Source organism: Streptomyces sp. NP160, assembly GCF_006335115.1.
GTDB lineage: Bacteria > Actinomycetota > Actinomycetes > Actinomycetales > Quadrisphaeraceae > Quadrisphaera.
This window is the reverse complement of sequence record NZ_VDMJ01000007.1, coordinates 1-57,671: the sequence shown is the minus strand read 5'-3', so window position 1 is coordinate 57,671 and position 57,671 is coordinate 1. Positions and strand designations below refer to the sequence as shown.

The window sequence follows — 57,671 nt, the reverse complement described above, 5'->3', positions numbered from 1 at the left end:
CCAAGGCCTTCGGCGTGATGCCGTCGCTGCAGAGCGCGGCGCAGCCGTTCTCCCAGGAGTTCCCGGCGCAGGCCGCCTTCCTCGCCGGCGCCGACTACGCCACCGCCGTGCCGAACCAGGAGGGCGTCTCCGACGTCATCACCGACCTGAACTCCCAGCTCGAGGGCCTGGCGAACGGTGACCCGCAGGCGATCCTGCAGCGCACCCAGACCAACCTCGAGACCGCGCTGAAGAGCGCGGGGAGCTGACCCGTGGCCGCCCTCACCACGCAGAGCGCGGCCACCACCCCCACGCCCCCGCGGCGGCGCGCCGGCCTGGCGCGCCGCCGGGAGGCCGGGGCGGGGTGGCTGTTCACCGCCCCCGCGCTCGCCCTCGTGCTGCTGTTCGTCGCGCTGCCCGTGCTCATGGCGCTGTGGGTGTCCATCACCGACTGGCGCGGGCGCGGCAGCCCGTTCGAGGCCGGCGTCCCCGTGGTCGGCCTGCAGAACTACACCGACCTGCTGGCGGGCGGCGGCCTGCCCACGCAGGACCTGGGCACGGCCCTGCGGAACAACCTCTGGTACGTGCTGCTCGTCGTCCCGACCCAGACCGTGGTGGCGCTCCTGCTGGCCACCGCGGTGAACGACAAGCTGCTGCGCGGCCGCGGGTTCTTCCGCACCGCGTTCTACTTCCCGTCGGTGACCAGCTCGGTGGCCATCACCGTGGTCTTCCTGTTCCTGTTCGGAGCCTCCGGCGCCGTGAACCAGGTGCTCGCCTGGCTGGGGATCAACGGGCCCAACTGGTTCGCCGACCCCGACGGCGTCCTGCACCTGCTCCTGGGGGTGGTGGGGGTGGACTCCGCGCCGGCAGCGCTGGCCGACCACGGCCTGCTCGGCGTCTCCTGGTGGGACTGGCTGGCCGGGCCCAGCGTGGCGATGAGCGCGCTGGTCGTCCTGGCGATCTTCACGACGTCGGGGACGTTCATGCTCCTCTTCCTCGCGGCCCTGCAGAACATCGCCGGGGAGGTCTCCGAGGCGGCGACCATGGACGGCGCCAACGCCTGGCAGAAGTTCGTCCACGTGACGGTCCCGATGCTGCGGCCGACCCTGTTCACGGTGCTGACGCTCGGCCTGGTGGGCACCTGGCAGGTCTTCGACCAGATCTACACCGGCACGCAGGGCGGACCCGCCAAGACCACCATCACGCCGGCCTACCTCAGCTACACGTCGTCCTTCGTCAACCAGCAGTGGGGGCAGGGCGCGGCCATCGCGTTCATCCTCTTCGTGATCATCATCGTGCTGACGCTCGTGCAGCGCGCCGTGCTGAGGGAGCGCTGATGGGCACCACCACCGCCGAGCGGTCCACCACCGCCGCCCCCGCTCCGCAGCCGGCCGCCCGGGCCAGGAAGCGCTTCCGGTGGACGACGGCCACGTCGTACACCGTCCTGTCCGTGCTGGCGCTGGTGTACGTGCTGCCGTTCCTCGTGCAGCTGGCCAACAGCTTCAAGACCGACGCGGCGGCCACGGCGGACCCGCTCGGCCTGCTCCCCGTCCCGCCGACCTCCAGCGCGTACGTGCAGCTCTTCCAGGGGCTGCCGTTCGGGCTGGCGGCCACCAACAGCGTCATCGTCGCGCTGTCGGTGACCGCGGGCCGGGTCTTCTTCAGCTCGCTGGCGGGCTACGCCCTCGCGCGGCTGCGCTTCCGCGGGTCGTCCCTGGTGATGGCGCTGTTCCTGGCGGTCATCGCGGTGCCGCCGGTGGTGCTGCTGATCCCGAAGTTCCTCGTGCTCAACCAGCTCGGGATCTACAACTCCTACGCCGCGCTGATCATCCCGCTGATGGCCGACGCCGCCGGCGTCTTCATCATGCGGAACTTCTTCGCCTCGATCCCCGCCAGCGTGGAGGAGGCCGCCAAGCTCGACGGCGCCGGTGCGTTCCGCACCTTCTGGTCGGTGGTGCTGCCGATGGCCCGTCCGGCGGTCATCACCATCACGATCCTCAGCTTCCAGGCGTCCTGGAACGAGCTGAGCCACTTCATCGTGGCCACCAACTCCCCCGACCTCATCACGCTCACCAAGCTGGTGGCGCAGCTGGCGTCGGGCGGGCAGGGCCAGTCGAACCAGTACCCGCTGAAGCTGGCGGCCGCGCTGCTCATGACCATCCCCGTGGCCGTGCTCTTCTTCGTCTTCCAGAAGAAGATCATGGCCAGCGCCGAAGGCGCCGTGAAGGAGTAGCCCCCAGCTCCTCCACGGGCGCGCGAGGGGGCCCGACCGGCGACCCGCCGGACGGGCCCCCTCGTCGTCGTCCTCGACACCCCGCCCACCCTCCGCGCCACGTCCCACCCCGCAGAGCGGTCGTCGTGACACTGCAGGGTGGCCGGAGCCCCTGATCACGGCCGGAACGGCGACGAGGCCGGCCCGGCGCCCCCCGTGGAGGGCGTCCGGACCGGCCTCGTCAGACCAGCGCTGCTGGTCAGGCGCTCAGCAGGCTCCGCAGCACGTACTGCAGGATGCCGCCGTTGCGGTAGTAGTCCGCCTCACCGGGGGTGTCGATGCGCAGCCGCGCGTCGAACTCGACGACGGTGCCGTCCTCCTTCGTGGCCTTCACCGCCAGCGTGCGCGGCGTCGTCCCGGAGTTGAGCTCGGTGACCCCGGCGATGTCGAAGGTCTCCGTGCCGTCCAGGCCCAGGGAGTCCGCGGACTCGCCCTCGGGGAACTGCAGCGGCAGCACGCCCATCCCGATGAGGTTGGAGCGGTGGATGCGCTCGAAGCTCTCGGTGATGACGGCCTTGACGCCGAGCAGCGTGGTGCCCTTGGCGGCCCAGTCGCGCGAGGAGCCCGAGCCGTACTCCTTGCCACCGAGGACCACCAGGGGGATGCCGGCGGCGGCGTAGTGCTGCGCGGCGTCGTAGATCGTCTCCTGCGGGCCGCCGTCCACGGTGAAGTCGCGGGTGAAGCCCCCGGCGACGTCGTCGAGGAGCTGGTTGCGCAGGCGGATGTTGGCGAACGTGCCGCGGATCATCACCTCGTGGTTGCCGCGGCGGGAGCCGTAGGAGTTGAAGTCCTTGCGCTCCACGCCGTGCTCGGCGAGGTAGCGGCCCGCGGGGCTGTCGGCCTTGATGGAGCCGGCCGGGCTGATGTGGTCGGTGGTGACCGAGTCGCCCAGCTTGGCCAGCACGCGCGCGCCGGAGATGTCCGACACCGGCGACGGCTCGGACTGCATGCCCTCGAAGTACGGGGGCTTGCGCACGTAGGTCGACTCGCCGTCCCAGCTGAAGACGTCGCCGTCGGGCGTGGGCAGCGACTGCCAGCGCTCGTCACCGGCGAAGACGTCGGCGTAGTCCTTGGCGAACATCTCCTGCGTGATGGAGGTGCCCACCACCTCGGCCACCTCGGCCGCTGACGGCCAGATGTCCTCGAGGAAGACCTGCTGGCCGTCCGAGCCGGTGCCGATCGGGTCCGTCTGCGGGTCCCAGTCCATGGTGCCGGCCAGCGCGTAGGCGATGACCAGCGGCGGGGACGCCAGGTAGTTCAGCTGGACGTCGGGGTTGATGCGGCCCTCGAAGTTGCGGTTGCCGGACAGCACCGCGGCGACGGCCAGGCCGCCCTCCTGCACGCCGGCGGAGATCTCCTCCGGCAGCGGGCCGGAGTTGCCGATGCAGGTGGTGCAGCCGTAGCCCACCAGGTGGTAGCCGAGCTTCTCGAGGTACGGCGTGAGGCCGGCGCGCTCGTAGTAGTCGGTGACGACCTTGGAGCCGGGGGCCAAGGAGGTCTTCACCCAGGGGCGGACCGACAGGCCCTTCTCCACGGCGTTGCGGGCCAGCAGGCCCGCGCCCACCATGACGAACGGGTTGGAGGTGTTGGTGCACGAGGTGATCGCGGCGATCACCACGTGGCCGTGGTCGAGGTCGAAGCTCGACCCTCCGCCCACGCTGACGGGCACCTTCTTGGACGGACGGCCCGCCGGGGTGGGCAGGTCCCCACCGGAGTGGACGGGCGCCGCGCCGTTCCCGCCGGAGCCCGTGGGGGCGTCGGAGGCGGGGAAGGTCTCCTCGAGGGCCTCGTCCTGGGAGGACCCCGCGGTGGCGTCCACCGGGTCGGCGTCGAGGTCGTCGCCCACGTACGTCGGCAGCACCTTGCGGAACGCCGCCTTGGAGGCGGACAGCTCGATGCGGTCCTGCGGGCGCTTCGGGCCGGCGATCGACGGGACGACCGTGGACAGGTCGAGCTCGAGCTTCTCGGAGAAGCGCGGCTCGGCGGCCGGGTCGTGCCAGAGGCCCTGCTCCTTGCAGTACGCCTCGACCAGCGCGACCTGCTCGTCCGAGCGGCCGGTGAGGCGCAGGTAGTCGAGCGTGATGTCGTCGACCGGGAAGATCGCGCAGGTGGAGCCGAACTCCGGGCTCATGTTGCCGATGGTGGCGCGGTTGGCCAGCGGCACCGCGCCGACGCCCTCGCCGTAGAACTCGACGAACTTGCCGACCACGCCGTGCTTGCGCAGCTGCTCGGTGATGGTCAGGACGACGTCGGTGGCGGTCGCGCCGGCCGGGATCTCACCGGTGAGCTTGAAGCCCACCACGCGCGGGATGAGCATCGAGACGGGCTGGCCGAGCATCGCGGCCTCGGCCTCGATGCCGCCGACGCCCCAGCCCAGCACGCCCAGGCCGTTGACCATCGTGGTGTGGGAGTCGGTGCCGACGCAGGTGTCGGGGTAGACGACCCCGCCGCGGTCGTAGACCACGCGCGCCAGGTGCTCGATGTTGACCTGGTGGACGATGCCGGTGCCCGGCGGGACGACCTTGAAGTCGTCGAAGGCGCCCTGGCCCCAGCGCAGGAACTGGTAGCGCTCGCCGTTGCGCTCGTACTCGATCTCGACGTTGCGCTCGAAGGCGTCCTGGCGGCCGAAGACGTCGACGATGACGGAGTGGTCGATGACCAGCTCGGCCGGGGCCAGCGGGTTGACCTTGGCGGGGTCGCCGCCGAGCTCGGCGACGGCCTCGCGCATGGTGGCGAGGTCGACGATGCAGGGGACGCCGGTGAAGTCCTGCATCACCACGCGGGCGGGGGTGAACTGGATCTCGGTGTCCGGCTCGGCGCTCGGGTCCCACCCGGCGAGCGCGCGGACGTGGTCGGCGGTGGTGTTGGCGCCGTCCTCGGTGCGCAGGAGGTTCTCCAGCAGCACCTTGAGGCTGAAGGGCAGGTCGGCGGCGCCCTCCACCGCGGAGAGGCGGTAGAGCTCGTAGCTCTTGGAGCCGACCTGCAGCTCGCCCCTCGCTCCGAAGCTGTCGACGCTGGTGCTCTTGCTTCCCGAGGCCATGCCCGTCCTCCCGCTCGACCCGATCTCCGGTGACCGCAGACCATCCTCGCCCACGCCCGGTGTGCGTTCGTCATCGGGCACGGCTGACTGAAGTACCTTGAGCTCAAGATACCTCGTCGGGTCAACGGCCTGCGGCCGCTGGAGCCGTCCTCAGCGCGAGCGGCGGTCCTCCCGCCCCCGCGGCAGCACCAGCGGGGTGCCGGTCACGGGATCGGGGACGACGACGCACGCCAGCCCGTAGACGTCCTCCACGAGCTCCGCCGTGAGCACCTCGGCGGGCGGGCCGGCCGCCACCACGTCGCCGTCCTTCATCACCACGAGGTGGGTGGCGTACCGGGCGGCGTGGCCGAGGTCGTGGAGCACGGCGACCACGGTCGTGCCGTCGTCGTGGAGGTCGGCGAACAGGTCGAGCAGCTCCACCTGGTGGGCGATGTCGAGGAACGTCGTGGGCTCGTCGAGCAGCAGCAGCGGCGTGCCCTGCGCCAGGGCCACCGCCACCCACACCCGCTGGCGCTGGCCCCCGGAGAGCTCCTCGACCAGCCGGTCGCGCAGCTCCTCCACCCCGGTGGCGACCATCGCGTCGGCGACCGCCACCTCGTCGGCGGCCGACCACTGCCGCACCAGCCCCTGGTGCGGGTAGCGGCCGCGGGACACGAGGTCGCCCACGGTGATGCCCTCGGGCGCGGTGGCGGACTGCGGCAGCAGGCCGATACGCCGGGCGGCCTCCTTGGGCCGGTAGGACGCCAGCGCCCGCCCGTCCAGCAGCACCGTCCCGCCCTGGGGGCGCAGGAGCCGGGAGAACGCCCGCAGCAGTGTCGACTTGCCGCACGCGTTCGGCCCCACCACGGCGGTGAAGGAGCCGTCGGGCACGGCGAGGGAGAGGTCGTCGGCCACGGCCCGCCCGTCGTACCCCAGGCGCAGGTGCTGCGCCTCCAGCCGGGAGCTCACGCCGTCCTCCTCCCCCGGCCCGGGCGGGCCAGCAGCAGCACCAGCAGGTACACCCCGCCGCCCACCACGGTGACGACGCCCACCGGCACCCCGGAGAGGAACCGCTGGGCCACCTGGTCGGCCGAGAGCAGCAGCAGCGCCCCGACCAGCGCCGAGCCGACGAGCGGCAGCCCCGCGCCGCGCAGCACCAGCCGCGCGACCTGCGGGGCGGCGAGCGCCACGAACGCGATCGGCCCCGTGCTGGCCGTGACCACCGAGACCAGGGCCACCCCGACGACGACGAGGGCCAGCCGCGCCCGCTCCACCGGGACGCCGTGGGCGCTGGCGGCGTCGTCGCCGAGCTCCAGCTGGCGCAGCGCCGCCGAGAGCAGGGCCAGCAGCGGCAGCAGGGCGGCGAGCGCCGCGAGCGCCCACCGCAGGTCGCCCCAGCCCACCAGCGACAGCGACCCGGCGCCCCAGACGGCGCCGGCCATGGCCACCTCCGTCTGCGCGCGCAGCAGCAGGTAGGTGTTGACGGCGTGCAGCACGGCCGTCGCGGCGATGCCGACGACCACCAGCCGGTACCCCTGCACCGACCCGCGCACGCGGGCGAGCGCGTACACGGCGGCGGCCGTGAGCATCCCGCCCACCAGCGCGCCGGCCGTGGTGGAGGCGCCGCCCCCGGTGGACCCGGTGGCCGACCCGGTGGTGGCCGAGAAGGCCGCGCTCGCTCCCCCGCTCAGGACGGTCAGGGAGAGCAGGGCGCCGGTGTAGGCGCCGGTGGAGAAGCCGATGACGTCCGGTGAGCCGAGCGGGTTGCGCGTGAGCGACTGGAAGACCGCCCCCGAGGCACCCAGCGCGGCGCCGAACGCGAGCGCCGCCAGCACGCGCGGCAGGCGCCACTCGAGCACGACCGTGCGCTCGAAGCCCGCCCCCGGGTCGAGCACCGCGGCGACGACCTGGGACGGCGACAGCGGGTAGTCCCCCGTGCCCAGGGCCACCAGGGCCAGCGCCAGGAGGGCGGCGGCCACGACCAGCCCCACCAGCAGCGGCCTGCGGTGCACCCGGGTTCCCAGCACGGGCAGGCGTCCGCCGCGCAGGCCGCCGCGCAGACCGCCGCGCAGCCGGACGGTCGCGCTCACGGTGCGGGCACCCGCTGGCGGCGCACCAGCGCGACGAGGACGGGGGCGCCCAGCGCCGCGGTCACGACGCCCGCCGGCAGCTCTCCGGGACGCAGGACGACGCGTCCGACGACGTCGGCGAGCAGCAGGAGCACCGGCGCGGCGACGGCGCAGCACGCCACCAGCCAGCGCTGGTCGGGACCGACGGCCCACCTCACGACGTGCGGCACCACGAGCCCCACGAAGGCGATCGGGCCGGCCGCCGCGGTGGCGCCGCCCGCGAGCAGCGCCACGGCTCCCACGGCCGCGGCGCGGACCAGCCAGACCCGGGCGCCGAGGGCCTGGGCGAGGTCGTCACCGAGCGCCACGGCGTTCAGGGCCGGCGTGAGGGCCAGGGCCACCACCAGACCGGCCGCCAGCAGCGGCCACACCGCGGCGAGCCCGGCCCAGCCCCGGTCGGCGAGGTTCCCGCTCTCCCACACCACCAGGGCGGAGAAGGCCTGCGGGTCGGACAGGCGCAGCGCCGAGGTCAGGCCGGCGAGCACAGCACCGAGCGCGAGACCGGCGAGCAGCAGCTGCACCGGTGAGCCGCGCCCGCCGCCGCCCGCCGCCGAGGCACCGACCAGCTGCACCAGCACCGAGGCGAGCAGCGCGCCCAGCAGCGCCGCCCAGACCCCGCCGCCGGTGGCCGAGGCGCCCAGCACGCCGACCGCCACCGCGGCGGCGAAGGAGGCGCCCGCGGTGACGCCGAGGATCCCCGGGTCGGCCAGGGGGTTGCGCGTCACGGCCTGCACCAGCGCGCCGGAGACGCCCAGGGCGGCACCGGCCGCCAGCCCGAGCGCCGTGCGGGGCAGCCGCTGGTCGACGACGACGCCGGCGTCCGAGCCCGCGGGCGCGCTCCCCCCGCCCAGCGCCGACGCGAGCGCGTCGACGACGGCGCCGAGGGGGACCTGGCGGGACCCGACGGCCAGGCTGAGCCAGACGGCCACGAGCAGGGTGGCGGCCAGCACGAGCAGCGCTGCTCGGCGCCGACGTGCCCTGGTCATGCCGTCCTCACAGCCGTGAGGTTAGCCTGTCCTCACTCTGCGATCACCGGGAGATCACGGCGTCGCTGGTCGACGTCCGCGCCCTCGCGGCCCGCACCCCGACGGCCACGGTGCCACGGCTCCCCGCCGCCCGCAGCCGCCCGCAGCCCCACCCGAGCCTCCTGGAGACCCCGTGCGCCGCCGCGACCTGCTCGCCCTCGTCCCCGCCACCGCGATCGCCGCGGCGCTGGCCGCGTGCTCCTCCGGTGGCACCGCCTCCGACGGCGCGTCCGGCGCCGCGCCCTCGAGCGCGGCGAGCGGCTCCGGCGGCGCTGCCGGCGGGGCCTTCCCCGCCACCGTGCAGACCAAGTTCGGCGCCGTGACCATCGAGTCCGCACCCCAGCGCGTGGTCGCGCTGGGGTGGGGGGACGCCGAGACCGCGCTGGCCCTGGGCGTGCAGCCGGTCGGCGCCTCGGACTGGCTGGCCTTCGGCGGCGAGGGCGTCGGCCCGTGGGCCGCGGGCCTCTACACGACCGCTCCGACCATCATCGAGACCCTCGAGCCGTCCTACGAGGCCATCGCCGCACTGCGGCCGGACCTCATCCTCGACACCAAGAGCTCCGGCGACCAGGCCCGCTACGAGCGCCTCTCGCAGATCGCCCCGACCGTCGGCGTGCCCACCGGCGGCGACAGCTACCTCACCACCACCCGCCAGCAGATGGAGCTCGTCTCCACCGCGCTCGGCAAGCAGGCCGAGGGCCAGCAGCTGCTCGAGGGGCTGCGCGCGGGCTTCGAGCAGGCCGCCGCCGACCACCCGCAGTGGAAGGGCCGCACCGCCACGGTGGCCACCAAGACCTCCAACGGGTGGGGCGCCTACGTCGCCGCGCCGGGTGGCGACGGCTCGGACCCCCTGGGCGGCCGGGTGGAGTTCATGGAGGCCCTCGGGTTCCAGCAGAACCCGAAGATCGCCGCCCTGCCCGCCAACAGCGGCGGCTTCAGCGTGGACGTCTCGACGGAGCAGCTGGACCTGCTCGACGCCGACGTCGTCGTCGCGTTCCCGATCTTCATCCCCACCACCGACATCACCGGGGACGCCGCCTGGAACGCGCTGCCCGCGGTGACCGCCGAGCACGCCCTCGTCATCGACGGCGACACGAGCTCGGCGTTCTCCCTCGGCACCACGCTGGCCACGCAGTACGCCCTGGAGCAGCTGGTGCCGCAGCTGGAGACCGTCTCCCCGTGACCCCCGGCCGGCGGGCGCCGCATCGGCGCCCGCCGGCCGTCAGGCGCGCACGAGGCGCGCGACGGCCTCCACGTGGTGGGTCTGCGGGAACAGGTCGAAGGCGCGCAGCCCGTCGAGGCGGTAGCCCAGCTCGGCGAGGACGGCGACGTCGCGGGCCAGGGCAGCCGGGTCGCACGCCACGTGCACCACGGTGCGGGGGGCCAGCGAGGCCACCCGCTCGAGCACGCCGCGGCGGGCGCCCACGCGCGGCGGGTCGAGCACCACGACGTCGACGTGCTCGTCGTCGGCGGCCATCGCGCCCAGCGCGCGGTCCACCCGGCCGGGCAGCACGCGCACCTGGGGCAGGTCGCGCAGGTTGCGGCGCGCGTCGGCGACGGCGCGCGCGTCCCCCTCCACGCTGACCACGCGGCCGTCCTCGCCGACCTCCTCGGCCAGCGCGGCGGTGAGCAGGCCCGCGCCGGCGTACAGGTCGGCGACGGCCTCGCCGGGCGCCAGCCCGGCGAAGCGCACGACGGCGCCCGCGAGCGCCGCGGCGGCCCCGGGGTGCACCTGCCAGAAGCCGGAGCCCGTGACGCGGAAGCTGCGCGGGCCGCGGGGCAGCTCGACCTCCTGGGCCACCCAGGTGCGGCCGCGCACGCGCGCCAGGCCCTCGTCGCCCACCACCGCCAGGGACGACGGCGCGGGCGGGTTCGGCAGGCGCAGCCGGCGGCCCTGCCCGTCGCCGGTGCGGCGCGGGGTCACCACGAGCAGGCGGTCCTCGCCGGTCTGCGGGGCCACCACCTCGACGCCCTCGGCACCGGGCCACGTCACCGCGCGGGGGTCGACCTCGGCGGCGCGCGGGGCGGCGATCCGGCAGTCGTCGACCTCCACCACGCGGTGGGAGCGGTGCTCGCGCAGCCCCAGGCGACCGCCGGGCCCGACGGCGTACTGCACGCGGGTGCGCCAGCGCAGCCCCGCCTCGACGTCCACGCCGTCGCCGTCGACGGCCTCGACCACCAGCCCGCCGTCGCCGGTCACGGGGGCGAGGGCGGCGGCGTCGAGGCCCGCGAGGCGCTCCAGCTGCTCGGCGAGCACGGCCGCCTTGAGGGCGCGCTGGGCGGGCAGCGCGGCGTGCTGCCAGTCGCAGCCGCCGCACAGGCCCGGCCCGGCCCACGGGCACGGCGGGGTGACGCGGTCCGGGGACAGGCGCAGCACGGCCACGGCGTCGGCGCGCCAGTAGCTGTCGCGGGGCGCGCCCTCGGTGACCCGCGCCACCACGCGCTCCCCGGGCAGGGCGTGCCGCACGAAGAGGACCCGGCCCTCGTGGCGGGCCACGCAGTGGCCGCCGTGGGCGACGGGGCCGACCTCGACCTCCACCTCCAGGCCGACGGGCGAGCCCTGCTCGCCGGCCTGCTGCGCCGGCTGGCTGCTCATCGCGGGCTCCTCTCAGTGGACGGCGGAGCCGACGGTGCTGACGGGGACGAGGACGGCGGCGCGGGGCGGGCCAGGCCCCCCTGGCGGACCGAGCCGGCGGCGGGCCCCTCCCAGCGGTCCTCGGCGCCCGCTGAGGAGCTGAGCTGGAACGGCACGCTCGCCACCACCACGCCGGGGGTGAACAGCAGGCGGCCCTTCAGGCGCAGCGCCGTCTGGTTGTGGAGCACCTGCTCCCACCAGTGGCCCACCACGTACTCGGGGATGTAGACCACCACGAGGTCGCGCGGCGACTCGCGCCGCAGGTCCCGCACGTACTGGACGATCGGGCGGGTGATCTCGCGGTAGGGCGACTCCAGCGCCTTGAGGGGCACCGGGAGGTCGAGCGCGTCCCACTGGCGCTGCAGGACGGCGGTGTCCTCCGGCTCGACGTCCACCGTGAGCGCCTCCAGCACCGAGGGCCGCGAGACCCGCGCGTACGCCAGCGCCCGCAGCGTGGGGCGGTGGACCTTGGAGACGAGCACGATGGCGTGCACCTTGGACGGGAGCACCTTGGCCGCCGGGGAGGCGTCGATGGCCAGCTCCTCGGCCACCCGGTCGTAGTGCTTGCGGATGGCCCGCATGATCACGAAGAGCACCGCCATGCCCAGCAGCGTGATCCAGGCGCCGCGCGTGAACTTGGTGATGAGCACGATGACCAGCACGGAGCCCGTCATGGCCACGCCGACGGTGTTGATGATCCGCGAGCGCACCATGCGGGCGCGCTCGCGCGGGTCGGTCTCGGTGGCCAGCAGGCGGGTCCAGTGCTTGACCATGCCGGTCTGGCTCATGGTGAAGGAGATGAACACGCCCACCACGTAGAGCTGGATGAGCTTGGTGACCTGGGCGTCGAAGGAGATGATCAGCACGATGGCCACGCCCGCCAGGGCGATGATCCCGTTGCTGAAGGCCAGCCGGTCGCCGCGGGTGTGCAGCTGGCGCGGCAGGAAGCCGTCCCGGGCCAGGATCGAGGCGAGCACCGGGAACCCGTTGAAGGCGGTGTTGGCGGCCAGCACGAGGATGACGCCGGTGGCGGTGGTGACCAGGTAGAACGCCGGGGCGAAGCCGGAGAACACCGCCTGGGCGATCTGGCCGATCACGGGGTCCTGGACGTAGGAGTCGCCCACCGGCTGGCCGTCGCGGATGAGCTGGATGGCCGGGTCCTCGGCGAACTGCACGCCGGTGGCGCGGGCCAGCAGGATGATGCTGAAGAGCATGACGATGCTGATGCCCCCGAGCAGCGCGAGCGTGGTGGCCGCGTTCTGGCTCTTGGGCTTGCGGAACGCCGGCACGCCGTTGCTGATGGCCTCCACGCCGGTGAGGGCCGCGCAGCCGGAGGAGAAGGCCCGCGCGAGCAGCAGCGCACCGCCCAGACCGGTCAGGCCGGCCTCGTAGCCCGGCTCGGCGATGAGGCCCAGCCCCGCGCTCTCGGCCGGGGGCAGGTCACCGAGCACGTAGCGGGTGCCGCCCACCAGCGCCATGGCGCCGATGGCCCCCATGAACACGTAGGTGGGGATGGCGAAGGCGGAGCCCGACTCGCGCACGCCGCGCAGGTTGAGCGTGGTGAGGACGACCACCACGGCCACCGCCAGCAGCACCTCGTGGCCGTTGAGGAACGGCAGCGCCGCCGCGGCGTACTGGGCCCCCGAGGAGACCGAGACGGCCACCGTGAGGGTGTAGTCGCACAGCAGCGCCGCGCCCACCGTCACGCCGCCGGTGCGCCCGAGGTTGGTGGTGACCACCTCGTAGTCGCCGCCGCCGGAGGGGTAGGCGTGCACGTTCTGGCGGTAGGACGACACCACCACCACGAGCACGACGACGACGACGAGCGCGATCCAGGGCGAGAGCAGGTACGCGCTCGCGCCGGCGATGGCGAGGGTCAGCAGGATCTCGTCGGGGGCGTAGGCCACCGAGCTCAGGGCGTCGGAGGCGAACACCGGCAGCGCGATGCGCTTGGGCAGCAGCGTCTCGCTGAGCTTGTCGCTGCGGACCGGTCTGCCGACGAGCAGCCGCTTCACCGCGTCCGTGATGGGCACGAGCGTCGATGGTAGGCCGGGAGGGGCCGCCCCCGTGCCGGCGCGCTAGGTTCGACCTCGTGCGCGTGGTCATCATGGGGTGCGGACGGGTCGGCTCGGCGCTGGCCCTGCGCCTGGACGCCCTGGACCACCAGGTCACCGTGGTCGACCAGAACCCCGACGCCTTCCGCCGCCTCGGCGCCTTCGACGGCGAGCGCGTGACGGGCGTCGGCTTCGACCGGGACACCCTCGTCGAGGCCGGGATCGAGACCGCCGACGCCTTCGCCGCCGTCAGCAGCGGTGACAACTCGAACATCCTCGCCGCGCGCGTGGCGCGGGAGACCTTCGGCGTCACCAACGTGGTCGCCCGCATCTACGACCCCGGGCGCGCCGAGGTCTACGAGCGCCTGGGCATCCCCACCGTCGCCACCGTGCCGTGGGCGGCCGACCAGGTGCTGCGGCGCATCCTCCCGCAGGGCGCCGCGAGCCAGTTCACGGACACCACCGGAACGCTGTCGCTGGCCCAGGTGCAGGTGCACCCCGGGTGGGTGGGCACGCGCCTGACCTCGCTGGAGGCCCGCGTCGGCGCGCGCGTGGCGTTCCTGGTGCGCCTCGGGCGGGCGCTGCTGCCGGGCCCCGACACGGTCCACCAGGACGGTGACCAGGTGCACCTGCTGGCCCGCGCGGACGACCTCGCGGGCGTGGAGCGCGCCCTGGCCCGGCCGCCCGCGGTCGAGGAGTGAGCGTCGTGGTCAGGCTGTCCGGGGTCGGGCTGAGGGGGACGTCGTGCGGGTCGTGATCGCCGGGGCGGGCAACGTGGGGCGCTCGATCGCCCGCGAGCTGCTGGGCAACGGGCACCAGGTGCTGCTCATCGACAGGGACCCCCGCGCGATGAAGATGCAGTCGGTGCCCGAGGCCGACTGGCTCCTCGCGGACTCCTGCGAGACCTCCAGCCTGTCCGAGGCCGCGCTCGACACCGCCGACGTCGTGGTCGCCGCGACCGCCGACGACAAGGCCAACCTCGTCACGAGCCTGCTCGCCAAGACCGAGTACGGCGTGCCGCGCACGGTGGCGCGCGTCAACAACCCCAAGAACGAGTGGATGTTCGACGAGGCGTGGGGCGTGGACGTGGCGGTCTCCACGCCGCGCCTCATGACGGCGCTGGTCGAGGAGGCCGTCTCCATCGGCGACCTGGTGAGGATGTTCACCTTCCAGCAGGGCGGCGCCGCCATGGTCGAGCTGACGCTGCCCGCGGCGTCACCGCTGTCGGGCACGCGCGTCGGTGACGTGGAGTGGCCGCCGGACACCGTGCTCGTGGGCATCATCCGCGCCGGGCGCCCCATCGCGCCCTCCCCCGACGACGCCCTCGAGGGCCGCGACCAGCTGCTCCTGCTGACCGTGCAGGACAGCGAGGAAGCCCTCAAGGACCTGCTGGCGCCCCCGGCGTCGGACCCGCGGGACGGTCAGCAGGGCCGCTGACACCGCCGTCGGCGGCCGGGGCCGCGTCCGAGGCGGTGGAGCCGGGGGCGCCGGCGCGGCGCAGCGCCAGCCAGGTGACCCACGCGGCGGCGGCGAACAGCGGCAGCCCCATGGCCAGGCGCGCCACACCGAGCGCGGTCACCGCCCCCGCCAGGTAGAGCGGGGTCTGCACGGCGAGCCGCAGCACGAAGAGCCCCACCCACATCCAGGTCAGCCGCCGGTGCAGGCGCAGCTGCGCCCGGTCGCGCCGCCAGGCGCCGCTGCCGGGCCCGCCCCCCCGGGCCGCCGCGACGAGCAGGCCGGTCACCGGCAGCGGGCCGCCGGGCAGCGGGCCCGCCTTCGGCAGGGGCAGGGTCGAGACGGCCAGCACCACCGCGTACACGGCGTTGAGCAGCAGCCCCCACCAGTAGAAGTCGACGGCGTCCCCGGTGCGCCACGCGGTGAGCGCGCAGACCCCGACGCCCACGGCCCCGGCCAGCGCCTGCTGCAGCGGCTGGCGGGCCACGAGGCGGGCCAGCGCCGCCAGCGCGGCCACGCCCAGGGCCAGTCCCCCGGCCCACACCAGCGACCGGGTCGCTGTGATGACGATCACGAAGACGAGACCCGGCAGCACCGCCTCAGCGGCGCCGCGGGGTCCTCCGACGGCCTCGGCGAGCGAGAACCGCTCGCTGGAGGCGGCCCGCCCGACGCCGGACTGCAGGCTCACCGGTGCCCTCCCCGCCGGGTCAGGACGCGGCGGTGGCGGGCACGAGCTCGTACCGGGGGTTGTACAGGGTCTTGCGGCCGTCGTCGCACCCCACGAAGCCCTCCACGCGCACCGCAGCGCCCGGGACGATGCCGGGGATCTCGCGCCGGCCGAGCCAGATGACCGTGAGCGTCCCGGTGCCGTCGAACAGCTCCGCGACCAGCGCCGGTACCCCGGCGCGGGGCCGCAGGGTGACGGTGCGCAGGGTGCCGGACACGCTGGCGCGCCGCCGCCCCGACAGCGAGGCGCACGGGGTGCCGCCCATGGCGGCGGAGGCCTTCTGAGCGTCCTCGGCGATCAGCTGCTCGTTGCCCGCCGTCAGCCGCGACAGCGCGCGCAGGAGCGGGTGGCGAGGGGACTTCACGGTGCCCATGGCGACGAGCGTAGGCGCTCCGCAGGAGTGCTGCGGGCGAGTCCGGCAGCCCGCTGCGCCGGACGAGCGCGCCGCGGGAGGCGGCGTCGCCCGGCCGGGCGCCGGCCGCCGCTACGCCTCGCCCTGGGCGGGCTGCTCCTGCTGCTCCTGCTGCTGCGCGGCCTGCGGGCCGGCGCCGGGCGGTGCCTGCGGCAGGCGCAGCGGCAGGAGGTCCCGGGGGGCCATGGCCTCGCTGCCGCGCACCACGACGGCGCCTCGCAGCAGCGCCTCCAGGGGGGCGGCGGCCTCGGCGTCCACGGCGGCCGGCCCCGACAGCACCGCCCGGAGGAACCAGCGGGGACCGTCGACGCCCACGAAGCGCGCCGGGGAGGCGACCACGCGGCCGTCGGGCAGGCGCGTGGGCACCTGCGCCACCAGCTCGGTGCCGTACGGGCCGGGCACCTCCTGGGAGACGCCCCCGGAGCCGGCCAGCGACGCGGCGATCTCGTCGCGGACCTCGCCCCAGATGCCCTGGGTGCGGGGTGCCGCGAAGGCCTGCAGCTGCGCGGTGGACCCCGCCAGCGCCACGGTGGCGGCCACGACGCGCCGGGTGCCGTCCTCGACCTCAAGCCGCAGCTCCATGCCGGGGACGCCGGGCAGTCGGAGCGCGCCGAGGTCCACGCGCGGCAGCTCGTCGGCGACCTCGGTGACGTCGAAGGGGCCCTGCGGCCGCGGGGACAGGCCGCGGGGCGCTGCGGAGGGCGCGCTCGCGGGCACCTCACCGGGTCCCTCGGGCGCTGCCCCGGTGTCCTCCGCGCCCTCGGCGGTGGTGGCCTCGGCGGCCTCGTCGTCGCGCGCGGAGCGGCGCCGGAAGATGCTCACAGCACGTCCCCCGTGGTCGTCGTGGTGCTCGTGGTCGGGCTGGTGGTGGAGCTGGTGGTCGGGCTGGTGGGGCCCCAGCCCCCCGTGGAGCCGTGCCCGCCGGTGCCCCGGTCGGTGGGCTCGAGGTCCTCGACCGGGACGAAGCGGGCCCTGGCCACGCGCTGCAGCACCAGCTGGGCGATCCGGTCCCCCCGGCGGACCTGGAACGGGTGGTCGGCGTCGGTGTTGACGAGGGTCACGCGGACCTCGCCGCGGTACCCGGCGTCCACGGTGCCCGGCCCGTTGAGGGTGGTCACGCCGTGGCGGGCCGCCAGGCCCGAGCGGGGGTGGACGAAGGCCGCCCAGCCCTCCGGCACGGCCACCGCCACGCCCGTGGGCAGCGTCGCGCGCCCCCCGGGGGCGATGACGGCGTCCACCGCGGAGCGCAGGTCCGCCCCCGCGTCGCCGGGGTGGGCGTAGGACGGGTCGGGGAGGTCGTCGGTGAGGCGCTGCAGCGGCACCTCGAGCTCCTCGACGCCTCCACCGGCGGCGACGACCGCGACGCCGGCGGGGTCGTCCTCGAGCCCGGCCCCTGCTTCGAGCACGCCTGTCACGGGCCGAGCGTAGGCGGCGGCGGGACGTGCGAGGCTGGCGGGGTGGGTGATCCGCACGAGCCGCAGGACGCGGCGCAGCAGCCGCAGCCGGCCCCGCCGGCGTCGGACGGGGGCGCGACCGGCGCCGGTGGTGGCACCACCGCCGGGCCGGAGTTCTCCGAGCGGCTGTGGCCGAGGCCCGCCACGTGGCTGCTGGTGCCGCTGGCCGCGGCGTTCGGCGCGGCGACCGGCTTCATCGGCGGTGCCGACTGGGTGGTCGTGGGTGGTGCGGTCCTCGCGCTGGTCGTGGTGGCGTGGCTGGTCAGCGCCAGCTCGGTGGTCTCGCTCAGCGCCGGCGGCGTGCTCCGCGTGGGCGAGGCCCGCGTGGAGGTGCACCACCTCACCGGCGCGCTCGCCGCCCGCGGGGAGCGCGCCACGGCGCTGCGCGGCCCGCTGCTCGACGCGCGCACGCACCTGCTCCTGCGCGGCTGGGTGGACCCGGTGGTGCTCGTCGGGCTCGGCGACCCGGAGGACCCCACGCCGGCGTGGCTGTTCTCCTGCCGGCACCCCGAGGACCTCGTGGCGGCGCTGGCCGGGCACGGGGTGAGCGGGCCGGTGGCGGTGCACGTGCCGCTCAGCGGCGGCCTCCCCCTGTGGGGACCCGGCAGCCGGGAGGCCCTGGACGCAGCAGCGCCCCGGCAGGAGCTGGGCTCCGACCGGGGCGAGCGGGAGCGGCCGGCGGACTAGCCGCCGGCCGCGGGGAGGCTCGTCAGGCCGCGCACTCCGTGCAGACGAGCTGTCCGCCGTCGTCGCTGGCGAGCTGGCTGCGGTGGTGCACGAGGAAGCACTGCGAGCACATGAACTCGTCGGCCTGGCGCGGCAGGACGCGCACCGAGAGCTCCTCGCCGGACAGGTCGGCGCCGGGGAGCTCGAAGCCCTCGGCGGCCTCGGTCTCGTCCTCGTCCACCGAGGCGGCGCCGGGCTCGTTGCGGCGGGCCTTCAGCTCCTCGATCGAGTCCTCGGAGAGCTCGTCGTCGGTCTTGCGCGGTGCGTCGTAGTCGGTCGCCATGGTGGCTGCTCCGGATCTGGCTGGTGGTGGGGCTGGTCGGGGTCCGGCCAGGGCGCGGTGGGGACCGGCTGGCCGTTGGCCGCGCCCTGGCGGAGCCGTGGCGGGCCGCCAGGTGTACTGGCTGCCACCGCGGATCCGGCGGGGAAACGGCTGGGAAATCGCTGTGATCGTCTGCTGGTCGTCGCCGCCCGTGGTGGACGGACCCCCTGCAACACCGGGCGCGCCGCTGGCATGCCCGGTAGCGCCGGGATCATGCCCTACCCGCTCCGACCGCGCGCACCGGCCCCCCCGCAGGCCGCCTGGAGCGCCTCCGGAGAGCCCGCCGCAGGGACAGGAGCGCCCTCAGGCGGACGGCAGCGCGCCCGCCCGGGAGAGCTCCGCCGCCAGCTCGAGCGCGAGCGCGGGGGGAGCGGCCACGAGCATGTCCTGGCTGGCCCCGGCCCCGTCGAGGCCCACCAGGGACACGCCCGCCTCGGCCGCCACGAGCCAGCCCGCGGCGGCGTCCCAGGGGTTCAGCCCCCGCTCGTAGAACGCGTCGAGGCGGCCGCTGGCCACGTAGCACAGGTCGAGGGCGGCCGAGCCGATGCGCCGCACGTCGCGCACCCGCGGGAGGAGCCGCGCGACGACGTCCGCCTGCTCCGCCCTGCGCGACGCGGTGTACCCGAACCCCGTCCCGACCAGCGCCTCCGCGAGCGGTGGCCCCGCGGCCGCGTGCACGGGCTCGCCGTCGAGGCGCGCACCGCCGCCCAGGGACGCCGTCCACGTCTCCCCGGTCTCGGGGTTGTGCACGCAGCCGGCGACGGGCCGCCAGTGCGGCGGGGCCGGCTCACCGGCCACCACCGCCACGCTCACCGCGTAGGCGGGGATGCCGTAGACGTAGTTGACGGTCCCGTCGATGGGGTCGACCACCCAGGTGAGGCCGCTCGTGCCGCCGGTGGTCCCGCCCTCCTCCCCCAGCACGGCGTCCTGCGGGCGCTCAGCGCGGAGCACCCGCCGGATGAGCTGCTCGGAGGCCGTGTCCATGGCGGTGACGACGTCGCTGCGGCTGGACTTGGTGGCCGTCACCCCGCCCCGCTCCGCCCGGCCCTCGCGGACCAGGGCTCCGGCAGCCCGGGCGGCGCACTCGGCGAGGTCCGCGAGCGCCGCCGCCTCCTCCGGCGAGGGCTGGGGGCCGGCGTCGGAGGCCGTCACGCGCTGGCGGCCGGGGCACCGGCGGCCACCGGCGGGTCGGCCCAGTCCGCGCCGCAGGCGGCGGGCTTCTCGGGCGTGCGCAGGTTCCTGCAGCACCCGACCGGGCACACGTCGTGGCTCGGTCCCAGCGGCCCCACGGCCGCGCGCTGCGGCTGCTCGCCCCGCTCGGCCGCGGAGCGCTCGAGGACCAGGTCCACCAGGGAGCTCACGAAGGCGCCGTGGACCCCGGCCGTCGCCGCCCGGGCCACCGGCAGGCCCAGGCCCTCGGCCGTCTCGGCGGCCTCGGTGTCGAGGTCGTACTTGACCTCCATGTGGTCGCTGATGAAGCCGATGGGCGCCACCACGGCCGACGGCGCCCCGGCCGCGCTGACGGCCTCGAGGTGGTCGTTGACGTCGGGCTCGAGCCAGGGCTGGGTGGGCGGCCCGGAGCGCGAGCAGTAGACGAGGGCGCTCGGGTGCTCGACGCCGGTGCGCTCCGCCACCCGGCGGACCACCTCGGCGCGCACCGCCTCGTGCTGGGCCTCGTAGGCCCCACCGCCCGGGCCGGCCGCCTCGGCCATCGCGGTGGGGATGGAGTGCGTGGTGAACACCAGGTGCGCGCCGTCGCGCACGTCGTCGTCGAGCTCGTCCAGGGCGGCCAGCACGGCGTCGGTGTTGGCGTCGAGGAACCCGGGGGCGTTGAAGTAGTGGCGGACCTTGTCGGCGCGCAGCGCGCGGCCCTCCCCGGCCAGCGCGATGAGCGAGGCGGCCACGTCCTCGCGGTACTGGCGGCAGCCGGAGTAGGAGGCGTAGGCGCTGGTGGTGAGCACGAGCACGCGGCGCGCACCGGCCTCGTGGGCCTCCCGGAGCGCGTCCGTGAGGTAGGGGTCCCAGTTCCGGTTGCCCCACACCAGCGGCAGGCCGCCCAGGCCGCGCGCGTCGAGCTCGGCGCGCAGGGCGGCCAGCAGCTCCTTGTTCTGGTCGTTGATGGGGCTGCGGCCGCCGAAGGCGAAGTAGTGCTCCCCCACCTCCACCAGGCGCTCGCGGGGGATGCCCCGTCCGCGGGTGACGTTCTCCAGGAACGGCACCACGTCGTCGGGCCCCTCCGGGCCTCCGAAGGACAGCAGCACGAGCGCGTCGTACGGGGCGCTCGGGGACGTCTCGGCACTCACCAGGACATCCTGCCCCGACGCGCTCGCGGTGGCGCAGGGAGATCCGCCGCCGGGTCCGCGGGCGGATCCGCAGGGCGCCGCGCGCGGCCGACGCGGCGCCTCGACGCGGGGGAAGCCCGGGTGGCACCCTGGCTGCTCGGGGTCTCGGCGGGTGCCGGGACACCGCCGCGCCGACGGCGCCGGCGGAGGAGACGGGGAGGCCGGGTGCGCGACGGGCTGGAGGAGGCGCGGGGGACCGCGGACGCCGCAGCGGCGGGTGCAGGTGCGCCGGTCGAGCTGTCGGTGGTCGGCGCCGACCCCGCCGACCCCTCGGTGCTGCTGCTGGAGGCCCCGGACGGGCGCCGCTTCCGCCTGCCCGCGAGCTCGCGCCTGCGGGCCGCGGTGCGCAGCGCGGGGCCGGTCAGCGCGCCGGTCCCCGCGCTGAGCGAGCCGCTGCGCCCGCGTGACATCCAGGCCCGCATCCGGGCCGGCGAGACCGCCGCCGACGTCGCCGCCGACGCCGGCGTGCCCCTGGAGCAGGTGCAGCGCTACGAGGGGCCCGTGCTGGCCGAGCGGGCGCACATCGCCGCCCTCGCCCGGCTGGCCGTCGTGCGCGGCGGCCCGGGCCGCCTCACGCTCGAGGAGGCCGTCCGCACGCGCCTGCTCGCCCGCGGCGCCGACCCGGGCACCGCGGGGTGGGACGCCTGGCGGCGCGACGGCGGCTGGGCGGTGCAGGTGGCGTTCCGGGCCGCTGGCCGCGACAGGTCCGCCCAGTGGTCCTTCGTCCCCTCCAACCGCGTGCTGGAGCCCCTCGACGACGAGGCCCGCTGGCTCACGGCACCCTCCGACGACCCGACCGGCCGCCGCCTGGCCGCCGTGCGCGTCTACGACGTCGAGGCCGAGGACGCCCGCCTGGAGGGCGGTCACGAGACCGGTGCCGCGCCGACCACGGGCCAGGAGACCCCGCTCGTGCCCGGGCCGGTCTTCGAGCCCTCCGCGCCGCGCCCCGCCCCGCAGCAGGCGGAGGCCGACAGCGCCGAGCCACAGCCCGCGCCCGCGTCCCGCGCCCCCTCCGCCCCCGCGGGCTCCGCGGCTGACGACGAGCCGCCGTCCGGCCACCTCCGGCCCCGCGACGACGAGGCCGCTCACCAGGCCGGTCACGAGGCCGGTCACGAGGCCGGCGAGCCGGCCGGCGACGCGTGGCGCGGCGAGCTCGACGAGCTCGACCGCGACCTCGCCGGGGCGCAGGAGGGACCGCCCGCCGCGGACGACCTGGCCTCCCGCACCCTCGACCTGCTCGACGCCCTGCGGGACCGCAGGGGCCGCCGGGTCCCGCTCGACATGGGCCCCGACGGCGAGCCCTGGGACGACGAGGAGGACGACGACCTCCTCAACGCGCTGCTCGACCTGCCCCCGGGCTCCGACCCCGACGCGGTGGAGCTGCAGGAGGAGGTCGACCGGGCGCGGGCCCGCCTGCGCATGGTGACCCCGCCGCGCGGTCTGCAGCTGCCGCGTCCCGGCCAGGACGGCGCCGGCGCCGCGGACGAGCCGCCGGCGCCCGCCGGCCCGCGCGCCCCGCTGGGCCTCGTCCCGGCTCCTCCCCCCACGGAGCCGCTGCAGGTCGCACCCGCGCCGGCCGCACCCGTGGCGCCGGAGGCCCCCCGCGAGCCGGTCCGCCCCGCCGGCCGCGCTGCAGATCGCAGCTCTGACCGCGACGACTCCGGTGACCCCGGCGGCGGGACGGCGCGCCGCGAGCCCGCGACCCGCCGGGAGCGCTGGCGGGGCGCCGACACGGAGCCGCACCCGGCCGCCCCGCCGGCGCCCCCCGCGGCGCGCCACGACGACGAGGACCGGCCGACCCCCTCGCGCGGCGTCCCCGCGCCCGACGGGGTCGAGGACCCCGAGCACGACGGTGACGACCCGGGCGAGCAGCCCGCGCGCAGGCGCCGCAGCGTGCCCAGCTGGGACGAGATCGTCTTCGGGGCGCCCCGGCGCGACTGAGCCCCCTCAGTCGCGCGGCCCGTCCGGGTCAGGCGAGGTGGGAGGCACCGACCCGCAGCTCGACGCTCGTCGCCGGGGTCTGGGTCGGGGTCGGGGTGGCGCGGCCGGCGGTCGCGGCGGTCTCCCGGCGCATGTGGTGGCGGCGGCACAGGACCTCGTAGCCGACCGCGCCGGCGTCGGCCGCGACGTCGCCGACCACCACCTGCTCGCCCTCGACGACCATCGTGCCGTCGACGGTGCGCGCGTTGTGGGTGGCGCGGGCGCCGCACCAGCACAGCGCCTCCACCTGCAGCACCTGCACCCGGTCGGCGAGCTCCACGAGGCGGGCGCTGCCGGGGAAGAGGCGGGTGCGGAAGTCGCTGGTGATGCCGAAGGCGTAGACGTCCACCCCCGCCTCGTCGACGACGCGGGCCAGCTGCTCGACCTGCTCGGGCCGGTAGAACTGCGCCTCGTCGCAGACGAGGTAGTCCAGCGGCCCGTCGACGGAGGCGCCCGCCACCTCGGCCTCGAAGTCGGTGCTGGAGGTCACCTCGCGGGCGGGGCGGCGCAGGCCCAGCCGGCTGGAGATGGTGCCGTCCCCGGCGCGGTCGTCCCGGGTGAAGAGCAGCCCCCGGCGACCGCGGGCGCGGTGGTTGTGGTCGACCTGGAGCGCGAGGGTCGACTTCCCGCTGTCCATGGTCCCGGAGAAGAAGACGAGCTCGGCCACGCCCCCATCTTGCCCAGCGACCGCTCAGCGCCGGCGGGGGCTCCCGGCCACCAGCAGCGGCACCAGCACCTCGTCCGCGGTCCGGCCGCCGTGCATCCCCACGAGGCCCGCCAGCTCCGGGCGCTGGACGCGGCTGTCGTGGACCGACGCGGGGGCGGTGGCCGCGGCGAGGACGTCCCCGGCCCGCTCCAGCACCGCCGCGTCCGCGCCGTGCGGCCCGAACCAGCCCTGCTCGACGGCCTCCTCGCGGCCGACCACCTCCAGCACGTGGCCCAGCCGCTCCCGCCAGGCGGCCAGCACGTCGGCGGCGGCCCCCGGCGCGCAGTGGAGCTGCGGGGCGCGCGGCTCCCCCGCCACCACCTGCACGCCCGCCGCCAGCTCGGGGTCGGCGGCGACGTCCCAGCGGGCGTCGTCGGGGACGTCGACCATGCCGTGGTCGCCGGTGACCAGCAGCACGGCCCTCGGCGGCAGGCCCGCCACCAGGTCGGCCACCGCGGCGTCGACGCGCTCCAGCTCCTCGGACCACTGCGGCGAGGCCCAGCCGTGCGTGTGCCCGGCCTTGTCCAGGTCGCCCCAGTAGACGTGGACCAGCGCGCGGGTGCGGTCGCGCGCCGCGGAGCGCAGGGCGCCCAGTCCCGCCTCCACGCGCGCCGGCAGGCTGCTGGCGGCCCGGAACCGCCCGCCGCGGGAGGTGGCCTCGGTGAGGCCCGAGCCGTCGAAGAAGCCCGGGCCCACCCGCGTCACCGCCGCGCCGGAGGCCGCGAGGTGCTCGAAGACGGTGGGGCGCGGCTGCCAGCGGCGCGGGTCCGGCGGAGGCGCTCCGGCCGCTCCGCCGCCGGGACCGCCCGCGCCGGGTGCGGGCTCCCAGGACAGCTCGTTGAACAGGACCCCGGTGGCGGGGTCGCGCACCTGGTAGCCGAGCAGCCCGTGCTGGCCCGGGTGCAGGCCGGTGCCGATGGAGGCGGTCGAGGTGGCCGTGGTGGAGGGGTAACCGGCGGCCAGCACGGCGGCGCCCGGCGCCCCGGCGGCACGGGCCATGGACCGCATCCGCGGCGCGTGCCCCCCGCGGGCGGCCAGCAGGCGCGACCCGAGGCCGTCGACGAGGAGCACGCAGACCTGCTGCACGCCCTCGTGCGCCTCCGCCAGCGCCCCGGTCAGGGGGGACGGCTCCTGTCGCACCGGGGCGCCCAGCAGGTCCGCCACGGCCGGCAGGACGTCGGCGAGCGCGCCCCCGGTCCCGGGCGGCCCCGAGGCGGTGGCGCTCACGCCGGGGCCGTCACGCGCGGGGTGCCCGCGTGGCGCGGGTCAGGCTGCGCGCGAACCGGCGGGCTGCCAGCACCGCCGCCTCCCCCTCCGCGTCGGCGCTGATGCGCAGCGAGACGTCGTCCGCGGTCATCGTCCCGGTGTAGCCGTGGTCGGCCTCGCACTCGGGGTCGCCGCAGGTGGCGGGCTCGACGTCGACGCGGCTGAGGGTGCCCCAGGCCACGGTGAGGGTGAGCTCCTGGGGCGCCGCGCCCGGGCGGTGCCGCTCCGGGGCGGTGACGCGGTGGCCGACCACCACCGAGCGGACGTCGTGCAGGGGCACCGACTCCGAGGACGCCACGGCCACCGGGGCCCCGCCGGCCTCCGGCGGGTCGTGGTCGTCGACGTGGGCGGTGACCAGGCGCGTGGCGGTCAGGGCGAGCACGGTGACGTGCCGGCGCACCGCGTCGGCGTCGAAGGTGGTCTCGAGGTGCACCAGGGCGTCCACGGGGGGCTCACCCGCGAGCGACTGCAGCACCACGTCGGCGAGCAGCTGCGGGTAGTACCCGGTCTGCTCGAGCTCGACGACCAGTTCGTCCGGGAGGCGCTCGGCCCCTCCGGGGCCCTCGCTGCGCCAGGCCGCCGCCGGAGCGCCGGCGGTCCCGCCGCCCGCCAGGACGCCCTCGGTCCCCTCTGCTCGCCGTCGCCCGGCGCCGTCACCACCCCACACGTCGGCCATCCTCCCACCGGGGCCCGACGTCAGGCGGGCAGCACCCGCCGGCCGGCGTCGGAGCGGCCCACGGGCACCGCCAGCTCGACCTGCGCCCCGAGCACGGCCAGGCCGCGCTCGGCCACCTGCACCGGCGAGAGCTCGCTGGAGAAGACCTCCGGCAGGTCGTCGGCCATCACCGAGACCCGCGCCAGCAGGTCCTCGAGGGCGCCGACGTCGACGGCGGGCGTGCCCATGTAGCCGAACAGGCGGGGGGCCGCGCGCAGCGTGCGGACCAGGTCCACCACGTCGACGTCGGTCAGCGGCGGGATGCGGTGGGAGACGTCCCCCAGCAGCACCGTGGTGTCGCCGGCCAGCCCGAAGGAGACCAGCGGGCCGAACAGCGGGTCCTCCAGGGTGCGCACCAGCACCGAGATGCCCGAGGGGGCCATGGCCTGCACGAGCAGCGCGGGAGCCGTCCCCCCGCCGCTGCCGGCGGGCCCGGCGAGCATGGCGTCGACGTGGGCGCGCAGCTCCCGGGCGTCCGAGACGTCCAGGCGCACCCCGCCCAGGCCGGGGTGGCGCAGGTGCCGCTCGGTCGCCTTGACCACCACGGGCCAGCCCACGCGGTCCGCGGCCCGCACCGCCTCGTCCGCCGAGCGCACCGTCACCACCGGCCACAGCTGCACGCCGTAGCAGGCCAGCAGGGCGCTGACCTCCTCCTGCTCCAGGCGCAGCGGCGGGTCGTCGGGGGTGCGCCCGGACAGCAGCGACTCCACCAGCGCCCGCGCCGCGCGGGCGTCCGTCCCGGCCGGGGCCACGCGGGTGCCGTGGTCCCGGCGGCGCCAGGCGGCGTAGCGGACGACCGCCGCCAGCGACCTGACGGCGTCCTCGGGGGTGGTGTAGACGGGCAGGGCCGCCGCGGGCGTGCCCCCGCCGTCGCCGTCGTCCCCCTCGCTGGGAGCGGGGGGCTGCAGCGTGCGGGTGGGCTCGACGCCCCCGACGAGCGCCACCAGGCACGCCGCGCACGGCTTGCCGGCGGCCGCGGCCACCTCCTGGAGGGCCACCACCACCTCCCGGTCCACCTCGGCGACCGGGGGGATGAGGCAGGCGACCACCACGTCGACGTCGGGGTCGGTGAAGACCTGCTCGAGGGCCGCGCGCACCTGCGACGCGTCCGCCTCGGGCGCCACCACCACCGGGTCGGCCACGTCCAGCCCCCAGGAGACGGCGGCCTCCGCGGCCAGCGCCGCGAGCGCCCCGGAGTTGGCCACCACGCCCACCCGCTCCCCCGCCGGCAGCGGCTGGGTCTGGAGCAGCTGGGCGACGTCGAAGAGCTGGTGGACGTTGTCCACGCGGATGACGCCGGCCTGGCGCAGCATCGCGTCCAGGGCCTCCCGCGGCGCGCGGGTCTCCCGGACCGCGTGCCCCGGGGGCACCGTGAAGGAGCTCACGCCGGACTTCACGACGACCACGGGCTTGGTCCGCGCCAGGCCGCGGGCCACGCGGGAGAACTTGCGCGGGTTGCCGACGCTCTCGAGGTACAGCCCGACCACCGAGGTGGCGGGGTCGTCCTGCCAGTACTGCATGCAGTCGTTGCCGGAGACGTCCGCGCGGTTGCCCGCCGAGACGAACGTGGACACGCCGAGCCCGCGCCGGTTCGCGGCGTCGAGCACGGCCACGCCCAGCGCGCCGGACTGGCTGAACAGCCCCAGCCCGCCGGCCGGCGGCACCACGGGGGCGAGGGAGGCGTTGAGGCGGACGGCGGGGTCGGTGTTGATGATCCCGAAGGACGTGGGCCCGACCAGGCGCATGCCGTGCACGCGGGCGAGGCGCAGCAGCTCGCGCTGGCGGGCCAGGCCGTCGGCGTCGACCTCGGCGAACCCGCTGGACACCACCACCAGACCGCGCACGTCGAGCTGAGCCAGCTCGGCGACCACGCCGTTGACCGACTCGGCCGGCACGGCCACCACCGCGAGGTCCACCGGTCCCGGGACGTCCGCGAGGGAGCGGACGGCGGGGACGCCCCGCACGACGTCCGCCTCGGGGTGGACCACGTGCACCGCGCCGGTGAAGCCGCCGCCCACCAGGTCGGCCAGCAGGCGCCCGCCGACGGAGCCGGGCCGGCGGCCGGCCCCGACCACCACCACCGAGCGCGGGTGCAGCAGGCGGCGCAGGCTCTCGGCCTCGGCGCGGTGCTCGCGGGCCTCCATCACCTCGCGGGACCTGTCGGTGGGGGTGACGTCGACGGTGAGCATCACCACGCCGTCCTCGACGGCGCGGGTGGTGGCGAAGCCCGCCTCGGCGAAGACGTCGAGCATCTTGCGGTTCTCGGGGAGGACCTCGGCGACGAAGCGGGTGACGCCCTGCTCGCGGGCGGCCACGACGAGGTGCTCCAGCAGCACCGAGCCGACGCCGCGGCCCTGGTGGGCGTCGGAGACGTTGAAGGCCACCTCGGCGACGCCGTCGCCGACCCGGTCGTACCGTCCGACGCCGATGATCGCCTCCCCCACGAGCACCACGAGCGCCACCCGGTCGTGGTGGTCGACCGTGGTGAAGCGGGCCAGGTCGCGCGGGGACAGGCGCGGCATCGGCGCGAAGAAGCGCAGGTACGTCGAGCGCGGCGACTGCGCCACGTGGAAGGCCTGCAGCGCGTCGGCGTCGGCGGGGCGGATGGGCCGGATGTGCGCCGCGCCGCCGTCCCGCAGGACGACGTCCGCCTCCCACGCGCGCGTCCACGCGGGGTGGGTGGGTGACACGGGGTGAAGGCTAGTCGGACGACGGTGATCACGACGCCCGGCCGGGCCATCGGGGCGGGTGCTCCCGGCGGGGTGTCAGGCGGGTGGCAGGCGGGTGGCAGGCGGGTGGCAGGCGGGTGGCAGGCGGGTGGCAGGCGGGTGGCAGGCGGGTGGCAGGGTCGGCGCGTGGAGCTGGACGAGGTGCTGAGGCGCCGCAGGGCGGTCCGCCGGTTCACCGGCGAGCCGGTGGACCGGGCGGTGCTGGACGCGGTGGTGGCGGCCGGCGTGAGCGGTCCGACGGCCGGCGGGTCGCGGGGCCGCTCGCTGCTGGTGCTCACCGACCCCGCGGACCGCGACCGCTTCTGGCGCGCCACGAGCGACGACGTCGACTCCCCCGACGCCTGGCTGGCCGGGATGACCACGGCGCCGGTGGTGGTGGTGTGCCTGGCCGACCCGGGCGCGTACGTGGAGCGGTACTCCCGTCCTGACAAGGAGCGAGCCCGCGGCGACCTCGGCCCCGACCCGGCGGACGCCTCGGCGTGGCCGGTGCCGTGGTGGGACGTCGACGCCGGCGCCTCGGGCCTCCTCGTGCTGCTCGCCGCCGTGGACGCGGGCCTGGGCGGGTGCCTGGTCGGCGTCCCCGACCGGCGGTGGGCGGCGGTGCGGGAGGCCTTCGGGGTGCCCGACGGCCAGCGGCTCACGGCCGCGGTGGTGCTGGGCCACCCCGCTGCCGACCTGCCCCGGGCGCGGCGCCGGGCGCCGGTGGGCGCGGTGGTCCACGACGGCGCCCACGGCCGTCCCTGGGTCCCCGGCGCCTGAGGGGCGCGCCGAGGGCGACGGGGCCGGGTCAGCGCAGGGCGCGCACCCAGCCGACGGCGCGGGCGGCGTCCCGGCGGGCCTGCTCGATGAAGACCGCGAGGACCAGCACGAGGGCGCCGGCGAGGAACAGGCCCACCCAGGCGGGCGCGTCCAGCGCGTAGGGGCCGAGCTGGCCGACCGCCACCACGAGCGCGGCCGCGGCGCCCAGGACGACGGGCGCCTGCAGCGACCAGCGCACCCCGGCGGCGCAGACGAGCGCCCCGGCGACGGCCACGACGGCGGTGCGCCAGGCGCTGGTCCCGGCCACCGACACCAGCGCGGAGGGCAGCAGGGCGGCGGCCAGGCCCCCGCCCAGCACGACCCACGACCCCAGCCTCCGGTGGCGCTGCCAGACGAGCACGCCGACCGCCAGCGCCAGGGCCGCCGGCGGCAGGGACCACCACTCCACGCCGGCGCCCGCGGGGGCGAGGTCGCCCGCCTCGCTCCACCAGGCCGCCGAGAGCAGCAGCACCCCGGGCAGCGCCCAGGCGGTGCGCCGCCGGTCACCGCCCCGCAGGAGCGCGCCCAGGCCGGCGGCGGCGAGCGGGACGGAGGCGTGCACCGGGCCGCCGTCGGAGACGAGCAGCGCGGCCACCGACGCGAGCGCCCACCCGGCGGCCAGGACGCCCTCGGGCAGGCCGCGGGCCAGCGCCGACAGCGCGAGCAGCGCGGCGGCGACGACGAGGGCCAGCGCCACGGGCAGCGGCGCGGACAGCGGTGACGGGGCGCCCAGCACGCCGCCGAGGGCCGCCAGGGACGCGGCCGTGGCCCAGACGGCGCGCGGGACGGGCAGGCCGGCGCGGTCCGCCAGGACCTCGGCCGGGGCTGAGGCGACCGGCCGGCGGGCCCCGGCGAGCAGCGCCGCGATCGCCAGGGCGCACCAGGCGGCAGGCCGCCGCCAGGTGTCCTGGGCGCTCCCGAGGACGGGCTCGCTGAGCAGGGACCCGCCGGCCAGGGCGAGCGCGGCCACGAGCGCCGGCCACGGCAGCAGGCGCGGCCTGACGGCCAGCAGCACGGCCGCGACCGCGGAGACGCCCAGGGCGAGCAGCAGGAGGGCGGAGGCGCCCCCGGCCGAGGCGAGCGAGACCAGGGCGCCGATGACGCCGCCGTGGGCGACGACGACGGCCGTGCGGCGCATCCTCGGCCAGCCCGCGAGCGGCGCGAGCCCGGTCGAGGTCCGAGGGCGGCCGGCGCGCACGGCGGTCCAGGCGGCGGCGAGCGCGAGGAGCAGCAGCTCGAGCGCCGCCAGGAAGGGCTGGGAGCCGTCGGGCCCGCGGCCCTCCACCGCGTCGGCGCCCCCGTCCACGGCGAGCAGCACGAGCACCGCCGCGCCCAGGTGCGCTGCCCCGACGGCGAGGCCCACCTCGCCCAGGCCGCGCGCCCGGGCGGTCAGCGGGCGGGCCGCCGGGGCGGACAGCACGGCGAGGCCCAGCGCGGCAGCGGCCCAGGTGAGCAGCTCGCCGTCCACCGCGAGCGCCAGCGCGGTCGGGACCGCGGCGGTGGCGACCACCGCAGCCCACGCCGGTGCCGCCGGCCGGCGGGGGTGCGCCGCCGCGGGCAGCCAGCGGGCGCCGGCGGCGCAGGCGCCGACGGCCGCGAGGAGGGCCACGAGGCCGTAGGCGTCGGCGTCGACCGACTGCAGGCCGAGGACGTCGAGGCTGCGGGCCGAGGCCAGGAGCACCGCCAGGACCAGCACGGACAGCACCGCGAGCGCCTCGGCGCTGGCGCCCAGGTCGCGGCGGGCCGTCAGGCGGGCGGCGACGGCGGCGCCGGCGCACACGGCCAGCAGCACGAGGGCCTGCCCGAGGGCGCCGATGGCGCCCCAGACGTAGGCGGTGAAGGAGACGGCCGCCACCGCGACGAGCGCGACGCCGGTGACCAGGAAGAGCTGCTGCGCGCCGAGGCGGCGCTGCCGCGGTGCCGGGAGGACCGGGCCGCCCGGCTGCGCGAGGACCGGCCGGCCGTAGGGGTCGGTCGGCCCGGCGCTGCCGACCGCCGCCGCCGGGACGGGCGCCGCTCCCGCGTCCGCAGGCGGCGCGGCCGAGGCGGCCGAGGCGGCCGAGGCGGCGGAGGCGGCCGAGGGGGCCGAGGCGCCGGCCAGCGACGCCAGCAGGGCGGCGCGCTGCTCCTGGAGCTGCGCCAGCTGCTGGTCGACCTGCCACAGGGCGGCGGCGTCCGGCCCGACCAGGCGCAGACCGCACGCCGGGCAGGCGGCGCGCGCGGGCACCAGCGGCGCCGAGCACCGGGGGCAGCCGGGCCCGGGCGGCGGGGAGGGCTGAGCGGGGTCCGTCACGCGCCCACCCTGGCAGCGCGGACGCCTCGCCGTCGTCGTCCAGGAGGGGGCTGTGGACGACCCGGCGCGCCGGGAGTCGCAGGTGGGACCGCTGCCGGCGCTCCGGGACGCCCGGGATCTCCCAGTCCCGCCCGGAGTGTCGGGCCCTCGCGGGAGGATGGGGGCATGGCACGTCGCAGCACCTCGACCTCCTCCGCCGGCAGCCCGCCGCCCACGGGCAGGGTGGTCGAGGTCGACGTCGACGAGGAGATGCGGTCCTCGTTCCTGGAGTACGCCTACTCGGTCATCTACTCCCGGGCCCTGCCCGACGCCCGCGACGGCCTCAAGCCGGTGCAGCGGCGGATCCTGTTCCAGATGGGCGAGATGGGCCTGCGGCCCGACCGCGCCCACGTCAAGAGCGCGCGCGTCGTCGGCGACGTCATGGGGCGCCTGCACCCGCACGGCGACACCGCCATCTACGACGCCCTCGTCCGCATGGCGCAGGAATTCTCCCTGCGCCTGCCGCTGGTCGACGGCCACGGGAACTTCGGGTCGCTCGACGACGGACCCGCCGCGTCTCGCTACACCGAGGCGCGGATGGCCGTCTCGGCGACGGCCATGGTGGACGGGCTCGACGAGGACGTCGTCGACTTCGTCCCCACCTACGACAACTCCTCCACGCAGCCGTCGGTGCTGCCCTCGGCCATCCCGAACCTGCTGGTCAACGGCGCGTCCGGCATCGCGGTGGGCATGGCCACGAACATGCCGCCGCACAACCTCGGGGAGGTCGTGGCCGCGGCGCGGCACCTCATCGCCCGCCCGGACGCGACCCTCGAGGACCTGATGCGCTTCGTGCCCGGGCCCGACCTGCCCTCGGGCGGGCGGATCGTGGGGCTCGAGGGCATCCGCGACGCCTACGCCACCGGCCGGGGCACGTTCCGCACCCGCGCCACCGCCCGCATCGAGGACATCACCGCCCGCCGCAAGGGCATCGTCTTCACCGAGCTGCCGTACACGGTGGGCCCGGAGAAGGTCATCGAGAAGGTCAAGGACGCCGTCTCGGCCAAGAAGCTGCTCGGCATCTCCGCCATCGACGACTTCACCGACCGCCAGCACGGCACGCGCCTGGTGGTGGAGGTCAAGACCGGCTTCCAGCCGGAGGCGGTGCTGGAGCAGCTGTACCGGCTGACGCCGCTGGAGGACTCCTTCGGCATCAACAACGTCTGCCTGGTCGACGGGCAGCCGCGCACCCTCGGGCTGCGCGAGCTGCTGCAGGTCTTCATCGACCACCGCCTCGAGGTGGTCCGCCGCCGCAGCACCCACCGCCTCACCAGGCGCCGCGAGCGCCTGCACCTGGTGGAGGGCCTGCTCATCGCCGTCGTCGACATCGACGAGGTGATCCAGGTGATCCGGACCTCCGACGACGGCGCCGCGGCGCGCACCCGGCTCATGGAGGTGTTCGAGCTCTCCGAGCTGCAGGCCGAGCACATCCTGGAGCTGCGGCTGCGGCGCCTGACCCGGTTCTCCCGCATCGAGCTGGAGACCGAGCGGGAGGAGCTGCTCGCGGCGATCGCGGACCTGGAGGCGCTGCTGGCCGACGAGCAGCTGCAGCGGGAGGCGGTCTCCGACGAGCTGGCGCAGGTCGCCCGCGACCACGGCGACCCGCGCCGCACGGTGCTGCTGGAGGCGGGGGCGGCCCCGGCGACGGCGGCGGTGCCGCTGCAGGTCGCCGACGACCCGTGCTGGGTGCTGCTGTCCGCGACGGGCCTGCTGGCGCGCACGGGGGGCGCGGAGCTCACCGAGGGCGGCCCGCGCACCAACCACGACGTGCTGCGCAGCGCCGTGAGGACGACGGCGCGCGGCGACGTCGGCGCGCTCACCTCGCGGGGCCGCGTGGTGCGGGTGGGCGTGGTCGACACCCCCGTGCTGCCGCCGACGGCGGGTGCGCCGAGCCTGTCCGGCGGTGCGCCGCTGCGGGAGTTCGTCACGCTGGAGCCCGGCGAGGAGGTCGTGGCCCTGGTGCCGCTGACCACTCAGCCCGGTGACGGCGAGGGCGCCGGGCTGGCGCTGGCCACCGCGCAGGGCGTGGTGAAGCGGGTGGCCGCCGAGCCGTGGGGCGCGCGCGACTCCTGGGAGGTCATCGGGCTGGACGCCAGCGACGCGGTGGTCGGGGCGGCGTGGCTCGCCACCGGCACCGAGGAGCTGGTCTTCGTCACCAGCGACGCGCAGCTGCTGCGCTTCAGCGCCACCCTGGTGCGCCCGCAGGGCCGCCCGGCGCGCGGCATGGCGGGCGTGCGCGTCTCCGCCGGGGAGCGCGTGGTCGCGTTCTCGGCGGTCGGCGCCGCTGAGGCCGAGCGCACCGAGGTGGTCACCGTGGCCGCCGCCGAGGGCGCGCTGCCGGGCTCCCCGGGGGTGAGCGTCAAGGTCGCGCCGTTCGAGGAGTACCCGCCCAAGGGCCGCGCCACCGGTGGGGTGCGCTGCCACCGCTTCCTGCGCGGCGAGGGGGCGCTGGCGCTGGCGTGGGTCGGTCCGGGGCCGGCGCGGGGTGCCTCCGCCACCGGTGCGCCGGTGGCGCTGCCCGAGCCGACCGGGAAGCGGGACGGGTCGGGCGTGCCGCTGGCCGGCGCGCTGACCGCCGTGGCCGGGAGCCCGCCCCGGGAGGGCTCTGCCGACGGCGGTGCCGGCGGGGGCGCCTGAGGCTCACCGGGGGACGGCGACGCCCCAGACCACCTCGACGTGGTGGGGGGCGTACCCGAGCCGCTCGTAGAGCCCCAGCGCCCCGCTGGGGTTCTCGCGGTCCACGTCGAGGCCTGCGGCGTCCATGCCGGCCTCGGCGAAGGCCCGCAGGCTCGCGGCCAGCAGCGCCGCCCCGACGCCGCGTCGCCGGTGGGCGCGGCGCGTGCCCAGCAGACCGGTCCACCCCTCCTTCACGCCGTCGACCCAGTCCTGCTCGAAGGCGAAGGCGACGGTGTAGCCCGCCACCTCCGGTTCGCCCCCGCCGCCACCGGCTCCTCCCGCCGCCTCCGGGCGGTCGACGAGGGCCACGAAGCTCCAGTCGGTGCGGGCGTCGCGGTGGCCGCTGACCCAGCGGTTCCAGTCCTCGCTGGTGCGCGGCTCGCTGCCGCGGTGGTCGGCGAAGGCCTCGTTGTGGGCCAGCCTCACCTGCTCGTCCAGCTCGGGTGACCAGGGCACCAGCCGGAGCCCCTCCGGCAGCTCCACCTCCGGCAGGGGCGGTGCCCCGTCCCCGGTGAGGCGCCGGCGCATCACCAGGTGGTAGCGGCGCACCTCGAAGCCGGCGGCGCGGGCCAGCGCCGTCCGGTCGGCGAGCTCGGCGTCGCTGTGCAGGACCAGCTCACCGGGGGCGCTGCCGGGCGCCGCGGCGATGAGCTGGCGGCCCACGGCGCACTGCCACGCCAGGAGCTGGCGCCCCAGCCCCCGACCGCGGTGCTCGGGGTGCACCCCGCCCCACAGCGACGCACGCACCGTGCTCACGTCACCGGGGCGGACGTCCACGAGGCCGAACGCCAGCAGCCGCCCGCCGTCGTCCTCGGCGGCCAGCGAGCGGTGCGCCGGGTCCTTCCACGACCCGGCCAGCAGCTCGTCGCGCAGGTCCTCCTCGGTGTACCGCTCCGCGGGGCGGTCAGCGGCCTCGACGGCCTGCACCAGGGCGTGCCAGCGCGGGAGGTCGTCCTCGCGCAGCGGCCGCCAGGTCACGCCCGGCGTGACCGGCTCGGGGACGTCGCTGGTGCTCACGCGCTCGCACGCTAGCCAGCCGAGGGCGACGGCGCACGCCGCTGGGCGTCCCCCCTCGTCAGCCCTCCAGGCGAGCGGGGTCCTCGACGCGCGTCGCCAGCCCCTGGCGCCTGCGGTGGAGCCAGGTGAAGAACCACAGCACCAGTCCGAGCGTGAGCAGCGCGGCGGCGATCTGGTACTGGGTGGCGTCGCGCGGCGTCAGCGGCGTGACGAGGTAGAGGCAGATCGCGGCCCCGAGCCACGGGAGGAACGTCGGGGTCTTGAAGTGCTGGTGCTCCACCCGGTCCCGGCGCAGCACGATGACCGCCACGTGGACGACGGTGAAGACCGCCAGCAGGAGCAGCGAGGTGGTGCCCCCGAGGTTCTTCACCACGGAGGAGTCGGGGTTGGCCGTCGCCAGCCACGACACGACGCTGATGAGGACCATCGACAGCGAGGTCGCGAAGAGCACCGCGGTCCAGGGCGTGCGCCGCCCGCGCAGCACACGCCCCAGGAAGCGCGGCAGCACGCCCTCGTGGGCCATGCCGTAGAGCAGCCGGGACGCCATGAGCATGTTGAGCAGGGCGGTGTTGGCCACGGCGAACATCGTCACGAGGGCGAAGATGCCGATCGGGAAGCCGGGGGCGCCCGCGGAGACCACCTGCAGCAGCGGGGTGTCCCCCTCGGAGAGCTGGTCCAGCGGGACCACGGCCACGGAGATGATCCCGACGAGCAGGTACAGCACCATGGCGGTGCCGAGCGCCGCGAACATCACCTTGGGGAAGGTGCGGGAGGGGTCGCGCGTCTCCTCGGCCATGTTGACCGAGTCCTCGAAGCCGATGAGCGCGAAGAACGCGAGGGCGGTGGCGGCGGTGACGGCGGTGAAGGCCGACTGGTCGTCGGGCAGCTGCAGCGACGCGGCCCGGGACAGGTCGCCCTGACCGCCGAGCAGCGCGTAGGCGCCCACGACCAGCACGATGAGCAGGCCGGTGAGCTCGACCAGGGTGAGGGCCACGTTGGTCTTCACGCTCTCCCCGACGCCCCGGAGGTTGATGGCCGCCACCAGCGCCATGAAGAGCAGCGCGACCACGGTGACCACGAGCGCCGACGGAGCCTCGACGCCGAAGAGCTTCATGGTGTTCGAGGAGAAGGCCCGCGACGCCGTCGACGCGGAGGTGATCCCCGAGCACATGACCGTGAAGGCGACCATGAAGGTCACCACGTGGACGCCGAAGGCCTTGTGCGTGTACAGCGCGGCACCCGCCGCCTGGGGGTACTTGGTGACCAGCTCGAGGTAGCTGGAGGCGGTGATCATCGCCACGCCGAAGGCGACGGCGAAGGGGATCCACACCGCCCCGCCGACCTCCGCGGCCACCTGGCCCGTGAGGGCGTAGATGCCCGTGCCGAGCACGTCACCGATGATGAACAGCAGCAGGAGCTTGGTGCCGAGCGCCCGCTTGAGCTCGGGGCGTCCCGTCTCCTCCTGCGCGGTCTGCGAGGCCGTCGTCGCCATCGCGACAGAGTGGCGCGGTGGTCCCGCGACCGCCAGGCGAGACCACCGGTCCGGCCGGACCGCAACCCAGACGTAACAGGCGGCCCCTCGGGCGGCCCGCCTCAGGCGTCGATGCGGTCGGCGTCCAGGCCGGAGGCGCCCTCCACGATGAAGTCCTTGCGGGGCGCGACGTCGTTGCCCATCAGCAGCTCGAAGACCCGCTCGGCCGCCGCGGCGTCGGCGATGCCCACGCGGCGCAGCGTGCGGTGGGCAGGGTCCATGGTGGTGCCGGCCAGCTGGTCGGCGTCCATCTCGCCCAGGCCCTTGTAGCGCTGGATGTCGGGCTTCCAGCGACGTCCCGCCTGCTTGAGCCGGGCCAGCGTGCCCTGCAGCTCAGCCTCGGAGTAGGTGTAGACGTACTCGTTCTTGGCCCGGCCGCTGCCGATGACCTCCACGCGGTGCAGCGGGGGCACGGCCGAGTACACCCGGCCGGCCTCCACCATCGGCCGCATGTACCGGAAGAACAGGGTCAGCAGCAGGGTGCGGATGTGGGCGCCGTCGACGTCGGCGTCGGCCATGAAGATGACCTTGCCGTAGCGGGCGGCCTCGAGGTCGAAGCTGCGCCCCGACCCGGCACCCACCACCTGGATGATCGCTGCGCACTCGGCGTTGCGCAGCATGTCCGCGATCGAGGCCTTCTGGACGTTGAGGATCTTGCCGCGGATCGGCAGCAGCGCCTGGAAGTCGCTGGAGCGCGCGAGCTTGGCGGTGCCCAGGGCGCTGTCGCCCTCGACGATGAACAGCTCGGACTTCTCCACGTCGTTGCTGCGGCAGTCGGCCAGCTTGGCGGGCAGCGTGGAGGTCTCCAGCGCCGTCTTCCGCCGCTGGGTCTCCTTGTGCTGGCGGGCGGTGACGCGGGCGCGGGACTCGGCCACCACCTTCTCCAGCAGCGTGGAGGTCTGGAGCTTGGTGCCCTTGGCGGGGCTCGCGAAGAGCGCCGCCACCTCCTTCTCCACGACCCTGGCCACGATGCCGCGCACCGCGGAGGTGCCCAGCACCTCCTTGGTCTGGCCCTCGAACTGCGGCTCCGCCAGGCGCACGGTGAGGACCGCCGTCATCCCGGCGGTGACGTCCTCCTTGGTGACCGGCTCCTCCTTGGCACCCACCTTGAGCTTGCGGGCGTTGTCGGTGATGGCCTTGCGCAGCGCCTTGAGCAGGGCGTTCTCGAAGCCGCCGACGTGGGTGCCCCCCTTGGGGGTGGAGATGATGTTGACGAAGCTGCGCAGCTCGGTGTCGTAGCCGGTGCCCCAGCGCAGCGCGACGTCGACGCCGCACTCGCGCTCCACCTCCTGGCTGACCATGTGCCCGCGCTCGTCGAGCATGGGCACGGTCTCCTTGAACCGGCCCTCGCCCTGGAGGCGCCAGGTGTCGGTGACCGGCGGGTCGGTGGCGAGGTGGTCGACGAACTCCGTGATGCCGCCGTCGTGGCGGAACACCTCCTCGTGGGGGGCGTCCTGCCCGGGGGTGCCCGTCAGACCGCGCTCGTCGCGGATCCTCAGCGTCAGGCCCGGGACCAGGAACGAGGTCTGGCGCGCCCGGGTGACGAGCTCGTCGTAGGAGAACGCCGCCTCCTTGAGGAAGATCGTCGGGTCAGACCAGTAGCGCACCCGGGTGCCGGTCCGCCCGCGCCGCACCTTCCCGGTGACCCGCAGCTCGGAGGCGTCCGTGAAGGGCGTGAAGGTGCTGGTGGGCGACGGCGACGGCGCCGACCCGGTCGACGGGTCGGCGAAGGTGCCGGGCTCTCCCCGGCGGAAGCTCATCGCGTGGGTCTGCCCGCCCCGGTCCACCTCGACGTCGAGGCGGGCCGACAGGGCGTTCACCACGCTGGCGCCCACGCCGTGCAGACCGCCGGAGGCCGTGTACGAGCCGCCGCCGAACTTGCCGCCGGCGTGCAGCTTGGTGAAGACCACCTCGACACCGGTCAGGCCGGTGCGGGGCTCGACGTCGACCGGGATGCCGCGCCCGTCGTCGCGGACCTCGACCGAGCCGTCGGCGTGCAGCACCACGTCGATGTGGGTGCAGTGCCCGGCCAGGGCCTCGTCGACGGAGTTGTCGATGACCTCCCACAGGCAGTGCATGAGGCCCCGGGAGTCGGTGGAGCCGATGTACATGCCGGGGCGCTTGCGGACCGCCTCCAGGCCCTCCAGCACCGACAGGTGGCGCGCGGTGTAGTCGCCACCACCAGCGGTCGGGGCGGGGCGCTGAGGGGTCGAGGTCACCCGAGGAGCCTAACGAGGGGCACCGACAGCGCGGTGCGCTTCGCCGAGGACCCTCCCGGGGTCCTGCCCGGTGCTCGCAGGACGGCGGCGCCGGATGCACCGATCCGGTTACGCGCACGGCGAAAGGGTTGCGTCCACCCGCCGGGAAGCACCGGGGCGTGGTTCGATGCTGAGACTGGTGGACGCCAGCCGGCGTCCACCACCGGTCCTGGCGCCAGCCCGGACCACGAGGCACTCGGAAGGGGCCACAGTGACCGCTGTCCTGACGACTCCGCCCATCACCGCTGCCGAGCGGTGCGACCGCTGTGGGGCGCAGGCCTACGTGCGCGTCCTCCTGGCCTCCGGCGGCGAGCTGCTCTTCTGCGCCCACCACGGGCGTGAGCACTCCGCCCGGCTCCGTGAGGTCGCGGCCGAGATCCACGACCAGTCCGACCGGCTCACCTCCTCCACCCCGGCCTCCGCGCCGGCCGAGGAGCGCTGAGCCCCACCCGCGCCCGAGGGCGTCGGCGGTGAGCGTGGTCACGCTCGTCGCCGGCGCCCTCGTCGTCGTGGGGCTGGCGGGCATCGTCCTGCCCGTCCTGCCCGGCAGCCTGCTCGTCGGCCTCGGCGTGCTCGTCTGGGCCGTCGCCCAGGGCACGCTCGGCGGCTGGCTGGTGTTCACCGCGGCCGCGGTGCTGCTCGCGTGCGGCTGGGCCACCTCCTACGTGTGGACCGGGCGCCGCCTGCTGGCCGCCGGGGTCCCCACCCGCTCGCTCGTCGTCGGGGCGCTGGCCGGTGTGGTGGGGATCTTCGTGATCCCCGTCGTCGGCCTCCTGGTCGGCTTCTGCGCGGGCCTGTACCTGGCCGAGGCGGCCCGCCTCGGCTTCGGGGCGCCGTCGTGGCGCTCCACGCAGCTGGCGCTGAAGACCGTGCTGCTCTCCATCGGCGTGGAGCTGGCGCTGGCGCTGGTAGCCGCCACCGTGTGGGTGGTCGCCGCCTGGAACGCCGCCACCTGACCCCGGTCGCGCCGCCGGACGGCGCTGACGACGGCGAAGCCCCCTCCCGCTGAGCGGGAGGGGGCTTCGCCGTGCGCGGGACGACCTCAGTCGAGGTAGTCGCGCAGGACCTGCGAGCGCGACGGGTGCCGCAGCTTGCTCATGGTCTTGGACTCGATCTGGCGGATCCGCTCGCGCGTGACGCCGTAGACCTTGCCGATCTCGTCCAGGGTCTTCGGCTGGCCGTCGGTGAGGCCGAAGCGCATGGAGACCACGCCCGCCTCGCGCTCGGACAGGGTGTCGAGCACCGAGTGCAGCTGCTCCTGCAGCAGCGTGAAGCTCACCGCGTCAGCGGGGACCACGGCCTCGGAGTCCTCGATGAGGTCACCGAACTCGCTGTCGCCGTCCTCGCCCAGCGGGGTGTGCAGGGAGATCGGCTCACGGCCGTACTTCTGGACCTCGACCACCTTCTCGGGGGTCATGTCCAGCTCCTTGGCCAGCTCCTCCGGGGTGGGCTCGCGGCCCAGGTCCTGGAGCATCTGGCGCTGCACGCGGGCGAGCTTGTTGATGACCTCGACCATGTGCACCGGGATGCGGATGGTGCGGGCCTGGTCGGCCATCGCGCGGGTGATCGCCTGGCGGATCCACCAGGTGGCGTACGTGGAGAACTTGTAGCCCTTGGTGTAGTCGAACTTCTCCACCGCGCGGATCAGACCGAGGTTGCCCTCCTGGATGAGGTCCAGGAAGAGCATGCCGCGACCGGTGTAGCGCTTGGCCAGCGACACCACGAGGCGCAGGTTGGCCTCGAGCAGGTGGTTCTTGGCGCGGCGGCCGTCGTGGGCGATCCACTGCAGCTCGCGCTTGTACGCCGGGTCGAGGGTCTCGTCGGAGGCGAGCTTCTCCTCGGCGAACAGGCCGGCCTCGATGCGCTCGGCGAGCTCGACCTCCTGCTCGGCGTTGAGGAGGGCGACCTTGCCGATCTGCTTGAGGTAGTCCTTGACCGGGTCGGCGGTGGCGCCGGCGGAGACGACCTGCTGGGCGGGAGCGTCGTCGTCGTCGGCGTCGGAGACCACGAAGCCGGTGTCGGAGTCGGCCTCGCTCTTGGCGGGGGCCGGAGCGGCCTCCTCCTCCTCGGCCTCGGTCTCGACGTCGGCAGCGGCCTCGGGCGTCTCGTCGGCGACCTCGATGGCGGCGTCCGCCTCCGCGTCCTCACCCACGAGCGCCTCGACGTCCTCGGGGTTCTCGTCCTCGGGGGCGTCGTCCTCGGGGGCGTCCTTGGAGGGAGCCGACTTCGCGGGGGCCTTGGCCGACTTGGCGACGGCGGGCTTCGCGGCGGCCTTGGCCTTGGGCTTGGCGGCGGCGCGGGGCTTGGGGGCGGCTGCGCCGTCCCCGTCGGCCTCCAGCGTCGCGGTGGCCGAGGCGGCGCGGCGGGAGGTGGCGGCGGCCACCGCGCGGGCCGGGCGGGGCTCCTCGCCCTCGTCAGCGGCCTGGGCGGCGGCGCGGGTGGTGGTGGGACGGGCGGCCGGGGCGGCGGGGCGGGCGCTCTTGGCGCGGGCGGGGCGCGCCGGCGCGGCGGGCTGCTCGACGACGACGGTGACCTCCGCCGCCTCCAGCGCACGCAGCACGGCCTTCATCCGCTTCATGGGCACCTGCGCGTCCTCGCAGGCGGTGCGCAGCGACGCGGCCTGGACCGAGCCGTTCGCGGTGCCCTCCCGCAGGAGCTCCTGCAGGCTGGGGTGGCTGAACTCCGGCGGGAGCGTGGGCGTGGAGACCGACGACACGGACTGCCTTTCGTCGACTGCGGATCTCGGACTGGGGGCGGTCGCACCGCCGTACAGGGTTCACAACGCCCGGGGTGCCGTCCTGCTTCCCGGGCCGACCCGGAACAGGGCATGCGTCGCCGAGGACCTTGGCAAGCATTGTGCCACGCCCGGGGCGTCCTGAGGACCCCCACCCCGCTCGGACCCGCGAACGCGCAGGACTGCGCCCGTTCGGACGCGGCAGGGCCCCGGCANNGCCGGGGCCCTGCCGCGTCGGGGGCGACCCGCCTCAGGACGCAGCGGGCTTCACGGTGATCACCGGGCAGGGCGCCTCCAGCAGGATGCGCGTGGCGTTGGCCCCCAGGATCAGCTTCCCGACGCTGGAGCGGCGGCGCAGGCCGATGACCACGAGCTCGGCGCCCTCCGCAGCGGTGATGACCTCCTCCGCGGCGTCGCGCAGCGGGCCCGGCGGCACCACCTCGTGCTCGACCTCGAGCGCGGCGAGCGCCGCGTCGAGCTCGGCGGCGGGCATCGGCTCTCGGCCGGTGTCGACCACGAGCAGGGACGTGCCCCGCAGGGTGGCCTCCTGCGCCGCTCGGGCCAGCGCGGCCCGTCCCTCGTCGGTCCCGGCGAAGCCCACGACGACCGCCATCGCACCCCCATCACTCCCCCGCCGCTGACGGGCAGCCGACGGACACGGCGCGTCTCGCCGTGGGGCGAACCTACCCACCCCCGGCGGGGCGGCGTGAACCAGCGCGCACCGGCGCACCACGACCGGGCTGCTCAGGAGCTGAAGAGCTCCGCCGCGACCTTGGCGATGGCGTCGCTCTCGATGAGGAAGCCGTCGTGCCCGTAGGGCGAGGCGACCACGTCAAGCTCCGCCCCGGGGACGCCGTCGGCCAGCTCCTGCGACAGCGAGACCGGGTACAGCCGGTCGGTGTCGACGGCGACCACGCGGGTGCGCGCCGTGACGCGCCCGAGCGCGGCCGCGGTGCCCCCGCGGCCGCGGCCGGCGTCGTGGCTGTTCATGGCCTCGGTGAGCACCACGTAGGAGCCGGCGTCGAACCGGCGGACCAGCTTGTCGGCGTGGTGCTGCAGGTAGGACTCCACCGCGAAGCGCCCGCCGCCGCCCAGCGGCTGCTCCCCCGGCTGGGCGGACCTCCCGAAGCGGGCGTCCAGCTCGGCGGCGGAGCGGTAGGTGGTGTGGGCCACCATCCGCGCCAGCCCGAGCCCGCGGTGGGGACCCTGGCCGGGGGCGGCGTCGTGGTAGTCCCCGCCGTTCCAGCCCGCGTCGGAGCGCACCGCCGCCAGCTGGGGGGCGCACCAGGCGATCTGGTCGGCGGTGGCCCGCGCGGTCGTGGCCACGGCGAGCAGCCGCTCCACGCGCTCGGGGTGGGTGACGGCGTGCTCGACGGCGCGCATGCCGCCCATCGAGCCGCCGACCACGGCCGCCCAGCGCCGCACCCCGAGAGCGTCCGCCAGCGCGACCTCCGCGGCCACCTGGTCGCGGATGGTGAGGTAGGGGAACCGGCTGCCCCACGGACGGCCGTCGGGCGCCGTCGAGGACGGGCCGGTGCTGCCCTGGCAGCCGCCGAGCACGTTCGGCGCGACGACGAACCAGCGGTCGGTGTCGATGGCCAGCCCGGGGCCGACCAGCTCCGACCACCAGCCGGGCGTGGGGTGCCCGGGCCCGGCCGCACCGACGACGTGGCTGTCGGCCGTCAGCGCGTGGCAGATGAGCACGGCGTTGTCGCGGGCGGCGCTCAGGCGCCCCCAGGTCTCGTAGGCGAGCCGCACCGCGGGCAGGGACCCTCCGGCCTCCAGCTCGAGCGGGCCGAGGTCGGCGAACAGGCGGTCGCCGACCGGGTCCCCCTCGCGCCAGCCTCCGCTGACCGGCAGCGGCTGCGGCGCGGGGCGCGCAGCCGGGCCGGTGGCGGTGGGGCCCTGCCCGCGGGCGGCGCCGCTCATGCGCCCTTCGCGGCGGTGAAGCCGGCCTCGAGGTCCGCGATGATGTCCTCGATCCCCTCGAGCCCGACGGCCAGCCGCACGAGCCCGGGGGTGACCCCGGCGACGCGCTGCTGCTCCTCGGACAGCTGGCTGTGGGTGGTCGAGGCCGGGTGGATCACCAGGCTGCGGACGTCACCGATGTTGGCGACGTGGCTGTGCAGCGACAGCCCCTCCACGAAGCGGCGCCCGGCCTCGGCGCCGCCGTCGACCTCGAAGGCCACCACGGCGCCGACGCCCCGGGGCAGGAGCCGCTGCGCGCGCTCGTACCAGGGGCTGGAGGGCAGCCCGGCGTAGGAGACCGAGAGCACCTCGGGGCGCTGCTCGAGCCACTGCGCCACGCGGGTGGCGTTGGAGACGTGCCGCTCGATGCGCAGGCTGAGGGTCTCCAGGCCCTGGGCGATGAGGAAGCTGTTGAACGGGGCCAGGGAGGCGCCGAGGTCGCGCAGCAGCTGCACGCGGGCCTTGAGGATGTAGGACAGGTTGGCGCCGAGGGCGCTGCCCACGCCGAGGTCGCGGGCGAAGACGAGGCCGTTGTAGCTGTCGTCGGGGGTGGTGAAGCCCGGGAACCTGTCGCCCTGGCCGTAGTCGAAGCGCCCGCCGTCCACGATGATCCCCGCGATGGCGGTGCCGTGGCCGCCGAGGTACTTGGTGGCCGAGTGCACGACGACGTCGGCGCCGTGCTCCAGCGGGCGCAGCAGGTAGGGGGTGGCCACGGTGTTGTCGACGACGAGCGGCACGCCCACCTCGTGCGCGACCCCCGAGACGCCCGCGATGTCGAGCACGTGGGAGCGGGGGTTGGACACCGTCTCCGCGAAGAACGCCTTCGTGCGGTCGGTCGACGCGGCCCGCCAGGCGTCGAGGTCGTCGGGGTCGTCCACGAAGGTGACCTGCACGCCCAGCTTGGGCAGGCTGCGCCGCAGCAGGTTGTAGGTGCCCCCGTAGAGGGCTGCGCTGGCCACCACGTGGTCACCGGCCTCGGCGACGTTCAGCAGGGCGAGGGTCTCGGCGGCCTGCCCCGAGGAGACCGCGAGGGCGCCCACGCCGCCCTCGAGGGCGTTGACGCGCTGCTCCACCACGTCCGTGGTGGGGTTCATGATGCGCGTGTAGATGTTGCCGAACTTCTTGAGGGCGAACAGGTCCGCGGCGTCCGCGGCGTCGTCGAAGACGTAGGACGTGGTGGAGTAGATCGGCAGCGCCCGGGCGCCGGTGGCGGCGTCGGCCGTCTGGCCGGCGTGGATCTGCTTCGTCTCGAAGGACCAGCCGTCGTTCACAGGAGTCTCCCCTGACCTCGGGGCCAGGGCGCGACGGGCTGGCGCCCGCCGGGCCCGTGGCCCGCGCTTGCCGCTGCCCCGGACGGGGAGCGGCCAGGTCATCACCCGGGGCACCCCACCGCGGGCGGGGGTTGCCGGCCAGCGAGCCGGGGCTTGGCGCTGGCGCTCATGACCTGCTCGGAGGATAGGCAGCGCCACGGCGGCACTCCACCGCGTCTCACCATCTGGACGCCTCGACCACCCCCTCAGCCCTGTCCGGCGGCGTCCGCCGAGACCGGGCTGGCGGCCGGAGCGCCCTGTCCGCGCGCCGGCGGGGGCAGCCCGACGCCCACGGCCTGCAGCACCAGGGCCGACAGCGAGTGCTGCGGGTCCAGCTCCAGCGCCGCCTCGGCCCAGACGCCGGCCGCCGGGGCGGACCCCGAGCACCAGGCGACGTAGGCGGCGCAGCCGGTGGCGGCGGCTCGCCACGGCCGCGGAGCCCGCCGGGCCAGCTGCTGCAGCACGGCCAGCGCGGCGTCGGGGTCGACCTCGCGCGCAGCACTGCGAGCCGGCACCGGCGCCAGCTCGGGCAGGGCTCCCGGCACCGCAGCGGCGAGCAGCTGGTCGCGCAGGGGCAGCCGCCGCAGGCCGTCGAGGAGCTCGGCGGCGTCGCGCGCCGCCAGCCGCAGACCCGCACCGGGGGCGGCGCCCTCGGCGCCGACCACCCGGCGCCAGGACCGGCGCACGTCCCTGCCGGCCGGTGGACGGCGCTGCGCGAGCGCGGCCAGGGCCTCGGCGACGGCGGGCTCGCCGAGGTCCTCGGGTCCCCCCGGGCCTCCTGGACCTCCCGGGCCTCCCGCGGCCACGGCGGAGCGCAGCCCGCGCTCCCAGCCCTCGCGGTCGGCGGGCAGCACGCGCCCGGCGAGCACCATCTCGGCGGCGACCTGCGTGGCGCCGAGGCGGTCCAGCGGCAGCCCGTCCGGCGGGCAGCACGGGAGGTCGCAGGAGTAGGAGTGCAGCCGACCGCGGTGGAGGAGCCACGGTTCCGGCTCGACGCCGGCGCGCACCAGGGCGGCGCAGACGCGCTCGGCCCGGTCGGACGCGGGGAGGTCCAGCAGCCCGGTCAGCGCCGACGCGGCGCGGGCGGTCGCGGGCTCCGGCCCGCCGTCCCTCGGGCTCGGCACCAGCGCGAGCCCGCGGCGCGGCCACCGCGCAGCGCCCGGCGCTGCGCCGTCGTCCGTGACGACGGCGACGAAGCACCGCCCGGCGCCGTCGGCGACCACGTGGCGGACCAGGGCGTCGACCACCTCGGGGTGGTCCGCCGCGGCCAGGTCCACCCTGCCGACCACGCCGGTGCGCCACCGCGGCGGCCGCAGCGAGACCAGCAGCAGGCTCTCGCGGGGGCGGAAGCCGAGGCTGTGCTCGGCGAGGGAGAGCACCTCGAAGGGGCTGCTGCTCCTGATGACGCTGGTCCTGGGCTGCTCCACGGGTCCACGCTGGCGGGACCGGCCAGCCGGGCGCTGCCCGCGCGGACGGGGTGTGGACAGCGCCGCCCGCGCGCCCCCGCCGGGCCCGCCTGTGGGCGGACGACGAGCGGCGGACCGCGCAGCCTCAGGCGACGACGTCGCCGGGGACCACGTCCGGGCGCCCGCGGCGGCCGCGCCCACCCGTCCGCGACGACCCGCTGGCGCGCTGGCCCGCCTCCCAGGCGAGGAAGGCCTGCCCCTCGGACAGCACCGCTCCGGCGAGCCACGCGAGGACCGCGGCGTCGTCGGCCAGGCCCACCGGGCCGAGCAGGCCCTCCGGCAGCAGGTCGGCCGGGGAGACGACGTAGGCGGCCGAGGCCGCCATGAGCAGCAGGCGGCCGCGCGAGCACCCGGTGTACCGCCCGCTGACCACCGCCGGCACCAGGCGGGGCAGGCTCCCCAGCACCGCGGAGGTGCGGGGCGCACCGCGACGGCGCCCGAGGCGCACCGCCGTCCACAGGGCGCGCGCCGCGCCGGGGGCGCTGCGCGCGCGGCCGGGCTGCGGGCTCACCGGCCCGATCCTCCCGTGACCTCTCCCGCCGCGCCGCGGCGCAGCGGGAAGGCGGAGCGGGCGGCCTTCGCCGTGCGGCGCAGCGCGTAGGCGTCGAGGCCGGCGCCCAGCACGCCTCCCGCCAGCGGCAGGCCGCGACCCAGGCGCGACAGGCCGGAGCGGCCCAGGCGGGACAGGAGCTGGAAGCCGATGGCCTTGTTGAGCACCGCCAGGCCCGGGCCGGCCAGCTGCTTGCGCGCGAGCCGGGTGACCAGGCCGCCGGGGCCGGCGAGCCCGAACTTCGACAGCAGCGCGCCGCCGTCCTCGTCGGCGAGGACGAGCAGCACCGCGGAGCGGACCTCCTCGGAGGACAGGTCGTAGCCGCGCAGCGCCGCCGTGCCCGCCACCGTGCGGGTGGCGATGACGTAGTAGCCGAGCAGGTTGGCCGGCAGCGCCACGGGGAGGGTCACGAAGCCGCCCAGCCCGGTGACGAAGCCGCCGACGGCCGCCGAGCGCGTCGAGGAGGAGACCAGCGCGTCGATGGCGTCCTCGACGTCGGAGTGCTTGCGGCGGGCCGCAGCCGCGGCGTCGGCAGCGGGTGCCAGCGGGCCGGCGCCGTCGATGCCGAGGTCCACCAGGCGGCGCACCAGCTGCGTGGCGGCCTGCGACAGCCGGCCCCCGTCGTCGTGCTGGGCCTTCTCGAGGGCCTGGTCGGCGGCGGAGTCGTCGGCCTTGGAGCGGCGCAGGAGAGGCATGCCCTAACGGTAGGCCCGGTGCTGGGGCCACGGCGCGTCGAGCGGGCGCAGCTCCGACCAGCCGCGCTCGCGCGCCGCCCAGGCGGCCAGCACGCCCGCCACGAGGCTCGGGCTGTTGAGGTCTCCCGCCAGCACGGCGTCGCGGGCGGCCTCCAGCGGCACCCAGGTGGAGACCATGCCGGCCTCCTCGGCCTCGCGGTGGTGGCGCTCGGCCTCGGGCACCGGGGAGAGGTCCCGCGCGAGGAAGAGCCGGAAGGCCTCGTCGGAGCCGCCCGGGGACAGGAACCAGTCGAGCAGCACGTGGTAGGTGCCGGCGCGCAGGTCGGCCTCCTCCGCCAGCTCGCGGGCGGCGGCCAGGTGCGGCGGCTCCCCCGCCACGTCGAGCAGCCCCGCCGGCAGCTCCCACAGGAGGTGCTCGACGGGGTGGCGGTACTGGCGGACGAGGAGGATGCGCTCGTCGTCGTCGAGGGCCAGCACCCCGACGGCCCCGGGGTGGCGCAGCAGCTCCCGCGTCACCGTGCCGGCGCCGAGGGCCCCGCCCGCGACGCCCTCCAGGTCGACGACGTCGCGGACGAGGTCCCAGACGTACCCGCGGTGCAGCACCTCGCTGGTGCGCGGCGCGGCGGTCACCAGCTCGTCGCGGGGGGCGCCGAAGGCCCCGGCGGTGGCGCTGGCGGGCAGACCGCCCCCAGCGCCACCGGTGCCAGCGGCAGGGGTCACGCGGTGACCTCGAGCAGCCGCTCGGAGGCCTGGCGCGCCAGCGCCGCCGCCACGAGCCCCTGGAACAGCGGGTGGGCGCGGTCGGGGCGGGAGCGGAACTCCGGGTGCGCCTGCGTGCCCACGTAGTACGGGTGGACGTCGCGCGGCAGCTCGACGTACTCGACCAGGCCGCGGTCGGGCGAGGTGCCGGAGAACACCAGGCCGGCCTCCTCCAGGCGCCCGCGGTAGGAGTTGTTGACCTCGTAGCGGTGGCGGTGGCGCTCGGAGACCTGGGTGGAGCCGTAGGCCTCGGCCACCACGGAGCCCTCGGCGAGGACGGCGGGGTACAGGCCGAGGCGCATCGTCCCGCCGAGGTCGCCGTCGCCGGAGACGATGTGCTCCTGCTCCGCCATCGTCGCGATCACCGGGTCGGGGGTCCCGGGGTCGAACTCGGTGCTGCTGGCGCCGTCGATCCCGGCGACGTGACGCGCGTGCTCGATGACCATGCACTGCAGGCCCAGGCACAGGCCCAGGGTCGGCACCTGGTTCTCGCGGGCCCACTTCAGCGCGCCCAGCTTCCCCTCGATGCCGCGCACCCCGAAGCCACCGGGCACGCAGATCGCGTCCACCCCGGACAGCTCCCGGCGGGCGCCCTCGGGCGTGGTGCAGGTGTCCGAGGCCACCCAGCGCAGCTGGATCCGCGCGTCGCAGGCGATGCCGCCGGCGCGGATGGCCTCGGTGACCGACAGGTAGGCGTCGGGCAGGTCGATGTACTTGCCGACCAGCGCCAGCACCACGGTGTGGGCGGGGCGGTGCACGCGGCGCAGCAGCTCGTCCCACGCGGTCCAGTCGACGTCGCGGAACGGCAGGTCCAGGCGGCGGACGGCGTACGCGTCCAGCCCCTCGCCGTGGAGCACCTTGGGGATGTCGTAGATCGAGGCGGCGTCCACGGCGTTGACCACGGCGTCCTCGTCGACGTCGCACATCGCGGCGATCTTGCGCTTGACGGACTCCGGCACGGTGCGGTCCGAGCGCAGCACGATGGCGTCCGGCTGGATGCCGATGCTGCGCAGCGAGGCCACCGAGTGCTGGGTCGGCTTGGTCTTCAGCTCACCGGAGGGGCCGAGGTAGGGCACCAGGGAGACGTGCACGAAGAAGCAGTTGTCACGCCCGATCCGCTGGCGCACCTGGCGAGCGGCCTCGAGGAACGGCAGCGACTCGATGTCGCCGACCGTGCCGCCGACCTCGGTGATGATGACGTCGGGCGCCGGCTCGCCGTCGGGCCCGGGCACCGCCTGGGCGCGCATGCGCTCGACGATCTCGTCGGTGATGTGCGGGATCACCTGCACGGTGTGCCCGAGGAACTCCCCGCGCCGCTCCTTGGCGATCACCGTGGAGTAGATCTGGCCGGTGGTGACGTTGGCCGCGGCGTCCAGGTCCACCCCGAGGAACCGCTCGTAGTGGCCGATGTCGAGGTCGGTCTCGGCGCCGTCGTCAGTGACGAAGACCTCACCGTGCTCGAACGGGTTCATGGTGCCCGGGTCGACGTTGAGGTACGGGTCGAGCTTCTGCATCGAGACCCGCAGCCCGCGACCGCGGAGGAGGTGGCCGAGGCTCGACGCCGTCAGACCCTTTCCGAGGGAGGACGCCACGCCCCCGGTCACGAAGATGTGCCGGGTGGTACCCCCGCGCTGACCCTGTGTTCCGCGTTTCGCCACGGGCTGCCAGCCTACCAGCGGACCCGGCCCCTCCCGGGGCCGCTGCTGCGCGGTCACGCGCACGGGCGCACCCGGCGCGCGGCGCCGGGGCGCTCCTCAGCGCTCCTTGGCAGCCGCCACCAGCAGCTCCTCGGCGTGGGCGCGCGCCGAGCCGGACTCCTCCTGGCCGGCCAGCATGCGCGCCAGCTCCACCACGCGCTCCTCGCCGTCCAGCGCGGTGACGCCGCTGACGGTCACCTGCCCGTCCACGGCCTTGGCGACCCGCAGGTGCTGGTCGGCCCAGGCCGCCACCTGGGGCAGGTGGGTCACGACGACGACCTGCCGGTCGCGCGCGAGCCGCGCCAGGCGCCGCCCGATGCCCACCGCCGCCTTGCCGCCCACCCCGGCGTCGACCTCGTCGAAGACGAACGTCGGCACCACGTCGCTGGCGGCCAGCACCAGCTCCAGCGCCAGCATGATCCGCGACAGCTCACCACCGGAGGCGCCCTTGGCCAGGGGCCGCTCCGCCTGGCCGGGCGAGGGCCGCAGCAGCAGGGCCACGTCGTCGGCGCCGGAGGCGCCGAGCCCCGGCAGCTGCTCGCGGTCGCCCGCAGACGGCGCCGCGGGCGACACCTGCACCATCAGCTGCGCGTGCGGCATGGCCAGCCCGGGCAGCTCGGCGGTGGCCAGCTCCCCCAGGCGCTCGGCCGCCGCCGACCGCGCCGCCGTGACCTCGGCGGCCAGGTCGAGCAGCTGGGCCACGAGCACCTCCCGCTCGGCGCGCAGGTCGGCCGTGCGGTCGCCGTCGCCGTCCAGCTCCAGCAGGCGCGGGGAGGCCCGCTCCGCCCAGGCCAGCACCGCGTCGACGCCCGTCGGCGCGTCGTCGTCCAGCGCCGACCTGTCGGCGGTGGCAGCCGGCAGCGCCCGGACCAGCGCGGTCAGCTGGGCGCGCCGGTCCTGCACCGACGCCAGGCGCACCGGGTCGACGTCGACGGCCTCCGCCGCGGAGGCGAGCTCCGCCGCGGCGTCGGCGACGAGGTAGCCCACCTCGGCCAGCTGGTCGGCCAGCGACCCCAGGTGCGGGTCGTGCTCGCGCACCGCCTCGAGGGGCCGGCGCGCGGCCTCGATGAGCGAGGCGGCGTCGGGGGCGTCCTCGGCGAGCGGGTCGCCGGTGAGGGCGGCGTGCGCGAGGGCGGCGGCGGCGCGCAGCTCCTCGGCGTGGTCGAGCCGGTCGGCCTCGGCCGCGAGCGCGCGGTCCTCCCCGGGCTGCGGGGCCACCGCCTCCACCTGGTCGAGCCCGGCCCGCAGCAGCTCGGCCTCGGCGGCGCGGTCGCGGGCGGTGGCCACGATCTCGGCGAGCTCGGCGTCCAGGGCTCCCAGGCGCCGCCAGGCCGCGGAGTAGCGCTCCAGCGGCTCGGCCACCGCGGCGCCGGCGAACCTGTCCAGCGCCTGGCGCTGGCGCGCCGGGGAGCGCAGCAGCACCTGCTCGGACTGGCCGTGGACGGCCACCAGGTCGTCGGCGAGCTCGGAGAGCACCGCCACCGGCACCGAGCGGCCACCCGCGTGGGCGCGGCCCCGGCCGGAGGCGGAGACGCTGCGCGCCACGATCAGCACGTCGTCGTCGAGCTCGGCGCCGGCCTCCTCGGCCCGCCGGGCCGCGCGGCTGCCCGGCGCCACCACGAAGCGGCCCTCCACCACGGCGGATTCCGCGCCGCGGCGCACGGAGCCGGCGTCGGCGCGGGCCCCCAGCAGCAGGCCCAGCCCCGTGACGAGCATGGTCTTGCCGGCGCCGGTCTCCCCCGTGATGACCGTGAAGCCGCCGGACAGCTCCAGCGTGGCGTCGGTGATGACGCCGAGGGAACGGATCCGCACCTCCTCGAGCACGGCCCTCACCCGATCCCGCGGGGCGGGGCGGGTCGGCGCGTGGAGGAGTGGCCGGCCCCGCCCACCCCGCGGTGGCCCGGCCGGCCGGCGTGGTCGTCGGTGCTGCCGTCGTCCGGTCCGCGCCACCCGCCCACGGCCAGGCCGAACTTGGCCACCAGGCGGTCGGTGAACGGGCCGGTGCTGATGTGGGCCAGGCGCACGGGCTCCGGCCCGCGGCGCACCTCGATGCGCGCGCCGGGGTGCACCGGCACCGCCCGGCGGCCGTCGCACCACACCACGCCGTCGGTCTGGTTGCGCTCGAGCACCTCCACGGCCATCACCGAGTCGGGGCTGACCACCAGCGGGCGCGCGAACAGGGCGTGCGCGGAGATCGGCACCATGAGCAGCGCCTGCACACCGGGCCAGACCACGGGGCCGCCGGCCGAGAAGGCGTAGGCGGTGGAGCCGGTGGGCGTGGCCATGACCACGCCGTCGCAGCCGTAGGTGGACACCGGGCGCCCGTCCACCTCGGTGACCAGCTCCAGGACGCGCTCGCGCGCGCCCTTCTCCACGCTGACGTCGTTCAAGGCCCAGGAGGTGGCGCGCACCACGCCGCCCTCGACGATGTCGACCTGCAGCGTGAGCCGCTCCTCCACGCCGTAGTCCCGTGCGGCGACGTGGTCGACGGTGCTCTGCAGCGCGTCGCGCTCGATCTCGGCGAGGAAGCCGACGCGGCCGAGGTTCACCCCGAGCAGCGGGACGCCCGTCCCGTGCACCAGCTCCGCGCCGCGCAGCACCGTGCCGTCACCGCCGACGACGACGACGAGCTCGAGGCCGTCGAGGTTCCCCGGCTGCACCCGGCGCACGTCGGTGCAGTCGGGGATGTCAGCGGCCTCGTCGTCGAGCAGCACCGGCTCGATCCCGGCGGCGTCGAGCAGGGCGACCAGCTGGCGCGCCGCGTCGACGGCGTCCTGGCGCCCGGTGTGGGTGAGCACGAGCACGCGCCTCACGGCGTTCCTCCCGGTCCCTCGGCGACGGCGGTGGCCACGAGCTGCTCGACCTCCTCGGCCGGCAGCGGCTCCCCGCCGCGCAGGTGCACGAAGTACTCCACGTTGCCGCTGGGCCCGGGGAGCGGGCTGGCCGCGCAGGCCAGCAGCCGCAGCCCCAGCTCGGCGGCGGCGGCGACCACCTCCCGGACGGCGGCCGCGCGCAGCGCGGGGTCCCGCACCACGCCCCCCGACCCGAGGCGCTCGCGGCCCACCTCGAACTGCGGCTTGACCATGAGCAGCAGGTCGGCGCCCGGCGCGGCCGAGCGGACCAGCGCCGGCAGCACGAGGCGCAGCGAGATGAAGGACAGGTCGGCCACCACCAGCTCCGGCGCGGGGGCGACCTGCTCGGCGGTCAGCTCCCGGACGTTGGTGCGGTCCAGCACCTCGACGCGCTCGTCGGTGCGCAGCCGCCACAGCAGCTGGCCGTAGCCGACGTCGACCGCGACGACGGACGCGGCGCCGGCGCGCAGCAGCACGTCGGTGAACCCGCCGGTGGAGGCACCGGCGTCCAGGCAGCGCCGGCCCTCGACGGGCACGCCGGTGGCCTCCAGGGCTCCCAGCAGCTTGTGCGCGCCGCGGCTGGCCCAGCCGGCGTCGTCGGCGTCCTCCCTGACGACGACGGCGGCGCTGGCCTCCACCTGCGTGGCGGGCTTGGACGCGACGGCCCCGCCGACGGTCACACGACCGGCGGCCACCAGCTCGCCGGCGTGCTCGCGCGAACGGGCCAGGCCCCGCCGCACCAGCTCGGCGTCGAGGCGCTGGCGTCGCGCCACCGGGCTCACGGCGCGCTCACGGGGTGCTCACGAGGTGGTCACCCGGCGTCGGCCAGGCGCGCGCGCAGCGCCTCGTGCGCCCCCTCGAGCGCGCGCGACGCGGCGAGCGGGTCGGCACCGGGGGCCGCCGCGGCCGCGCGCAGCGAGGCGAGAGCGGCGTCGACGGCGGCGTCCCCGGTGCGGGGCAGCTCGACGGCCGGAGCCGCGCAGTCCGGCGCGGTCTCGGCGGAGGGAGCGGTCACGGCCGCCCGCCGCTGTTCTGCCCGTCGTCCGCTCCGGCGCCGGTCCCGGGAGCGGGCGCAGCGCCCGTGCCGGCGGCCTCGTCCGCGGCCTCGTCCGCGGCCCTGTCGGCGGCCTGGGGGCTGGTCGTCCTGCGGGGCCGGCGCACCGGGGTCACCGTCGACGGCGCCGCCGGTGCCTCCTGCGCGGCCTCGCCGCTCGCGGCGGCGTCAGTGCGGGCCTGGGCGGCGCTCGGGCGGCGCCGCGCCGTGGCCCGACCGGAGGGACGGCGCGCCGGCGCAGCCTCCCCGGCCGCTGCAGCCGTCGTCGTCGTGCTCTCCGGCTCGGCGGGCGACGGAGCGTCGGGGACCGTGGGCGGGCCGGCGGGCGCCGCCGGGCGGGTCGAGTGGGGCGCACCGGCGGGCGGGCGTGCGCCGACGCCGCTGCGGGACGTGGCGCGGGTGCGGGCGGCGGAGGGCCTGCGGGCGGGACGGGACGGGGCGTCGGCGCTGCCGTTCTGCGAGGACGACGACGGAGCCCCGCCCTGGGTGGCGCCTTCGAGGGCGGCGACGCGGCGCTGCAGCCTGTCGACGGAGCGCTTGAGGGCGGCCACCTCCTCGGCGCTGGCCAGGCCGACGGCGACACCGGCGCGCTCGACCTCGCTGCGCACCGCTTCGCGCACCGCCTCGAGCAGGCGCGCCCGGGCGATGGCGGAGAGGTCGTTCGCCGCCTGCGCGTAGCCGCGCAGTCCCTCGAAGGTCATGGCTCCCCTCCCGTGCACCCAGCTGGTGGGCCCTGGTCGGCGCTGGTGCGCCGTCCTCACGCTACCCGGCAGACGCGGTGGTCAGCCCGACGGCTGCTCCCTGCGGCAGCGGACGCTGAGGTCGGCCAGGGCTGCGGCGAGGGCGGGCTCGACCGCCAGCTCCCCGGTGGTGCCCGCACCGGACCCGCTGGAGGCCCAGGCGGCGGCGCAGGCGGCGCGCAGCAGGTCCATGAGGTCCTCCAGGGGCGCGCCAGGGCCGGGTGAGCCGTCGGCGCCGTCGATCCGGGCGCCGGCGAGCCGAACCCGGGCACGGCCGCAGGTCGCGCCGCCCTCCACCGTCCGGGCAGGACTCGGGGCGGGGGCGTGCAGGGCGCCGAGGTCGGGCAGGACGAGGTCGGGCCGCTGTCCCTTGGGGGCGGCGAGCAGGGCCAGGGCGCTGGTGAGGCCGGTGAGGACGAGCGCCCCCGTCATGCCGGAGTTGACCGCGCCCGCGACGTCGGTGTCCAGGCGGTCGCCGACGACGAGGGGGTGGTGGGCGCCGGCGCGCTGCGCCGCCGCGTGGAACAGGGTCGGCTGCGGCTTGCCCGCGACGAGGGGGTCGACGTCGACGGCGTTGCGCACCGCTCCCACGAGGGAGCCGTTGCCGGGGGCCGGCCCGCGCTCGGTGGGCAGCGTGAGGTCGGTGTTGGTGGCCACCCACAGGGCGCCGCCCCGGATCGCGGCGGCGGCGTCGGCGAGGTCGCTCCACCCCAGCTGCCGGCCGAACCCCTGCACGACGGCGGCGGGCTGGTCGTCGGGGCCGACGGGTTCGAGGCCCGCCTCGAGCAGCGCCGCACGGACTCCGGGGCCGCCCACGGGCAGCACGCGCGCTCCCGCGCCGAGCCGCTCCAGCACCAGCTGCGCGGCCGCCTGCGAGGAGGAGGTCACCTCCTCGTCGCGCGCGGCGATGCCGAGCCGTCGCAGGTGGCCGGCGACCTCCTGGGGCGTGCGCGAGGCGTTGTTCGTGGCGTACCCGATCGCGCGCCCGTCGTCGTAGGCGCGGCCGATGGCGTCCACGGCACCGGGGACGGCGTCCTCGCCGACGTAGACGACGCCGTCGAGATCGAAGAGCAGCAGGTCGTGCACCTCGGCCAGCGTGGACGGGGTGGGGTCGGTGCTCTCAGCCACCGGTGGCCTCCTTGCGGGCGCGCAGCGTCGCCCGGACCTGGGTGAGGGAGTCCCGGTACTCGGGACGGTCGGGACGCATGGCGACGGCCAGCGCCAGCTGCTCGGCGGCCTCGGGGAACCGGTCCAGGCGGGACAGGCTCAGCCCGAGGCCGAAGCGGGCGTAGTCGGAGTCGGGCGCGGTCTCGACGAGGGCGGCGAAGGTGGTCGCCGCCTCTCCCACGCGGCCGGCGTCGAACTGGGCGCGCGCCAGCGCCTCGAGCACGCTCGCGGAGCCGGGTTGGTCGCGGTTGGCGCGCTCCAGGAGCACGGCCGCCGCCTCGGCGTCTCCGCTGTCGAGCAGCGCCAGTCCGCGCTGCAGCCACTCGTACGCACCGCCGCTGGGGGCTCCCGGGTCGCTGGACACCCGGCGACGGTACGACGAGAGCCCCGCGGACGGCGCCGCGGGGCTCTCGATCGAACTCAGCTGCGAGGCTCGGAGTCCTCGGAGTCCTCGGCGTCCTCGGCGTCCTCGGCGTCCTCGGCGTCCTCGGCGTCCTCGGCGTCCTCGGCGTCCTCGGCGTCCTCGGCGTCCTCGGCGTCCTCGGCGTCCTCGGCGTCCTCGGCGTCCTCGGCGTCCTCGAGGAGGTCGTACACGACGACGTCGTCCTGCTCGTCCGGGTCGTCACCGGACAGGCGGTCGGCGGCACCGGTCTCCCCGGTGGTGTCGGCCGCCGCGGCCCGCTGCAGCCACGTCTGCGCCTCGCTGTGGCGGCCGGCCGCCTCCAGGGCGTCCGCGTAGGCGGACAGCAGTCGGGCGCGCCACGGCTCGCGGCCCTTGCCCTCCAGCTCCGGTCCCTGCAGGGACACCACCGCCGCTTCGGCCTGGCCGAGGTCCTGCCGGGCACCCGCCGCGACGATCCGCATCTCGATGCGGCCCGCCAGGTCGAGCCGCGCGGCCTCGGGGGTCGCGGCGAGGTCGAGTGCGCGCTCGGGGCGCCCCAGGCCGCGCTCGCAGTCGGCGAGCACGGGCAGGTGCACGTCCGAGCCGGTGAGGCGCCGGGCGGTGCGCAGCTCGCGGAGGGCGTCCTCGAAGCGGCCGGCGGCGTAGGCGGCGAGGCCCGCTGCCTCGCGCACCGACCCGATGCGGCCGGCGCGGCGCGCGGCGGCCGCCGCGTGGGCGTAGGCGGCCTCGGGGTCGCTGTCGAGGAGCCGGCCGGCGGCCACCAGGTGCCGCGAGACGACCACGGCCGTGTCCTTGGACAGCGTCAGCAGGTCCGAGCGCACCTCGCGGTCGAGCTCGGTCCCCGTGATCGTGTCGGGCAGACGCGGCTCGTCGCGGTGCGCGGGACCCCGGCGGGAGGTGGACGGAGCGGTGCGGTCCCTGTCCCACGGGCGTGCAGCGCTCGAGGGGCGGCCCTGGCCGCCGGGTCGTCCGGCGCCGCCGTCACGGCCAGCGAGACGCCCACCGCCGGCGGCGCCCCCGCGAGCAGGACCACCAGTGCGCGACGGCGCACCCCCGCGGGCGGAACCGCCGCCCCACGAGGAGGGACCGGAGCGAGCGGGCGCACCGCTGCGCGGGGCTCCGTACCCGCCGGCGCGCGGAGCGGACCGGTCCCCCGTCCCCGGGCCGCCGGGCCGACCTCCGGCCCGACCACCGGTGGTCTCCTGCGACCCTCCGCGGAACGTGCGTCCCGCTCCAGCACCCCGGGCATCGGACCGCTGCGGCCGCTCAGAGCCCTGGAACCGAGAGCCACCGCTCTGGGGGCGCTCACCGTCGCGGGAGCGGAAGGGCCTGCCGCCACCGCTCTGACGGTCACCACCGCGATCAGCCCCACGGTCAGCCCCACGGTCGTCACGCGCGGGCCGGGGACCGCGGTCGGTCCACGACGGACGCTCGCCCCGCGGGGCGCCACCGCTGCGGCCACCGCCGTACCCGCTGCCACCCGTAGGACGTCCCGCCCCACGAGACGTCCCACCGCGCGGAGCGCCTCCTGGCGCTCCACTGGAGCGGCCGGCGCCAGCACCGCCGCGCGGGGAAGACGTCCCGCGGTCCCCCGAGCGAGAACCGCTCGAGCGCGGGGTCGACGTCCTGTCGTTCCGGCGCTGCTCGTCGTCCTGCACGGGTCCTCCTCGGTTCAGTGGGTGCTCTGGGGCAACGCATCGAGGGGAGTCGTCTACTG

General features: G+C 76.5%; 50 protein-coding genes and 1 riboswitch (1 of these 51 running past the window's edge). Of the genes, 12 read left to right on the top strand and 38 right to left on the bottom strand.

What is annotated here, in order from left to right:
* The 3 genes in view from FHN55_RS05600 to FHN55_RS05590 are tightly spaced (at most 3 nt apart) and all read left to right on the top strand, a layout consistent with a single transcriptional unit that may run on beyond the window.
* Positions 1–248, top strand: the 3' portion of a protein-coding gene (locus FHN55_RS05600) for an extracellular solute-binding protein (protein ID WP_139711270.1). The gene continues 1,054 nt to the left of window position 1, outside the view; only the last 248 of its 1,302 coding nucleotides appear in the window; its start codon lies off the left edge, out of view; the stop codon is at positions 246–248.
* A 3-nt stretch (positions 249–251) separates the two neighbouring features.
* Positions 252–1,316, top strand: coding sequence for a carbohydrate ABC transporter permease (locus FHN55_RS05595; RefSeq protein ID WP_139711269.1), 1,065 nt, complete (start codon positions 252–254; stop codon positions 1,314–1,316).
* Positions 1,316–2,212, top strand: a complete 897-nt coding sequence (locus FHN55_RS05590; RefSeq protein ID WP_139711268.1) for a carbohydrate ABC transporter permease — start codon at positions 1,316–1,318, stop codon at positions 2,210–2,212. Before FHN55_RS05595 ends, FHN55_RS05590 begins: the two co-directional genes overlap by 1 nt.
* A gap of 238 nt (positions 2,213–2,450) precedes the next feature.
* Here FHN55_RS05590 and FHN55_RS05585 read toward each other — a convergent pair whose 3' ends face one another.
* From FHN55_RS05585 to FHN55_RS23585, 4 genes are all read right to left on the bottom strand, one after another.
* Positions 2,451–5,291, bottom strand: coding sequence for an aconitate hydratase (locus FHN55_RS05585; RefSeq protein WP_139711267.1), 2,841 nt, complete (start codon positions 5,289–5,291; stop codon positions 2,451–2,453).
* A 150-nt stretch (positions 5,292–5,441) separates the two neighbouring features.
* Positions 5,442–6,239 (bottom strand): ABC transporter ATP-binding protein, encoded by a 798-nt coding sequence (locus tag FHN55_RS05580; protein WP_139711266.1) that lies wholly within the window; start codon positions 6,237–6,239, stop codon positions 5,442–5,444.
* On the bottom strand, positions 6,236–7,360 hold the full coding sequence (locus tag FHN55_RS05575) for an iron chelate uptake ABC transporter family permease subunit (protein ID WP_306821788.1): 1,125 nt from the start codon (positions 7,358–7,360) through the stop codon (positions 6,236–6,238). The genes FHN55_RS05580 and FHN55_RS05575 overlap by 4 nt, the downstream gene beginning before the upstream one ends.
* The gene (locus FHN55_RS23585; RefSeq protein ID WP_139711265.1) at positions 7,357–8,385 is read right to left on the bottom strand and encodes an iron ABC transporter permease; all 1,029 of its coding nucleotides are present in this window, start codon (positions 8,383–8,385) and stop codon (positions 7,357–7,359) included. Before FHN55_RS23585 ends, FHN55_RS05575 begins: the two co-directional genes overlap by 4 nt.
* Positions 8,386–8,557: 172 nt before the next feature.
* Between FHN55_RS23585 and FHN55_RS05565 the strand changes: the two genes are divergently transcribed.
* Positions 8,558–9,607 carry an iron-siderophore ABC transporter substrate-binding protein gene (locus FHN55_RS05565; RefSeq protein WP_139711264.1) on the top strand — a complete coding sequence of 350 codons (1,050 nt, stop codon included), beginning with the start codon at positions 8,558–8,560 and terminating at the stop codon, positions 9,605–9,607.
* Between the two features lie 39 nt (positions 9,608–9,646).
* Here the strand turns inward: FHN55_RS05565 and FHN55_RS05560 are convergent, their stop codons facing one another.
* Together FHN55_RS05560 and FHN55_RS05555 are read right to left on the bottom strand one after the other, a co-directional pair.
* Positions 9,647–11,020 carry a class I SAM-dependent RNA methyltransferase gene (locus tag FHN55_RS05560; protein WP_139711263.1) on the bottom strand — a complete coding sequence of 458 codons (1,374 nt, stop codon included), beginning with the start codon at positions 11,018–11,020 and terminating at the stop codon, positions 9,647–9,649.
* Positions 11,017–13,092, bottom strand: coding sequence for an APC family permease (locus FHN55_RS05555; RefSeq protein WP_139711262.1), 2,076 nt, complete (start codon positions 13,090–13,092; stop codon positions 11,017–11,019). The genes FHN55_RS05560 and FHN55_RS05555 overlap by 4 nt, the downstream gene beginning before the upstream one ends.
* A gap of 59 nt (positions 13,093–13,151) precedes the next feature.
* Between FHN55_RS05555 and FHN55_RS05550 the strand changes: the two genes are divergently transcribed.
* Together FHN55_RS05550 and FHN55_RS05545 are read left to right on the top strand one after the other, a co-directional pair.
* On the top strand, positions 13,152–13,814 hold the full coding sequence (locus FHN55_RS05550; RefSeq protein WP_139711261.1) for a TrkA family potassium uptake protein: 663 nt from the start codon (positions 13,152–13,154) through the stop codon (positions 13,812–13,814).
* A 43-nt stretch (positions 13,815–13,857) separates the two neighbouring features.
* A complete protein-coding gene (locus FHN55_RS05545) occupies positions 13,858–14,550 on the top strand; it encodes a TrkA family potassium uptake protein (protein WP_139711260.1) in 693 nt (230 codons plus the stop codon).
* On the opposite strand, the gene FHN55_RS05540 is transcribed toward FHN55_RS05545, so the two are convergent.
* The 4 genes from FHN55_RS05540 to dut all read right to left on the bottom strand — a co-directional run bounded on the left by FHN55_RS05540 (position 14,492) and on the right by dut (position 17,029).
* Positions 14,492–15,256, bottom strand: a complete 765-nt coding sequence (locus FHN55_RS05540; protein WP_257570720.1) for a DUF3159 domain-containing protein — start codon at positions 15,254–15,256, stop codon at positions 14,492–14,494. The two genes, FHN55_RS05545 and FHN55_RS05540, sit on opposite strands and share 59 nt — an antisense overlap.
* 19 nt (positions 15,257–15,275) lie before the next feature.
* On the bottom strand, positions 15,276–15,668 hold the full coding sequence (locus FHN55_RS05535) for an OB-fold nucleic acid binding domain-containing protein (protein ID WP_139711259.1): 393 nt from the start codon (positions 15,666–15,668) through the stop codon (positions 15,276–15,278).
* 111 nt (positions 15,669–15,779) lie between these two features.
* On the bottom strand, positions 15,780–16,529 hold the full coding sequence (locus FHN55_RS05530) for a DUF3710 domain-containing protein (protein ID WP_139711258.1): 750 nt from the start codon (positions 16,527–16,529) through the stop codon (positions 15,780–15,782).
* Entirely contained in the window at positions 16,526–17,029 is a 504-nt protein-coding gene (gene dut, locus FHN55_RS05525) for a dUTP diphosphatase (RefSeq protein WP_257570723.1), read from the bottom strand. The genes FHN55_RS05530 and dut overlap by 4 nt, the downstream gene beginning before the upstream one ends.
* Before the next feature lie 135 nt (positions 17,030–17,164).
* Here dut and FHN55_RS05520 point away from each other — a divergent pair, with 135 nt between their 5' ends.
* On the top strand, positions 17,165–17,848 hold the full coding sequence (locus tag FHN55_RS05520; RefSeq protein ID WP_139711257.1) for a DUF3093 domain-containing protein: 684 nt from the start codon (positions 17,165–17,167) through the stop codon (positions 17,846–17,848).
* A gap of 22 nt (positions 17,849–17,870) precedes the next feature.
* Here the strand turns inward: FHN55_RS05520 and FHN55_RS05515 are convergent, their stop codons facing one another.
* The 3 genes from FHN55_RS05515 to FHN55_RS05505 all read right to left on the bottom strand — a co-directional run bounded on the left by FHN55_RS05515 (position 17,871) and on the right by FHN55_RS05505 (position 20,512).
* Complete coding sequence (locus FHN55_RS05515) at positions 17,871–18,170, bottom strand: DUF4193 domain-containing protein (RefSeq protein WP_139711256.1); 300 nt, start codon at positions 18,168–18,170, stop codon at positions 17,871–17,873.
* Between the two features lie 342 nt (positions 18,171–18,512).
* Complete coding sequence (locus tag FHN55_RS05510) at positions 18,513–19,361, bottom strand: inositol monophosphatase family protein (RefSeq protein WP_139711255.1); 849 nt, start codon at positions 19,359–19,361, stop codon at positions 18,513–18,515.
* Positions 19,358–20,512: a ferrochelatase gene (locus tag FHN55_RS05505; RefSeq protein WP_139711254.1), complete on the bottom strand. Its 1,155-nt coding sequence runs from the start codon at positions 20,510–20,512 to the stop codon at positions 19,358–19,360. Before FHN55_RS05505 ends, FHN55_RS05510 begins: the two co-directional genes overlap by 4 nt.
* A gap of 204 nt (positions 20,513–20,716) precedes the next feature.
* On the opposite strand from FHN55_RS05505, the gene sepH reads away from it, so the two are divergent.
* A complete protein-coding gene (sepH, locus tag FHN55_RS05500; protein WP_180357665.1) occupies positions 20,717–22,492 on the top strand; it encodes a septation protein SepH in 1,776 nt (591 codons plus the stop codon).
* Between the two features lie 28 nt (positions 22,493–22,520).
* Here the strand turns inward: sepH and FHN55_RS05495 are convergent, their stop codons facing one another.
* From FHN55_RS05495 to FHN55_RS05480, 4 genes are all read right to left on the bottom strand, one after another.
* A complete protein-coding gene (locus tag FHN55_RS05495) occupies positions 22,521–23,198 on the bottom strand; it encodes a thymidine kinase (protein ID WP_139711252.1) in 678 nt (225 codons plus the stop codon).
* Positions 23,199–23,222: 24 nt separating this feature from the next.
* Entirely contained in the window at positions 23,223–24,464 is a 1,242-nt protein-coding gene (locus tag FHN55_RS05490) for an alkaline phosphatase family protein (RefSeq protein WP_139711251.1), read from the bottom strand.
* Between the two features lie 10 nt (positions 24,465–24,474).
* Positions 24,475–25,032, bottom strand: a complete 558-nt coding sequence (locus tag FHN55_RS05485; protein ID WP_139711289.1) for a DUF5998 family protein — start codon at positions 25,030–25,032, stop codon at positions 24,475–24,477.
* A gap of 167 nt (positions 25,033–25,199) precedes the next feature.
* The gene (locus tag FHN55_RS05480; RefSeq protein WP_139711250.1) at positions 25,200–27,908 is read right to left on the bottom strand and encodes a GNAT family N-acetyltransferase; all 2,709 of its coding nucleotides are present in this window, start codon (positions 27,906–27,908) and stop codon (positions 25,200–25,202) included.
* A gap of 165 nt (positions 27,909–28,073) precedes the next feature.
* Between FHN55_RS05480 and FHN55_RS05475 the strand changes: the two genes are divergently transcribed.
* A complete protein-coding gene (locus tag FHN55_RS05475) occupies positions 28,074–28,706 on the top strand; it encodes a nitroreductase family protein (protein WP_180357664.1) in 633 nt (210 codons plus the stop codon).
* Between the two features lie 28 nt (positions 28,707–28,734).
* Here FHN55_RS05475 and FHN55_RS05470 read toward each other — a convergent pair whose 3' ends face one another.
* Positions 28,735–31,038, bottom strand: coding sequence for an SCO7613 C-terminal domain-containing membrane protein (locus FHN55_RS05470; RefSeq protein WP_139711248.1), 2,304 nt, complete (start codon positions 31,036–31,038; stop codon positions 28,735–28,737).
* 165 nt (positions 31,039–31,203) lie between these two features.
* On the opposite strand from FHN55_RS05470, the gene FHN55_RS05465 reads away from it, so the two are divergent.
* Positions 31,204–33,714 carry a DNA topoisomerase (ATP-hydrolyzing) subunit A gene (locus FHN55_RS05465; protein ID WP_139711247.1) on the top strand — a complete coding sequence of 837 codons (2,511 nt, stop codon included), beginning with the start codon at positions 31,204–31,206 and terminating at the stop codon, positions 33,712–33,714.
* Between the two features lie 3 nt (positions 33,715–33,717).
* On the opposite strand, the gene FHN55_RS05460 is transcribed toward FHN55_RS05465, so the two are convergent.
* The 3 genes from FHN55_RS05460 to FHN55_RS05450 all read right to left on the bottom strand — a co-directional run bounded on the left by FHN55_RS05460 (position 33,718) and on the right by FHN55_RS05450 (position 38,520).
* Positions 33,718–34,770 (bottom strand): GNAT family N-acetyltransferase, encoded by a 1,053-nt coding sequence (locus FHN55_RS05460; protein WP_139711246.1) that lies wholly within the window; start codon positions 34,768–34,770, stop codon positions 33,718–33,720.
* A gap of 58 nt (positions 34,771–34,828) precedes the next feature.
* Positions 34,829–36,262, bottom strand: coding sequence for an APC family permease (locus FHN55_RS05455; RefSeq protein ID WP_139711245.1), 1,434 nt, complete (start codon positions 36,260–36,262; stop codon positions 34,829–34,831).
* A gap of 101 nt (positions 36,263–36,363) precedes the next feature.
* Positions 36,364–38,520, bottom strand: a complete 2,157-nt coding sequence (locus FHN55_RS05450) for a type IIA DNA topoisomerase subunit B (RefSeq protein ID WP_139711244.1) — start codon at positions 38,518–38,520, stop codon at positions 36,364–36,366.
* Between the two features lie 250 nt (positions 38,521–38,770).
* Between FHN55_RS05450 and FHN55_RS05445 the strand changes: the two genes are divergently transcribed.
* Together FHN55_RS05445 and FHN55_RS05440 are read left to right on the top strand one after the other, a co-directional pair.
* Positions 38,771–39,001 (top strand): hypothetical protein, encoded by a 231-nt coding sequence (locus FHN55_RS05445; protein WP_139711243.1) that lies wholly within the window; start codon positions 38,771–38,773, stop codon positions 38,999–39,001.
* 28 nt (positions 39,002–39,029) lie between these two features.
* Positions 39,030–39,515 (top strand): DUF456 domain-containing protein, encoded by a 486-nt coding sequence (locus tag FHN55_RS05440; protein ID WP_139711242.1) that lies wholly within the window; start codon positions 39,030–39,032, stop codon positions 39,513–39,515.
* 86 nt (positions 39,516–39,601) lie between these two features.
* Here FHN55_RS05440 and FHN55_RS05435 read toward each other — a convergent pair whose 3' ends face one another.
* The 17 genes from FHN55_RS05435 to FHN55_RS23210 all read right to left on the bottom strand — a co-directional run bounded on the left by FHN55_RS05435 (position 39,602) and on the right by FHN55_RS23210 (position 56,775).
* A complete protein-coding gene (locus FHN55_RS05435) occupies positions 39,602–41,224 on the bottom strand; it encodes an RNA polymerase sigma factor (protein WP_373995702.1) in 1,623 nt (540 codons plus the stop codon).
* Positions 41,225–41,543: 319 nt separating this feature from the next.
* Positions 41,544–41,906 carry a universal stress protein gene (locus FHN55_RS05430; protein ID WP_139711240.1) on the bottom strand — a complete coding sequence of 121 codons (363 nt, stop codon included), beginning with the start codon at positions 41,904–41,906 and terminating at the stop codon, positions 41,544–41,546.
* A 131-nt stretch (positions 41,907–42,037) separates the two neighbouring features.
* The gene (locus FHN55_RS05425; RefSeq protein WP_139711239.1) at positions 42,038–43,222 is read right to left on the bottom strand and encodes a homoserine O-acetyltransferase; all 1,185 of its coding nucleotides are present in this window, start codon (positions 43,220–43,222) and stop codon (positions 42,038–42,040) included.
* The gene (locus FHN55_RS05420; RefSeq protein WP_139711238.1) at positions 43,219–44,532 is read right to left on the bottom strand and encodes a bifunctional o-acetylhomoserine/o-acetylserine sulfhydrylase; all 1,314 of its coding nucleotides are present in this window, start codon (positions 44,530–44,532) and stop codon (positions 43,219–43,221) included. The genes FHN55_RS05425 and FHN55_RS05420 overlap by 4 nt, the downstream gene beginning before the upstream one ends.
* 58 nt (positions 44,533–44,590) lie before the next feature.
* Positions 44,591–44,706: riboswitch (SAM riboswitch) on the bottom strand.
* A gap of 71 nt (positions 44,707–44,777) precedes the next feature.
* Positions 44,778–45,998 carry a DUF4192 domain-containing protein gene (locus FHN55_RS05415; RefSeq protein WP_180357663.1) on the bottom strand — a complete coding sequence of 407 codons (1,221 nt, stop codon included), beginning with the start codon at positions 45,996–45,998 and terminating at the stop codon, positions 44,778–44,780.
* A 124-nt stretch (positions 45,999–46,122) separates the two neighbouring features.
* The gene (locus FHN55_RS05410; RefSeq protein ID WP_139711236.1) at positions 46,123–46,548 is read right to left on the bottom strand and encodes a YkvA family protein; all 426 of its coding nucleotides are present in this window, start codon (positions 46,546–46,548) and stop codon (positions 46,123–46,125) included.
* Positions 46,545–47,282 (bottom strand): hypothetical protein, encoded by a 738-nt coding sequence (locus tag FHN55_RS05405; RefSeq protein ID WP_139711235.1) that lies wholly within the window; start codon positions 47,280–47,282, stop codon positions 46,545–46,547. Before FHN55_RS05405 ends, FHN55_RS05410 begins: the two co-directional genes overlap by 4 nt.
* Positions 47,283–47,285: 3 nt before the next feature.
* Positions 47,286–48,002 carry an NUDIX hydrolase gene (locus FHN55_RS05400; protein ID WP_257570719.1) on the bottom strand — a complete coding sequence of 239 codons (717 nt, stop codon included), beginning with the start codon at positions 48,000–48,002 and terminating at the stop codon, positions 47,286–47,288.
* A complete protein-coding gene (locus FHN55_RS05395; protein WP_139711234.1) occupies positions 47,999–49,699 on the bottom strand; it encodes a CTP synthase in 1,701 nt (566 codons plus the stop codon). Before FHN55_RS05395 ends, FHN55_RS05400 begins: the two co-directional genes overlap by 4 nt.
* Positions 49,700–49,795: 96 nt before the next feature.
* A complete protein-coding gene (gene recN / locus FHN55_RS05390) occupies positions 49,796–51,562 on the bottom strand; it encodes a DNA repair protein RecN (RefSeq protein WP_139711287.1) in 1,767 nt (588 codons plus the stop codon).
* Between the two features lie 5 nt (positions 51,563–51,567).
* Entirely contained in the window at positions 51,568–52,551 is a 984-nt protein-coding gene (locus FHN55_RS05385) for an NAD kinase (RefSeq protein ID WP_139711233.1), read from the bottom strand.
* Complete coding sequence (locus FHN55_RS05380; protein ID WP_139711286.1) at positions 52,548–53,363, bottom strand: TlyA family RNA methyltransferase; 816 nt, start codon at positions 53,361–53,363, stop codon at positions 52,548–52,550. The genes FHN55_RS05385 and FHN55_RS05380 overlap by 4 nt, the downstream gene beginning before the upstream one ends.
* Positions 53,364–53,401: 38 nt before the next feature.
* Positions 53,402–53,605: a hypothetical protein gene (locus FHN55_RS05375; protein ID WP_139711232.1), complete on the bottom strand. Its 204-nt coding sequence runs from the start codon at positions 53,603–53,605 to the stop codon at positions 53,402–53,404.
* On the bottom strand, positions 53,602–54,345 hold the full coding sequence (locus tag FHN55_RS05370) for a hypothetical protein (protein ID WP_139711231.1): 744 nt from the start codon (positions 54,343–54,345) through the stop codon (positions 53,602–53,604). Before FHN55_RS05370 ends, FHN55_RS05375 begins: the two co-directional genes overlap by 4 nt.
* 81 nt (positions 54,346–54,426) lie before the next feature.
* A complete protein-coding gene (locus FHN55_RS05365) occupies positions 54,427–55,512 on the bottom strand; it encodes an HAD-IIA family hydrolase (RefSeq protein ID WP_218974373.1) in 1,086 nt (361 codons plus the stop codon).
* Complete coding sequence (locus tag FHN55_RS05360; RefSeq protein WP_139711230.1) at positions 55,505–55,915, bottom strand: tetratricopeptide repeat protein; 411 nt, start codon at positions 55,913–55,915, stop codon at positions 55,505–55,507. Before FHN55_RS05360 ends, FHN55_RS05365 begins: the two co-directional genes overlap by 8 nt.
* A 56-nt stretch (positions 55,916–55,971) precedes the next feature.
* Positions 55,972–56,775, bottom strand: a complete 804-nt coding sequence (locus tag FHN55_RS23210) for a hypothetical protein (protein WP_257570718.1) — start codon at positions 56,773–56,775, stop codon at positions 55,972–55,974.
* Positions 56,776–57,671: the final 896 nt, after the last annotated feature.

Coding starts and splice junctions, on each gene's coding strand:
- FHN55_RS05585 (WP_139711267.1), bottom strand. CDS start 5,291: ATGGCCTCGGGAAGCAAGAGCACCAGCGTCGACAGCTTCGGAGCGAGG.
- FHN55_RS05590 (WP_139711268.1), top strand. CDS start 1,316: ATGGGCACCACCACCGCCGAGCGGTCCACCACCGCCGCCCCCGCTCCG.
- FHN55_RS23585 (WP_139711265.1), bottom strand. CDS start 8,385: ATGACCAGGGCACGTCGGCGCCGAGCAGCGCTGCTCGTGCTGGCCGCC.
- FHN55_RS05405 (WP_139711235.1), bottom strand. CDS start 47,282: ATGCCTCTCCTGCGCCGCTCCAAGGCCGACGACTCCGCCGCCGACCAG.
- FHN55_RS05560 (WP_139711263.1), bottom strand. CDS start 11,020: ATGAGCAGCCAGCCGGCGCAGCAGGCCGGCGAGCAGGGCTCGCCCGTC.
- FHN55_RS05430 (WP_139711240.1), bottom strand. CDS start 41,906: ATGGCGGTCGTCGTGGGCTTCGCCGGGACCGACGAGGGACGGGCCGCG.
- FHN55_RS05455 (WP_139711245.1), bottom strand. CDS start 36,262: ATGGCGACGACGGCCTCGCAGACCGCGCAGGAGGAGACGGGACGCCCC.
- FHN55_RS05425 (WP_139711239.1), bottom strand. CDS start 43,222: ATGAGCGGCGCCGCCCGCGGGCAGGGCCCCACCGCCACCGGCCCGGCT.
- FHN55_RS05465 (WP_139711247.1), top strand. CDS start 31,204: ATGGCACGTCGCAGCACCTCGACCTCCTCCGCCGGCAGCCCGCCGCCC.
- FHN55_RS05515 (WP_139711256.1), bottom strand. CDS start 18,170: ATGGCGACCGACTACGACGCACCGCGCAAGACCGACGACGAGCTCTCC.
- FHN55_RS05535 (WP_139711259.1), bottom strand. CDS start 15,668: ATGGGCACCGTGAAGTCCCCTCGCCACCCGCTCCTGCGCGCGCTGTCG.
- FHN55_RS05370 (WP_139711231.1), bottom strand. CDS start 54,345: ATGACCTTCGAGGGACTGCGCGGCTACGCGCAGGCGGCGAACGACCTC.